Origin of the sequence: Oligella urethralis DSM 7531 (assembly GCF_000372065.1) — a bacterium.
Classification (GTDB): Bacteria; Pseudomonadota; Gammaproteobacteria; order Burkholderiales; family Burkholderiaceae_B; genus Oligella; species Oligella urethralis.
Map to the genome: position 1 here is coordinate 230686 of NZ_AQVB01000001.1, position 57671 is coordinate 288356.

Here is a 57671-nt window from a genome sequence, read left to right on the forward strand (position 1 = left end):
AAAGCTTGTTCGGGTGCGGTTCGGGCTAACCAGTTTCTTAATTGCTGTGCTAAGCTGAGGTTACCCGCAACGGCTCTAAAATCAAAGAAAATCGTGGCATTTAAGAGCGCTTCAGCATCGGGGTTATTAATCCACTGCGCAAAGCGTTGGCGCCATTCCATATCACTTAGACAGCACTCAGGATTCATTGCCATGATATTACCCGTACAGAGTGGGAAACCGATTTTAGCCAGATCGTGATTTACATCCTTGGCAAAGGCAATCAGTGCTGCCCGTGTACTGGCCCGGTCATCACTATCCTTAAAGATAATGCCATTATCCTGATCGGTATAAAAGAGCTGCTCTTCACGCCCCTCGGAACCCATCGCAATCCAAGCAAAGTCAATATTTTGCACCTCCGGATGATGCGGCAACTGTAAGTTGATCACCGCACGTACCAGCTGATCATTTAAGTGTGAAATTAGTTGTGTTAACTGTTCAATTGCGACCCCTTGCGCCATCATATTTTTGGCGAGTTTTTTGATTTGGTTTTGACTTTGAGCTAAGTCCTCAAGCGTTTTAGCTTCCTGAATCCCTTGGGCAATATCCGTGAGGCCGATGCGTTGCAAAGCAAAAAGATCGCGTTCGGAAATAACCCCTAACAGCTGTTGCTGTTGGTTAATCACAAAAATATGCCTAAAACCATGCTTAGCCATAATAATCGCCGCTTCATAGGCTAAATTATCGGCCCTTAAGGCAATCGGATCGGGTGTCATAAAGTCGGCAATGGGTCGATCGAGATCAACCTCGGGAATAGCGACTCGACGCAACACATCATTGAGCGTAAAAATCCCTAAGGGATGCAAATCCTCATTCACAATGGCCATGGAGCCGATATTGGTTGTGGCTAAAATATCTAACACCTCCCTTAAGGGCTTATCCGGTCTGCAGCTAATCACCTCCGCTTTAAGCACCTCACCTAGCTCCATCGCTAAAGGCTGTTCGCCGCTTTGGCTATGACTTTGTTGGTTTTGGATAATACGCTTTGACTCTTCGAGGAGGGAGGCTAGACGCGCTTCACAAAAGTTTCTGAAGGTAGGACACTGCTGATGCAGTTGATAAAAAATAGTGGCAGGTACCTCATACACAAAGCAGTCGGTAATCGCAATAAACTGGCTTCGATTGGGTAAATTTGAGAGTAAGGGGCCATAGGGAAAGGCATCGCCTTCTTCGTATTCAAAGGCATTTTTAAAGTTTTCTACCCCTTTGGCCTCACGTTGACTTTCTACAAAGCCCTGTTTGATAATCACGAAAGTGTCGGGTGGACCCTCTGTGCTGATGTCGAGAATAACTTCACCCGCTTTAAAGTAGTTGCTTTCACAGTGCTTGGCAAGCAACTCCAAAAACGGCATCTCCATTTTTTGAAATGGATAAAATTGCTGCAAATGGGCGATGGTAGCGCGAATGAGTTCATCCATGAGTGACCTCAATTAATGCGGTTAAAAGGACAGGCGTGGCGTGTTAGAGCGCCCTATCAGAAGGGCTATCAAAGGCAAAAAAGCGCAACCAGTTTCATCTCGTACCGATTGCGCTTTTTATCATCGACTGAGCCGCTCGCAGGCTTCAAGCAGAGCCTGTTGAGCCATGCTTAGGAACTAGTCATTATCCGCACCGCGATAGCGTTTGTACGGTAAAACGTTCCAGCAACGCTCATTTAGCGTCTCGGTGTTAAGGGCCGAAGGGGCATCAGTGAGCAACTTCTTAGCTACCTCAAGCTCCTTTTCTACCTCTTTGCGATCCTGATACATAAACTCATCAGATGAGCTATCCGGTGCTGCTGATAACTTCTCCTCTAAGTCGGAGATGGTACGCTCCTGCATACGCGCCATGTCACGACGAGCATCACCGCGCCATGCTGGCTGTAAGGTGCGGTTATGGTCAAGTAGTGCCGTGTACTCAGCGTAAACATCCTTATAGATATCGGTTGCGTGATAACGTGCATCGAAAGTTGCTTGCTCCAAGTCGAGTAGGGTCAAGTCATCAATCTCCAGTGGTACCGGACGCTTCGAGCCACCCAGGCGAGTGTAGTGCGTATAGTACGGGTACATACTCTTAATCACCTTGCCGACAGGTAGTACGCCTTTACCCTCGGCATCGACGCCCTTAGGCTGTACCCCTTGCATCGCCGCAAGTGCGGATTCGGGACGGATAACCTCTTTAGGTGGTACAAAACCGTAGCGCAGCATTTCGCGGATACCAGTACCCGAAATATTTAAGCGGAAGCGCTCATCGTGCGGGCAAGTGTGCGGCGTCGCATGGCTGGCACAACGCGTACAATAGAACACCTCATGGAAGAAGCGTACGTCGATACCCATCTCCTCTGGCGTGTACTCTTCAAAGATGCTGTGTGCAGCGTATTTATCATAGTAACTACCTGTACCTGCATGATCTCGACCGATCAGTGCATGGGTACAACCGTAGTTTTTCATCAATAAGACGTGTAACACCGCTTCGCGAGGACCTGCGAAAATATAGGTAACACGTAGTGGCCCGAGGATTGCGCGATCCTGAGGGTAGTAGGTGTCCAGCACGTTACGGTAAGCGAGCATACGGTACTCGTGACGTACATACTCACGCTTAGCCATTTCAACGAGTGGTTGGAGGAAAATACCATCCACCTCCTCGAGGGCATTACGGTGAATATACTCGTGACCGCGGTGTAGTGGGTTAGCACCGGTAATAAAGCCGGCGACGCTGCGGAAACCACGCTCCTCGTAGAAGAGCTTCCATGTGTCTCTCGGCTCAAGCCGTAGCTTCTCAAACGGACCCCAGTCGGCACGACGTAATAGATGTAAGGTACCACCAAGGGACTTTGTGCCCATACGACGGTTAATCGAGTCTACCCCTGGGTGATTACGATCAGTGGTGCCAAATAGGCTCTGCGCACGGTGCTCTTTATCGTAATCAAAAATATCCTCAATTTCTAAAATCGCTACGGGTTCATTGGAGGAGTCGATTAAAGCGACCTCACCACCTACCTTTAAGCCGGCGATCACCTCGGCGTTACGATCGCCGATGGGAGCAAAGCTAATAGGTACAGGCCAAATGGTGCCGTCTTTGAGGCGACCTTTTTCAAGTACAGAAAGATAATCCTCCTTGTTCATGAAGCCCTTGATCGGTGATAAGACACCGGTACAAATCATCTCAATCGTAATGACGGCTTCTAAGTCTACCCGAATGCTTGGCAAGGAACGAGCACGCTCCATCTCGGCTTCGCGCTTATGCTCAGGGACCATCTGATTAATTAATACGCCACCATGAGGCTTTTGTGGGTACTTGTCAAAGTTTAAGTCTGAATTGGCCATAATGTCTCCATGATTTTAGTTGAATCAATAAAAGGTTGATTTTGCTTTTATTTGTTGTTCTTCATTTAATCCGTTTATTATTCAATGAACTTCAAAATAAAGAACCTAGCGATTACACTGATTTTAAGCATTTAGCAATCAGTCTTATTGGTATCTTATTTATTATTACTCTTACAATATACATCTAAAAAGAGCAAGAAATGATGTGGCGCTACTAAAGTAGGAGGGTGAGGGGAGCAGATGTCACCAACATACGTTATATTGGCCTCATTTATTTATTTGGCCACCTTATTCGGCATTGCCTGGATTGGCGATCGCTATCCATTATATGAAAAGCGTCTTTGGTTAAGACCGGCTGTTTATGGTTTATCCTTAGCGGTTTATTGTTCGTCATGGACCTTCTACGGTGCGGTGGGAAGTGCGGTGCGCTTCGGTTGGGGCTATTTACCGATTTATTTAGGTCCGCTATTGTTATTTGTGTTTTTTGGGCTGTTTTTAGAGCGTATGGCCTTGGTGGCACAAAGTCAACGCATTGTTTCTATCTCCGACTTTATGGCCAGTCGCTATGAACGCTCTCAGCGCCTGGCGGGTTTAGTGACCATTGTTGCGCTGATTGCCGTGGTGCCTTATCTGGCTTTACAGTTTAAGGCGGTGACCATGAGTATTGGGGTGTTTATTGGGCAGGAGATTTCGACGAGCTTTTTTGGGGATCCGGCGCTTTATGTGGCTGCGCTCATGGCGCTTTTCGTGATTGTGTTTGGTACTCGTCAAGCGGATGCAACGGAGCATCGCCCCGGTTTGATGCTAGCGATTGCCTTTGAGTCATTGATCAAGCTCGTGGCCTTAATTGCCGTGGGGATTTTTGCCTTTTTGTGGGTTCATGCGGAGGATCTAAATGCCGTTGGTGCCCTTGAAACCTTGACGCAACATACCAGCTCCATGAGTTTTGTCGGGCAGACCTTATTAGCCTTTGCAGCGGTGGTTTGTTTGCCACGCCAGTTCCATGTGACCATTGTGGAATGCGGCGATGTGCGGGATATTAAGTACGCACGTTGGATGTTTTCACTGTATCTGATATTGATTGCGCTGATGGTGATACCGATTGCCATCGTGTCTCTCAATGTGTTCGAACAAACGGGTGCGGAGGCGGTTGATAGTTATGTGTTGGTGTTGCCACTGCATAAGGAGCAAACCATACTCGCTTTATTAGCCTATATTGGCGGTTTTTCGGCAGCTACCGGCATGATGATTGTGACCAGTGTGGCCTTGGCGACGATGGTCAGTAATGATTTGATCATGCCTTTCTTATTGCGACGTGGTTGGGCTGATGGCGGTCATGGTGATTATTCCAAATCGTTATTATGGATGCGGCGCGGTTCGGTTTTTGTCTTAGTAATGGCAGCCTATGGCTATTATGTCGGCACGGGTTCGGAAATCGCATTATCAGCCTATGGCCTAATGGCTTTTGCAGCGGTGGTGCAATTTGCGCCAGGTCTGATTGGTGGCTTAAGCTGGCTGGGGGCGAGTCGCCGTGGGGTTGAAGCAGGCTTGGTGGCAGGCTCCTTGCTGTGGGCTTATACCCTATTGTTACCGTCGCTAGCCGAGTCTGAGTGGTTCTCCTATGAGTGGGTAGAGCAAGGACCTTTCGGCATTCACTGGTTAAGGCCACATCAGCTTTTCGGTATCAGTGGCATGGATCCCTTAACCCATGGCACCTTTTGGTCATTATTATTTAATATCGCTTTTTTCCTACTCTTTTCTTTAATTAAAGGACCTAGCTTAGGTGAAAGACTACGTGCTCGTCCGTTTCTGGACCCTTTCGCTAAGTATCGTCGGCTAGAGTCGATGAATGTGCCGAGTAACCTTTTGGTGCAGGACTTGTTGGTGATTAGTGGTCGTATTGTGGGTGAGGCTAAGGCCGGTTGGGCTTTTGAAATGCAGGCGCGAGAAAGAGGGTTAGAGCTGAGCAAGGATCTACGGGCCGATGCCGAGTGGATTCAATTTGCTGAGCTGATGTTAGCTGCTGTCGTCGGTGCTGCTTCCGCACGCTTAGTGTTAAATAGTGCCTTACGTGGTTCCGGGGTGGAGGTGGATGCCATTGTTTCCGTGCTGGATGAAGCACGCCAGGAAATGAGCTTTAATCGCGATGTGTTGTTGTCAACTCTGGAGAATTTGGAGCAGGGTATCAGTGTGGTGGATGCGAATATGTGCTTAGTAGCGTGGAATCAGCGCTATGAGGAGTTCTTGGATATTCCACAACATTTGTTGAGAGTTGGGCAGCCGGTATCCGAAATTATGGAGTTTAATGCCAAGCGTGGACGTTTGCGCATGCTTGACGGGGAAAATTTAACCGAATTGATTGAGCGACGGCTGGGCTATATGCTTGAGGGAAGCTCTTATTCGGCGCAGCGCTTGATTGGTGAGGGGCAGGTGATTGAGCTACGCGGTCGACCCTTGCCCGGTGGTGGTTATGTTACCAGTTATACCGATGTGACAGAGTTTAAACGGGTCGAACAGGAATTAACAGAGATGAATGTCACGTTGGAGCAACGGGTTGCTGAGCGGACGGAGGAAGCGGAGCGGGCACAACAATCACGTAGCTATTTCCTAACCGCAGTGAGTCATGATGTGTTACAGCCGATTAATGCGGCTAGGCTTTTTGCATCCGCCTTACATGACGGCACGGATAGTATCGAGCAGATGCGACATTTGGCGGAACGGGTGGATACCTCGCTACGGGCGGCAGAGGAGCTGTTGGAGGGCTTATTAGATCTATCCAAGCTAGACAGCGGCGGTTTGCAGCCTGAGATACAGGTGTTTAATGCTAAGGCTTTACTAGATGATTTATACCAGCAGTATGCTCCCTCAGCTAAGCGTAGAAACCTACGTTTTCAAGTGTTTATGCGACCAGTTTATGTGCGTAGCGATATGCGTTTATTACGGCGTATTTTGCAAAACCTGTTGGCAAATGCCTTTCGTTATACCCGAGAGGGGCGCATTATTTTGGGCGGACGAGTGCGTGGCGATGAAGTCGAGTTTCAGGTGTGGGATAGCGGCCAAGGCATTCCAAGCAATCATTTAGCGCATATATTTGATGAGTTTCAGCGCTATGAGCAGAGTTTTGATTGGGGCGAACGGGGTTTAGGTTTGGGCTTATCGATTTGTCAGCGTATTTCTGTGCTGTTGGGGCATCAGCTGGCGGTACGGTCGGAAGTGAGTAAAGGCAGTATGTTTAGTGTGCGAGTACCCATGGCCACGGCCGCAGAAGCGATTAAGCCAAATAGGATTGAAACGGTGCCAGACGATCTGCCCTTAGCCGGTTTACGTGTACTCTGCTTAGATAATGATGTGGAAATTATCAGTGGCATGACGATATTGCTAGGACAATGGGGGGTTGAGGTGATTGCTGCCACCACCATTGATGAGGCGCTCAACAAAATGGAGCAAAAGCCGCATGTGCTGTTAGCGGATTATCATTTGCATGATCGCTTAGACGGTTTAGATAGTTTGGATGCGTTGCGTGAAAATGCACGCTATTTACATGGCGCCTTATTGACGGCAGATGGCAGTGATGAGCTGCGCCAAAAAGCTCGCCAGCGAGGTTATTTGGTACTGACAAAGCCCTTAAAGCCGGCTCGCCTGAGGGTCTTTTTAACCGCCCAGTATGAGAGCATTAAGCCAAAATTTGACAGTGGGAATCCAAAATCCTCCTAATTCAATCTCAGGGGGCGAGTGCTAGGGTTGCTCGCCCAGAAACTCCCGCAAGTCAGCCTCTGTTTTACTTTGTAAATCGAGTTCATAGGCGAGCAATACCGCTTGGGTGCGATTGCTCACACCAAGTTTGCGTAAAATGGCCGTCATATGGGTTTTGATAGTGGTTTCAGAAACACCTAAATCATAGGCGATTTGCTTGTTGAGGCGACCACGAGTCACCATCTGCAAGACGCGGAATTGCTGCGGTGTCAGCTCACTTACGCGCTGTGCCGCCTCCTTTTCTTTGAGCGTGACGGCGGGTGCTTGTGGTACATTAGAAGGCAGCCAGACCTCACCCGTGAGTATATGATCGATGGCTTGGCAGAGCGTTTCGATATCGGCTGATTTCGGGATATAGCCCATGGCACCGTGATCGATGGCGCGACGCATCAGCATCGGATCTTCGTGAGCGGAGATAATAGCAATAGGTAATTGAGGGTGTTGTGCCCGTAAAAAAACTAATGAGCTATAGCCCTCTGCGCCTGGCATGTTTAAGTCTAATAGCAGTAAGTCCGCATCGGCATGATCATCAACCAAGGCAAATACCGAATCGGCATTTTCCGCTTCGTAAATCTTGGCACCAGGGTAATGCTTGGAAATCAAGCCCCGCAAGGCTTCACGGAATAAAGGATGGTCATCCGCTATCAGTAGTTCATTCATCAACCGCTCCAAAACGCAATAAAGGGAGTCTATTCACAGACTCCCTTTATTATATGCACATTTCTGTAATCAAATGTGCGCTTTGATGCCGTTAAACTTAGTGCACTTCAGCTTTGCTGATACCGAGACCAGTTTGTGAACGTACGTTAAGTGCATCGAAGGCTGCCTTCTCTTTGGCCGCATCTGCGCTCTTATCCGTGATAGAGAAGAACCAGATGGAGATAAAGGCTAATGGGATGGAAAGAATACCGGGGTTAGGGAATGGGGTGATAGGCTCAGCAAAGCCAAACACATCAACCCACACGGTTTTACTTAATACAACCCAAACGGTGGCGGTAATTAAGCCGATGAAACCACCGAGGGTGGCACCACGGGTGGTACAACCACGCCAAGAGATGGACAATACCAACACTGGGAAGTTAGAGCTTGCAGCAATAGCGAAAGCTAAACCTACCATGAAGGCAACGTTTTGGTTCTCAAAAATAATCCCTAACAGAATGGCCAACACACCTAAAGCAACCGTGGAAATACGAGAAATACGCATTTTTTGCTCTTCGGTCACATTGCCTTTGGCGATCACATTATCGTATAAGTCATGTGAAATCGCAGCCGCACCGGCAAGAGATAAACCGGCCACGACTGCAACAATGGTGGCAAAGGTCACCGCTGCTAAGAAGCCCAGTAATAACTCACCACCAACCGCACTGGCTAAGTGAACCGCCACCATATTGGTGCCACCAATAAGGTCACGAATCAAATCGAAGCTGCCATCAGGACCGCGATTAAATAACTCAGGATTTTGGCTGAGTAACCAGATCGCACCGAAGCCGATAATAAAGGTTAGCAAGTAGAAGTAACCGATAAAGCTACTGGCCCAAATCACGGACTTACGAGCTTCTTGAGCGTTAGCCACGGTAAAGAAGCGCATTAAAATGTGCGGTAGACCAGCCGTACCTAGCGCTAAGGCCAAGCCCAGCGATAAAGCGTTAATCGGGTTTGAAATTAAGCTCTCACCCGGTGCTAAAATATGACGTCCATCACGGTGAATTTCTACCGCTTTTTCAAGCATCGTATCAATGTTGAAATTAAAGGCTTTTAAGACTAAGAAAGTCATTAAGCTCGCACCGAAAAGCATGAGGACCGCTTTAATGATTTGTACCCAAGTGGTTGCTGTCATGCCGCCAAAAGCAACATACACCATCATCAAGGCACCTACAATCACGACCGCTAATTTGTAGTTAATGCCGAAAAGTAAAACGATTAGCTTGCCGGCACCTACCATCTGCGCAATCAAGTAAAGGCAGATAATTAACAGTGAAGCACTCGCAGCAAGGGTACGCATCTGGGTTTGCTTTAAGCGGAAAGCAGTCACGTCGGCGAAGTTGTAACGACCTAGGTTACGCAACCGTTCAGCAATTAAGAACATCACGGTAGGCCAACCAAACATAAAGCCAATCGCATAAACCACACCGTCAAAACCACTGACATAGACCATACCGGCAATCCCTAGGAAGGATGCGGCAGATAAGTAGTCACCGGCAATGGCTAGACCATTTTGGAAACCCGAAATGCCACCGCCTGCAGTGTAGAAGTCGGACGTGGACTGTGTTTTGCGGGCTGCCCAATAGGTAATGCCCATGGTACCCGCAATAAACACTAAGAACATAATAATGGCCGGTTTACTCGGACCGGCTGTGGCAGCGCTTGCAATGGAACTTGAACCTGCCAAAAGTAAGAGTGTAGCGAATAATCTAGACATTATTGAACCTCCTTAAGGACTTCGGCAAGTAGCGGGTCAATGGTTTTATTACAAACAATGGTATAAACAATGATCATAATACTGGCACTGATCAGTACTAAAGTACCTAAAGCAACACCGATACTCATGGTCATATTACCGATAGGCTGTTCCATCAAGCCTGGGGCAAAGGCAACCAAAAAGATAAAACCGGCGTATACCAATAGCATGATCAAAAAGAAGGTATTATTAATACGATTCCGTTTTTGGACCAATTCCTGATACTTAGGACTGGCTATTAGCTTGGCGACATGGTCGCTAGAAGTCGTCATAATTGTCTCCCGGGTAATAGTTATTGTTGTGATTTGTGTATTTAATTGATGGTTGAACTACTGCCATAGCAATAGCTGGCGCTTTATGAGCACTCAATTTAATATACGTTTAGTGATAAATTTTATATACAAGACTTTGGTATTAGGGTATTACTATATGGGCTTCAGCGTCTTTATATATCGGGCTGGCAAGCATTAACAGGGTTAATACTATAGGGGTAAAAGATGAGTAATCAGAGGGTGGTTAACAAAGCGAGCTTAGATGAGATTGTGGCTTTTTTAGAAAAAGATTTTCCACAAATGCCGGTCGATGTGTTAGCGGTGGGTGAAGGTACAGCGAGGGTGCGACATATTGTGACCGAGGCCGATCTAAGACCCGGCGGTACGGTCTCCGGCCCTTGTATGATGGGCTTGGCAGATGTCACTTTGTATATTGCTATTTTGGGTGAGATAGGGATTGTGCCCTTAGCCGTAACAACGAATTTAAATGTTTCTTTTTTAAGAAAGCCGAGTGCGGATAAGCATTTAATTGCCGAGTGTAATTTATTAAAAGTCGGTCGCAGCTTGGCCGTGGGTGAAGTTTATATTTACTCTGAGGGTGAGGAGGATAAAGCGGTGTGTCATGTGGTGGGGACCTATGCCATTCCGCTTAGCAATTAGGGCGTGCGCAATCTGTGTGCTAGAGCCAAGTAGATAGCGCATGCAGCAGCAGTCCTACCAAGCCACCAACGATGGTGCCATTAATACGGATCCATTGTAGATCCTTTGCTACCTCAAGTTCGAGGGTACGATTTAGTTTTTCCGCATCCCATTGACCTACGGTCGTACTGATAAAGCGGGCAATAAGATGGCGGTTTTTACGAAAATAGCGGTAGGCTTTTTTTTGCAGCCAAGGATCTAGCCTTTGTTGCCATGCTGAGTTTTGTTGAAGCTCGGCGACGAGCTTCTTGATTTGCCGTCTTAATTGTTGATGCAAGGCACTTGCATCATCCTCTGCCGCCACCATGGCCGAATGTTTGAGGTGGTACCAAAGCTGATAGGCCATGCGTTCTAATTTATCGTCATGCATCCATTCATCTTTAAAAAGCTGCAGTTGTTGCTGCCATTCCTTATTAGTGAGAAGCTCCTGTTTTAACGCTAACAGTTTCTGAGGAATGGTTTTATAAGCAGGATGCTTAGGATCATTTTCTAGTTCTAGTAAGTAGCTGATTAAGGCCAGGGTGATTTCTTTAGCGATTTTGCGGTCAATGGCTTTAGGTACCAGGGTATGGCTTTTATCCTGCACCATTTGGTAGATGCTTTTGTGATTAAACACAATATAGTTTCTAATTTCTCGTGAAATGAGCTGTATCAGCGCATGATGCCAATGCTTATCGATGAGGAAATCAATGCTGCTGGCAAGTAATTGATGCAGTGCTATCCCATCAGTCAAGGCCTTGCTTTGTTGCTTGATAAAAGCGACCACCGCACGCTCGTCCATGGTTTGAATGCTATCTAGGATCAAGCTGGCGCTTTCAGTGAGGAGTGCATCCTGTGAGGACTTTTTGCTTAGCCAGGTGGTGATCAATGTTGAGAATTGTAGCTTTTGAATATAAGGGCGGACATTGTCATCGCTTAAAAACTTATCCACCATAAATTCGCCTAAATTATCGCCGATTTGCTGCTTTTTCCTACGGATAATGTTGGTGTGCGGTATTTTCAGGCCTAAGGGATGGTGAAAAATAGCGGTCACGGCATACCAGTCAGCCAGTGCGCCAACCGTTGCCGCCTCAGCAAAGGCACGTAGGTAGCCCAACCAGCTCGGTGAGTCGGCTGTATGATAGATGGTAGTGATAATAAAGATCCCAGCCATCAACAGCAAGAGTGCGGTGGCGCGGGCTTTATACAGGCGTAATTGACGTTCTTTGGCGGTTTGAGTACTCATAAAGACTGGTGTGGCTAAGTAAGTCGCCCGCCATGCTAAGTTACCAAGTTAATACGCTACTATATACACCACCCTCTTTGATCGTGAATTTTTGTGTTTTGCTTATCTCATTGCTACTGGCTTTTAGCTCATAGCTACCTGGACTGAGTTGTAAATAGAGTAGGGGGCCGACCTGATTATCGGTAAACACCATTTCGTTTTGGGCGTTGAAAAGCTGTACCTGCAGATTGTTTAAATAGGCACGATCAGCCGCATTGGCAAAGCTGAACTGGGCGTTATAATCAGCCGCATTCTGACGCAGCAGATCTAACTCCTCTTGACCAATACCACCCGTTTGATAGCTGATCTGATGTTCATTGTTGGCTTTTCTGATCTCTGCGTGGCTGAGGCTGTAACTACCTAAGGCTAAGCCGAAACTCAGTGCGCTAGTCAATAACATACGTTGAATTTGGGCTTGATTGAGTCCTTTAGCTTGCATCTGTCACTCCTTGAAAAAATACAGATTAAAAGCTATTGTACTGAGTGAACCGTGGTTGGAAGGTGAGTAGCTGATCTTAAACGTTGCTGGATGTAAACAATCGGTGAGTATAGTGCTCACCGATTTGCTTGGTCTTAGCCGAAAAACAGATAGGTCATGGTAATGGCGGCAATGACACCAGCGAGTTCTGCCAAAAGTGCGCAAGGCAGAGCATGGCGAGTGTTTTTAACGGCGACCGAGCCGAAGTATACCGCTAACACATAAAAGGTGGTTTCAGTTGAGCCTTGAATAATGGCAGCCGCTCTGGCAGCAAACTCATCCACACCGCGTGCATTCATCAGCTCAACCATTAGGCCGCGTGCGCCCGAACCGCTCAGTGGCTTCATCAAGGCGACGGGTAAGGCTTCGACAAAGCGACTGTCAAAGCCCATGGCCTCCACAAGATAGCGCACACCATTGACGATATAGTCCATGCTGCCGGAGCTTCTGAACACCGCCACTGCCACTAAAATAGCGACCAGATAAGGGATGATTTTTACCGCTACCTCAAAGCCCTCTTTAGCTCCCTCAATAAAGGCTTCGTAGGCATTAATTTTCTTGATAAACGCCATAAAGATAAAGGAGGTAAAGATACCAAAGAGGACTAAGTTGCCGAAGACTTTAGAAATCACATTAATCTCTTCGGGGCTTAGGGTCGTGAAATAAATCAGGGTGCCAATCACGACTGCTGTGAGACCGCCTAAGTAGAGTAGGACGGTACGATTTAAGAGATTAATTTTCTGATAAAAAGATACCACCAATAAAGCGGTTAAGGTGGAGAAAAAGGTAGCAATTAAAATTGGCAAAAAAACATCGGAGGGGTAGGCTGCACCAGCTTGTTGACGTAAGGCCAAAATAGAAATCGGCAATAGGGTCAAACTGGAGGCGTTAAGCGTGATAAACATAATCTGCGCATTAGTCGCCGTATCGGGTTTGTCATTTAAGCTTTGCAACTCCTTCATCGCTTTCAGGCCGAGTGGGGTGGCCGCATTATCCAAACCTAAGGCATTGGCAGAGAAATTCATCAATATCGAGCCCATGGCTGGGTGGTTTTTTGGAATGCCTGGAAAGAGATGCTGGAAAAAGGGACTGACTAAGCGCGATAGCACATCAATCACCCCAGCGCGTTCACCGATTTTCATGATGCCGAGGGCAAAGGCCATAATCCCGATAAGGCCGAGCGAAATGGAGGCAGCCGTTTGGGAGCTGTCAAACAGTGAATTTACAATGGTTTGGAAAATCTCCGTATCGCCTCCGACTAATTTAATCAAGGCCACACCAAAGGTGATAAAAAAGAAGAACATCCAAATAAGATTTAAGGCCATCATCGTCCCCTAAGTTGTTTTTTATTATTATGCCTGATTTGAAGGGGTTAATAGAGAGCTTAGTCAAACAACTTGAAAGCTTTAAGCCAGTCACAAGGCAACAGGAGGTATTTGATAAACACATAGCCAGACAAGGTGGTAATAACGCATTAGCGCTGTAGAATAAGCGGTCAAAGCGTATGCCACGGCCGAGCCTGGGAATAAATTATTTTGAGTGTTGAACTCAACTAAAGCTCAGCAAAGCTAAACGATAAGCATTTTCACGGAAATGTTTGACTGTTAATACTACTATTTGATTGTTGGCTTCATCATGCCAAAAAAGATAGCTATAACCACTTTTGCCATAAGGAACTATTACCTCCCTAACATGACGCAAAACCTCCCCATCTACCGATAAATCATAAGTTCTACCATTATGCGTATTATCTTGAGTAGCTAAAAAGGAACTTCTGAGTAATTGCATCACCGCATTAGCCTGTTTAGTTGCCCCTAAATCATTTAAAAAACTATAAATCCTTGTCAGGTCAGACTGAGCAAGCCGTGTAATAACTAACTTCACTTGTGGCATTGAGGCATATCCCTTGGCTCGTCCATCTCAAGACTATCCACCCAATCGATAAACTCGTTAAGTGTAATATGTAAGCCTGTTTCTTGATAGTCTTTATAAGCTTGCATAGCTCGTCTATCATAAGCTTGTTTTGCTTTCAATGCTTCAATGTGCTTATCAACAGCATCTAATACGAGGCTATGAACACTACCGCCTAGTTCATCAGCTAATTCTTGTAGAATCGCTTTACGATAACCAAGTTTAACGCTGGTTACTTCTTGATTAGAACGCATAGTAAATCCCTCCTGAAGATATCATTATAGTAATACAAAAGTATTACCAGATCAATCATTATAAATCCCTAGCCCAACTGGTTAAATATTAAAAAATTGTTGTAGTGATAGTTACCCTCCGGCCACTTCTCGGACGAGGTTGTCAATCTTAAAGTGGATAATGGCTGGAGCGGTATACGTGCATGGGGTGAGTACTTAGGTCTTACGCAGGCTGAGGTAGCGCAACGCCTTAATATTGAACGGCCTACCTATTCTCAAATGGAAGCACTTGATGCAAAGCCACGTAAAGCGACTAAAATATAAATAGCACAGGCCTTAGGTATTTCGCTGGAATAACTGTGAAAACTATGGTTTACCTGCTAAAACAACAATTGACGAACATCTAATTTAAAGGCGAAAATATGTGTACTGTTGCGCAAAAAGACGTATTGATTGAATTTTTAGCACAAGTTCAAGCTGGGCTAGCGAGACGCTTGCCCTTATCTTTCAATGAAGATCAGAGAAAACTTGCTTTATTAAGAAGTGATTTATATTCCACTTCTCATGCAGATATAAATTACGAGAAGCTCATTTCGGAAATCAAAGACATTGACGAAAAATATAAGCATTTGCCAATTTTATAGCTTTTATGAATGAGCGATGATTTGTCCGGTATTTGTCGAGATAGTATGTCACATACTCATTAAATTTTAATAATTGGCGTTCTATATGTAGAACCAAACTAGATGGGTTTAATAGCTTATGGTATAATTAAACCTATAATTAAATTGCAGATGCTATGTATGATATCAACTGGTCAAACCGAGCAAAAAAGCAACTGCGTAAAATAGATATAACTGATAGAAAGCGTATATCAGATGCTGTTGATCTACTTGCTGACTTTGAAAATGCTGTAAACGTAAAAAGATTAGTTAACCATCAATATGGATATCGTCTTAGAGTAGGGCGTTATCGTGTTTTATTTGATGTCCAAACGCAAATAAAGATTGTAGATGTACAAGAAGTCACCAAAAGAGATGATCGGACTTATTAGGGAGTAAGGTATGGATGTCACCAACCACACATTAGTTAGTAAAAATGGCAAACCGGAGTATGTTGTTTTGCCATATGCTGATTATTTACAGTTAACCAGAGGTAAAGAACCACGTATACCCATTGATGGTTCGACTCCCCACGAAGTTGTCAAACTTGAAGTGGATAATGGCTGGAGTGGTATACGTGCATGGCGCGAGTACTTAGGTCTTACTCAGACTGAGGTAGCGCAACGTCTTAACATTGCACAGCCTACCTATGCTCAAATGGAAGCTCCTGATGCTAAACCACGTAAAGCGACTAAAATACGAATAGCACAGGCCTTAGGTATTTCAGTGGAACAACTGTAATAATTATAGAAAGGAAAGTTTTTTCTGTTTAATTAAAACTTATAATTTTTTCGCATTAAAAATGTGAAAAAAATTTAAGAAACAATCACAATCGAACTAGAAATAGGTGTGTTCCTACCTTAAAGGATGATTAAAGAGAGGCAATGGCGTAAGCTGTTGCCTCTTCTTTTTGGTAGTTTATGAAGTTATATGCTATAAGCAGCAGCTTATTAATAGTTTAAGTGCTAAGTAGTTTGCATTTAAACTAGATTTAGCCGAATTTAAGGGCTAATGAGTGAAGTTTAAACTAATCGTCGCATTTATAACACAAAAAAGTCTAAAGCTATCAGGGAAACTACTTATAAAAAGAAGCTCTTTCTTAATTAGGGTTTACCTACATATAAAAAACATGTTTAATGAAATTGGCTGCAAATGCGTGGTTTTATATTTGTAGCTGTTGATCTTTTATGTTGTAGGAATTCGGAAGTTTTATTTCCAAAATATATTTCTACATTTTTTAAATATATAAAGGTGATTCATATGCAAAGTATGTCTTTACATACCTCAAAACCGCCAAGCTTAACGCCTCGTGAGCTAAGTGTGTGTGGTCTTGTGGTGCAAGGCTACACGAATAAGGAAATCAGTCAAGCACTGGATATCTCCGAGCGCACGGTCGAAACCCATCGGGCGAATGTATTTAGAAAGCTTAATGTGCGCAATGCAGCAGAATTGCAGCATGATTACAGTTATTTATTTGTATAGGAGGCTTCAGAAAGTAATGATGGACAAAGATCTGATACGTAAAAAGCGCAGCAAAACTAGTTCCTCACAGCGAAATAAGCAGTCGATGCCAGCGCAGGATTACACCCTTGACCGGATGACACCGCGGGAAAAAGAGATTTTCCTCTTGACCAAAAAGGGTCTAACCAGCAAAGAGTGTGCTGCTGCTTTCGGTATTTCAGTACGCACAGTAGAAATACATCGCGCCAATATCATTCAAAAGTACCAAGTCAAAAATATTGTTGAATTGGTCTATCGTAGCAATCAAGCCTTAGACAAGGGGAAAAAGCTACACTAGTGGATTACATGCTAGGCTAGGGAAGTTGTCGTCTGCGCCAACCCGCCTCTTTGGCATAGCGTTGCCAATCAAAACTAGGGCCAGGGTCCTGTTTGCGTCCGGGGGCAATATGTTCATGACCTCTTACCGCAGTCAAGCCATAGCGCCGCTTCAGTGCCTGCGTTAATAACACCAAGTGATGATATTGAATCGCTTCATATGCCGTTGAGCCTGTACCCTCAAGTTCAATACCAATGGAGTAGGGGTTACATGGTCCACGTCCGACAAAATCGGATTGACCGGCATGAAAGGCCATATCATCAGCACTCACAAACTGCACAATTTGGCCATTGCGACGAATTAAAAAGTGCGCCGATACACGCAAGTCTTTAATCTCTTCAAAAAACGGATGTGTCTTAGGATTGAGCTGATTAGTAAACAGCTGCTCAATGTAGGGACCACCAAACTCATTCGGCGGTAGGCTGATATGATGAATCACCAATAAGCTCGCCCGCAGACCATTGGGTCTTTTCGCAAAGTTGGGCGACGCTACATGCTTAACTAGGGCTTCCTTAGGCTTTTTAAGCACTCTGAACTTTGCTTTACGAGGCGTAGCTGATGGTAGTGTCAAATCCGCACAGCTAAGGCCCGTGTACTGTCTTAACCAGCCATGACGATCGATTTTCAAAAGCGGCGTTTTTTTCTTGGTCTCACTCACACTTTTCATAGAAAATCCCTAAATCCATTGCGCTGTAACTAGCTTACACCTTGTCTGCGCTTTTTGCATGCTCTAAACTGCACCAGGTCTTATTTTTATAATGTACCGCTTCATTTTCAGGGATATGGACGCCACAATAGTTGCATTGAGCCATGGGGATACTTTTAGTGGCTTGCGCCCGTTCCTCTGCCTGCTTAGCTTGGATCGTGCGGCGTGCATTACTTAAGGCGCGATTGACCAAGACTAAGGCGATGAGGGCAATGATGATTAATAGTAAAAGTCTCATATAAGCTCCGGCAAGTTCCAGCTAGCGTCCGAGAATCATTTCAAAGACAAAGCGCGAACCGGTATAGGCTAACATCAATAAAAAGAAGCCTAGTAAATTCCAACGTAGGGCGATGCGGCCGCGCCAGCCCCAGATGACTCGGCCACTCAGTAGAAAGGCAAAGACCAGCCAAGCTAATAGCGTAAAAAAGGTCTTATGGTCATGGGGTAAGAGCTGATGATAGTAGTGCCATGAGACCCAGCTACCGGTAGCAATGGAGAGGGTTAATAGGGCAAAGCCGATCCAAACCAGTCTGAACAAAAGACGCTCTTGCAGTAGTAAAGGCGGTTGCGCATCCACTAAGCGATTTAAAAACTTTTGTTTGGAATCAAAATCATGTGGCGTATGTAAGTAGCGGTCAAGCGCCGTGGTGATCAAGGCTTGCACCGTGGCAAGCGCAATCACACTATAGGCTAATAATGAAATAATCAGGTGGAAGCGGAAGATCTCGCTATTAACCTGAATCACCACACCGCTGTCAGAGGTCGGGAAAAAAGCCGGTAATAAGCAGCCTAGCGCACTACTTAGACCCAAAGGCAGTAATAATGCCTTGATGGAAACAAAATTACTTTCAATCCAGAAAATAATCATGCCAAACCAAATCGTAAGTGAAATACTTAGGGCCCAATTGATGCGTATATGATCGCTATAAAGCATCGCATAGTGGACGGCGACACCGTGCAATAGTAAAATCAGTAGCAGTGCCCAATGGCGACCTCCTCTGCTAGCGCTGAGCTCGCGGTTTTGCCAGAGGGGATACCAAATTGAGGCGGCTAGCAGTAGATACGCCAACGCAGATAGATAGTGCAATACAATATCTAGAGACATAAAGCAGAAAGGCTTCTCTTAAAAAATTAATAATACTAAGAATCATTATATACTTTTCTGCCTAACCATAGAGTGATGAATAATGCTTGATAATTTAACCAATCGTTTATCCAGAGTTGTAAAAACTATGCGTGGTCAGGCACGCCTGACTGAAGCTAACACGCAGGAGATGTTGCGAGAGGTCCGCATGGCATTGCTAGAAGCGGACGTTGCCCTACCCGTTGTAAGAGAGTTTATCCAAGAGGTCAAGGAAAAGGCCATGGGTCAGGAGGTGGTAGGTAGTCTGAACCCAGGTCAGGCCTTGGTAGGTGTCGTGAGTGATGAGTTGACGCGCATTATGGGTGGTGATTTGCCGCTCGCTGAGACCGAGTTATCACTTGCGGCGCAGCCACCAGCAGTCATTTTAATGGCCGGTTTACAGGGGGCGGGTAAAACCACGACCACGGCAAAGTTAGCACGCTTATTGCGTGAGGGTGAGCTCACTCAAAACGGCAAAAAAATCGATAAGAAAAAGGTCTTAGTGGTCAGTGCTGACGTTTATCGTCCGGCAGCGATTGAGCAGCTAAAGACGGTGGCGGCGCAGGTTGGCGTTGATTTCTTTCCTTCCGATGGTTCACAAAAGCCCTTAGATATTGCGCACAGTGCCTTAGAACATGCCAAGCGTCATTTCTACGATGTCCTAATCGTGGATACGGCCGGTCGCCTAGGTATCGATCAGGACATGATGGATGAAATCAGTGCATTACATCGCTTTTTAAAACCGGTTGAGACCTTATTTGTGGTTGATGCCATGCAGGGTCAAGATGCGGTTAATGTCGCGAAGGCTTTCTCCGATGTGTTGCCTTTAACCGGCGTGGTGATGACAAAGCTTGACGGTGATTCGCGCGGTGGTGCGGCCCTTTCTGTGCGTCATGTAACGGGTAAGCCGCTGAAGTTTGTCGGTACCTCGGAAAAGCTAGACGGTTTAGAAATTTTCTATCCTGAGCGTATGGCGCAGCGTGTGCTAGGGATGGGCGACATTCTCTCGCTGGTTGAGCAGACGAAGCGCAATATTGATATCGCCGAAGCGGAGAAAATGGCCGCTAAGCTTAAAAAGGGCGATAAATTTGATTTAAATGACTTTTTGGATCAATTGCAGCAAGTCAAAAAAATGGGCGATATGGGCTCCATTATGGAGAAATTACCGGCGCAATTTTCTGCCATGGCGGGTCAATTACAAGGCGGTGAGGCTGAAAAGCAGTTGCGTCGTACCGAAGGCATTATTAATTCCATGACCCTTGAGGAGCGCTCAAAGCCCGAGATCTTAAAGGCTTCACGTAAGCAGCGTATTGCTAAGGGGGCGGGCGTACAGGTGCAAGAGGTAAACCGCTTATTAAAGCAGTTTGAACAGATGCAAACCATGATGAAGCAATTCAAAAAGGGCGGTATGCAAAAAATGATGCGTGCGCTTGGTGGCTTAGGCGGTCTGGGAGGCTTGATGGGTGGTGGTGCAGGAGGTCTACCCGGTATGGGTGGTGGTCTGTCTGGCTTAGCTGGCATGGGACGTAACCGTAGCGGTAGTACTAAGCGTAAGCGTCGCCGCTAGTCGAGAAGTACTCATGGTCTGCACGGTCTGCCGTGTTGACTGTGCAAGACAAAAGCCCTAAGCAATCACTTACTTAGGGCTTTATTTAATTAAACGCTATCCTATTTTGGGATACGTAGAACCTGACCTGGGTAGATTTTATCTGGATGGCTAAGCATGGGCTTATTAGCCTCAAAAATCTTCATGTAGTCGTTGGCATTACCATATTGCTCTTTAGCAATTTTGGATAGGGTATCACCGGATTTTACAGTGTAGAAATTAGACTCGCCCTCATTGCTTGCAGCCTCTAGCTGATTATCAACCTCTGCAACACCGATCGTATTACCTAAGGCAACGGCAATTTTTTCAGCGGTTGCAGCATCGGCAGCCTTACCCTTGACCACTACCTTATCACCATCAACCGCAATATCTAAGCCCTCAGCATTTAAGCCGTGCTTATCTAACTCTTTTTTAAGCTCGTCAGCAGTCGCTGCTTTTGCTTCACTACCACCAAATAGCTTCTCACCAACGTTTTTAACAAAGCTGATTAAACCCATTATTTGCTCCTTTTGTCATTGAATAAATAGTCGCTTCAAAGAAAACGACTAGTTTGATTCTAGCAAATTGTTTTGTAACTAAAGTATTAATTGGTTATTAAATTTCAGCGAGTATCGTTTAGCTAGTGATGCTTTATAGCGTAGCGAATTTATCCGTGGCATCTAATAAAGCAGCTAAAATTCCGGGTTCATTAAAGGCATGACCCGCATCCGGAATTAAGTGAAAGGCGGCATGAGGCATGGCCTTAGACAGCTCCCAAGCAGTTTTAGCAGGGGTGCAGCAATCATAGCGCCCTTGGATAATAATGGTTGGAATATCAGCTAATCGGTGTGCGTCACGCAACAACTGACCCTCCTCCATAAAGCCCGCATGCTTGAAATAGTGATTTTCAATACGAGCAAAACTGAGGACCGCATCCCGATCAGCAAGCGTCAGTGCTTTGGCGGCTGTAGGTAGGAGGGAGATGGTATTACTTTCCCATTGCGCCCAAGCATACGCACAGCGAAGTTGCTCATCTTCATCGTTGCCCGTTAGGCGACGATGATAAGCGCTGACCAGATCACCATGTTCGGCTGCTGGAATGGGGGCGAGGTATTTTTCCCATTCATCAGGGAAAATAAAGCTAGCACCGGATTGATAAAACCATTGAACCTCTTCTTTACGCAGTGTAAAGATGCCACGCAGAATCAATCCCTTGACCCGATTTGGATGCGCTTGGGCATAGGCTAAGGCTAGGGTAGAACCCCAGGAACCACCAAACACAACATATTGATCGACCTGGAGGATCTCTGCGCGCAAGCGTTCCATATCACTTATCAGCTGTGGTGTCGTGTTATTTTCCAGTGAGGCGGTGGGTTTGGAGCGCCCACAACCGCGCTGATCAAATAATAAAATATGGTAGCGCTCAGGATCAAAAAGCTGTCGATGTTGAGGGCTGCAGCCAGCACCCGGGCCGCCATGCAAAAAGATAAGTGGTTGACCCTGGGGGTTGCCGCAGAGCTCCCAATAAACTTGGTGACCCTCACCAGTGTCTAAAAAGCCGTGTCGATAGGGCTTAATGGGTGGATACATGGCTTAAGCCTTTTTCTCAAAAATTAAATCCCACACACCGTAACCTAAATTAAGACCACGATTTTCAAACTTGGTTAAGGGGCGGTAATCTGGTCGTGGCGCAAAGTCGGGATAACGATTTTTTAGTGCCTCTTCATGGCTCAGCACCTCAAGCATTTGCATCGCATAATCTTCCCAATCGGTAGCGCAATGCAAATAGCCACCGGGCTTGATGCGGCTCACCAGTTGCTTAATAAAGGGTGATTGTACGAGGCGACGCTTATGGTGACGCTTCTTAGGCCATGGATCGGGGAAGTAAATATGTACCCCGTCAAGGGAATCGGGCGCTAGCATATGATTAACCACATCCACCGCATCATGCTGAATAATGCGGATGTTAGTTATGCCCTCGTCCTCAATGCGATTGAGTAAGGAACCGACACCGCCCGAAAACACCTCCACCCCGATAAAGTTTTTATCCGCCGCAGCGGTAGCGATTTTGGCGGTGGTTTCGCCCATGCCGAAACCGATTTCTAGTACCGTCGCGGCCTGACGACCAAAGATCTCCTCATACTGAATAAAGCCTGGTTGATAGCGCAGGCACCAACGCTCGTAGAGCTCGCCATTTAGCGCACGGCGTTGACCGGGGGTAATATGGGTGCTCCGATGGACATAGCTTTTAATGTGACCCCAGTCCTTTTTTTCCTCGGTCTCTGCGGGCGTTGTTGGTGTTGTGTCCATGTGATCATGTGTTTGCATATAAAACCTCAAGGACTTAGAGAATGCGCATGCCAGGCTCGGCACCCTCAAAGGGTTCTAATACATAAAAACCGGGGTTTTGCTTGCTATCTGCGTGTGCCGCTGACAGCACCATGCCCTCAGACAGGCCAAATTTCATTTTGCGTGGCGCTAGGTTCGCTACCACGACGGTCAGTTTGCCGATTAATTGCTCGGGCTGATACATGGATTTGATGCCAGAGAATACTTGACGATGGCGACCCTCACCCAGATCCAGGGTTAAGCGTAGCAGCTTATCAGCCCCTTCGACCGCGGCACAATCAATGATTTTCGCAATACGTAAGTCCACCTTTAGAAAATCATCGTAGCTGATGGTGGGTGCAATTGCTTCGCCGCCAGGCTTGACCTCGTCGGTGGGGGCGGTGGCGGTAGGGCTTGCCTCAATCGCTAGTAGCTCGTCTAAATGCTTTTCCTCAACGCGCTTCATCAAGTGCTTAAACGTTGCAATGGCGGTCGGTAGTTCGGCTGCATCAGACCAAATAAAATCGCGTCCTAGGCCAAACAACTCCTTGGCAACATGTGAAGCTAATTCTGGCAGTACTGGCGCTAAGAGTACGGATAGTGCTTTAAAGCCAGCGAGGGCGCGTGAGCAAATATCCTGTAGTTGCGCTTTTTGCTCGGCAGATGCCTCACTAATGCCCTTGGCCATTACCCAAGGTTGTGCCTGGTCAAAAGCCTGATTGATTTTATCCGCTTGCGCCATAATGGTGCGAATCGCACGCGCATATTCACGCGCCTCAAAATCGCTCACAATTTGCTCAGTTAAAGCCTGATATTCGGCCGCTAGCGCCTCTTTATCACCGAGATAATTAAGCTCACCCGCAAAGTGACGGCTGATAAAGTTCGCCGCACGGCTGGCAATATTAATATACTTACCAATTAAGTCGGCATTCACCCGAGCAATAAAATCATCAGGGTTAAAGTCAATATCTTCAACTCGGCTATTGAGCTTCGCCGCTAGATAGTAGCGGAGCCACTCAGGATTCATGCCGATATCCAGATAGCGTAGCGGCGAAATGCCGGTGCCACGGCTCTTGGACATTTTCTCCCCACTGACGGTAATAAAGCCATGTACATTTAGCCCGTCAGGTACCTTGCGCCCTGAAAACTTCAGCATGGCTGGCCAGAACAAGGTGTGGAAGTAGACGATATCCTTACCGATAAAGTGATATTGTTCAGTATCAGAGTCCGGTGCTTGGAGCGCATCAAAATCAAGACCGACCTTATCGCAATAGGCTTTGAAGGCGGCCAGATAACCGACTGGTGCATCCAACCACACATAGAAATACTTGCCCGGCGCATCCGGGATTTCAATCCCGAAATAGGGCGCATCACGTGAAATATCCCAGTCATCTAGCTTACTTTCTTCTAAGCTGGTACCGAGCCATTCGCGGGTTTTAGCTAAGACCTCGGATTGTAAACGTGGCTTACCTTGGGCGTTGTTGCTCTGCGTCCACTGTAAGAGAAACTCCACGCAGCGCGGATCCGATAAATTAAAGAAGAAATGCTCGGAACTTTTTAGTACGGGTGTGGTCCCGGTTAGGGTGGAGTAGGGGTTAATCAGTTCAGTGGGTGAATAGGCGGTACTACAATGCTCACAGGCATCGCCATACTGATCCTTGGCGTGGCAGCTCGGGCATTCACCCTTAATGTAGCGATCCGGTAAAAACATGCCTTTCATAGGATCGTAGAATTGCTCAATGCTTCGCTGACTAATTAGACCCGCTTGCTTGAGCTCCTTATAAATGGTTTGGGAGAGCTCGGTATTTTCTGGGCTGTGGGTATTATGCCAATGGTCAAACTTAATATGAAAACCATCTAAGTACTTTGGCCGTTCGGCAGCGATGCGGGAGATCAGCTCCTCGGGGCTGATGCCTTCACTTTCGGCCTTGAGCATAATGGGTGCGCCATGCGCATCATCCGCACAAACAAAGTGTACTGTGTGACCGGACATTCGTAATGCTCTAACCCAGATATCAGCCTGTATATACTCCATAATATGACCGATGTGAAACGAACCGTTGGCGTAGGGTAGAGCCGTTGTAACGAATAAAGTGCGAGACATAGATTTTAAAAAGCAAAAAAATAAAGGATTAAGGAATTAATCCTTTATTCTAATCTATTGAGCTTGGATAATTTGAGGAAAGGGCTAGATTTGCAGAAGAGAGTCGCTATCTAATCTCACGGAATTCGACATCGGTGATCTCAGACTCTGGCGGTCGTGTAAAATTATCCGATTGACGACCGTATTTATATTGATAACGTGAGGTAAAATTTGCTGTTCTGGTACGAGCACGTTGTCTTTGTTCGTGCCAAAACTGGCGTGCAGAAAATGACTTACCGCGGAGGCGATTGATGATATATAAAGCAGCTACCCCGATAAGCAGTGTAAAAATAAATGTAAAGGCCAATACCAAACCGATAAGGGTGATGGTAATAAAGGCTATATTAGCCAATAAGCTTTGAAAAAAGTTTTTCATGTTACGAAATACTCCGTGTAATGATCTGGTTTTCGTAGTCTAAATAGCTACAATCATGCTATTAATAATTAATTCTACTTTATAAATTTGGAAAATCTTTAGAATGAACGCAGAACTTGCAACCTTATACAGTCGCTTACAAAAAGAGTTAGTGGACCCCGTTTTAGGTATCAATATCGGCCATAAAATTAAAGAGCGCGATCTCAGCTTAAAAAAGGGCATGATGTCTTTAATTAAGGGCTCCACCCTACATTTCAAGTTCGAGCCGGGTTATTTTTTAGGTGAGGATAAGCAAAAGGTCCTGATCCATATTCGTCAAATCGCCCAGGAGTGCGGTTTTCCCGAGATCGAGATTGAGTGGTCAGATACCATTCGTAGCCATGTGGTGCAGGGTGGTCTCAAGCCCCTGAAAGCTGTCAAAAATATTGTGGCTGTTTCCTCCGGTAAAGGGGGGGTGGGTAAAAGCACGACCTCGACGAATATTGCTTTAGCGCTATGCCAAGCCGGTGCCCGGGTGGGGATTTTAGATGCGGATGTGTACGGCCCCAGCCAGCCCTTAATTTTAAATATCGAAGACGCCAAAATTGAAAGCGTGGATGAGAGTCAGGGCGGTGGCATGAAGCCGCAGGAGGCTTATGGCTTAGCAGTGAACTCCATTGGTTTTATGCTCGAGACTGACGCCCCTGCGATTTTACGTGGGCCCATGGTAGCGCAGGCGGTTGAGCAGATGCTTAATCAGACCGCTTGGCCTCAATTGGACTATTTAATTATTGATATGCCGCCGGGCACGGGTGATATTGCCTTGACCCTTTCGCAAAAGGCACCGCTAACCGGTTCGGTGGTGGTGACAACGCCGCAGGACGTGGCCTTATTGGATGCGCGCAAGGGTTTACGCATGTTCCAGCGGGTTAATGTACCTATTCTCGGGGTGGTGGAAAATATGAGCGTACATGTTTGTAGTCATTGCGGTCATGCGGAGCATATCTTTGGTGAAGAGGGTGGTAAAAACATGGCGCAGGAGCTTGAAGTGCCATGGTTAGGTGCATTGCCATTAAGTCGTGCGGTACGTGAACAAACGGATGCTGGTCAGCCAACGGTGGTTTCTGACCCCGAATCGGAAGCTGCTAAGCGTTATCATTTGATTGCGCGTCGCCTTGCCTATAATATTTCCGAATTGCCTATCGACCGAAGCGGTGCTTTCCCCAAAGTAGTTGTGGAAAATCTTTAATCCTAAACCAAGTCACTTAACGTTGATTACGCATGGCATTTAAGAGCAATACGCTGCCCAACTTATCTCGTCTTTTTTTAGTGGGAGCGCTTAGTTTAGGCTTCGCAGAGCGTGCCCTGAGCGAGTCCGACTCGATGAGTGGGCCGATTTATGAGCGCGAACGTCAATTGGTTGCAGCCAAAGAGGCTGAGCGAGAGAGGGCAGCAGAGGTGCACGCCCTGGAGATTGAAAATGCCGAGGCCAAGATCAAGGTGCCTGAAGTGATCATTATGCCTGGTGGGCTTAGTCCCGAAGATCTAGAGGTGGTGGATGCCGCCATTTCTTCGGTGGTGCGTCAGGCCGATGATCAGGATAGTCGTGAGGCCGATAGGATTCGCCGGCGCGGTCGAGATGCGGTGCTATCTTCCTTGGCCACCCGAGGCTATTTTGACCCTAAGGTGACCTTGGAGGTAGGTGAGGACTTTGAGGGTGAAACCTGGGATATTAGTATTGAGCCTGGCGAGCTCACGCATGTCAATCGTGTCTCCAATGAGTTTAGCGGCACCATTGCTAAGTCATCTAGCTATCAGCAACGGATTGAGGAACTACGCCAGGGTTGGGGCTTGCCTAAGGGTAAGGTCTTTATTAATAAGGTCTGGAGTAGTTCTAAGAACTCGCTCTTACAAGCGGTGGCAAGTCAGGACTTTTATCTGGCTCGGATGACTCATTCACAGGCCTTGATTGATCCTGATGAAGCCACAGCGGATTTAAGCACGGTGATTGATAGTGGACCAGCCGTGCGTTTAGGTCACACGGAGGTACAGGGCTTACGGCGGGTGCCGATAAGTTTAATTCGGCGTTATATACGCTATGAGCCGGGTGAGGAGTTTTCTCAGGAAAAGCTAGACGAATGGCAGCAGACCTTACAATCCACCAATTTTTTTCGTGGTGCCTTTGTCACGATTAAAAAGCCCGACGATCCAGCGATTTACGAGCAGGACGAAGCGGTCTTGCCTGTTTTGGTGCGCGTCACTGAGGGGCCAGCCCGCATTATGTCCGCTGCGGTGGGTATTGATGAGGTGAACACCTTCCGGGTTGAGGGCGTATACCGTCAAAATGTGGTGTGGAATCAAGCGGTGACCATGGAGGCTGGTGCTAGTCTGGGACTTAAGGAGCAGCGCGGTTATTTTGATATTTACCGAGCACCGAACTACGATGGGACGGTTGATAGTTTCGGTATTATGGCGCGCCATTCGGATTACTCGGATGAGGAGGTCAGTCGCGCTGCCTTGGGTTGGAAACGTACCCATGAATTTAAATTGGATCCGGCCAGTCGGGTCGAGTTTGAGAGTCGTTATTCGGCAGCGATTGCTTATGATTCGGTCAAGCGTAAAGGGCAGCCTAAATTTGAATTGCCTAATGCGGTGTTGACCTACGATTTATTGCGCCGTGATGTGGATAGTAAATTCGATCCGCGATCTGGTAATTTAATTGTCTTAGGTTTGGGTGTCGGCGCTGATTTGGAGCGTGGCGATCCCTTTGCGCGGACTTCGGTGCGTGCGCAGCAATGGTGGCCGATAGGGCGTCGGGATAATATCACGGTACGAGCCGAGCTTGGCTATGTGCATGCTAAAGATAGCACCCGAATCCCCGATGATTTCGGCTATCGTACTGGGGGCGCAGGCTCAATTCGTGGTTATCGCTACTTTGGTATTGGTGAGCGCTCCTATAAAAGTATCATTGGTACCCGTGCGCTAGCGGTAGCGAGTGTGGAGTACACCCATTATTTTAATAATACTTTCGGCATGGCCTATTTTGTGGATGCTGGTGATGCTGCACGTAAGTTTAAAGATATGAAGTTGCATCTAGGTACCGGAGTGGGCGCAAGGGTTAAAACACCCGCTGGTCCGCTCTTTTTTGATATTGCCTATGGCCATCGTGATCGCAAAATACGTTGGCATTTCTCCTTAGGTATGGCGTTCTAAACAAAAGAAGATGATGAGTTTTTTTAGATTTACTTGGCTCCGCCTTATCGCTGCTATTTTGATCCTGCTGTTCACGGCTTTAGCCTTGTTGGTGGGCACGCAGTCTGGCAGTCGCTGGCTGTTAAATACCGTGATGGCACAGATTAATGGGCGAATGCTACAGATTGAAGGTACCATCTGGAGCGGTATTGAGAGTAAAGAATTGGAGGTGGTTACGCCATCGCTCAAGGTGGTTGCCAAGGACAATGCCTTAGCAGTTAATTGGTTGAGTTTGTTGCGAGCGCGCTTAGAGGTTGAGCATCTAGTTAGTGGTGATTTAAGTCTTGAGCTTTTTCCAACGGGGCCTAAAGCTGAGGAAGAACCGGCTGATGAGTTAAGTCTCCCGATTAGTATCCAAGTTAATCGGGTTTCGGTCGGTAAATTTACCATGACCGATGCGCAGGGCAAGAATTTACCCGTTGGCTTGAGTAATTTTGATCTACAGAATCTAGTCTTAGATGATCGTGGGACCAAGGCTGAGCTAAAGCGCTTGACGGTGACTCATCCCGATGTGGAAAGCGAGTTAAGCGGTACCGTAGCACTAGATAAATTAGCCTATCCTTGGCCGATGCATGTGCGTCTAGATACGGTGAATCAGGGGCTACATACCCAGTCTCCGTTGTGCGTAAACTACCTGCTCGGCAAAACAGGCGATATGCGTATTCAAACCCGTTGTCAGGTAGATGCGATGGTACAGGCCGATGGTGGTTTGGACGATTTGGCGTTGCAAATTAAAGCCAATGGGGTAGAGCAGGGTTTGGATTTAAACCTTGATGCCGGACTAGATATTGAGTCCACCATTCCTTTAACAAAGGCCGTGATTGATTTAACGGTGGCAAAGGATATGCGCTTGGAGGCGGATATTCATTCCGTGCCCTTAGCGTCTAGTGATGTGAGCGTAGAAGCCGATAAAAAAGTCCCACGTCGTTTAGAAGGGACGTTGAAGACGGATAAATTTGTGTTGGATCTAGTGCAGGACGGTTCACGTTTAGATTCAGCCTTTGATTTTGCAGTGGATGTGGATGCGCATGCTAAGCCCCAATCTTTGCTGTTTAAGGGTGGTATTTTCCGCGGCAGTCGTTGGAATTCCGAGGCTTTAAATGGCGGGATTAATATTGATTTGGATTTTAGCGAGGTGTTTCCAGAACCAGAGATAACGGCTTGGGACAAACTAAGTGTTAATCGTGCTGATATTTTATTGCGTTTAGGTACTAATCGTATTGAGTCCAAGGGGCAGTTTGGTCGCTCGGAAACCGCCCATGAGGGTTTACAGTTAGATGTGGATTTGCAGGATTTATCGCAAGTGACACCCACAGCCGCTGGTCGTGCAGCATTTAAACTGAATATGTTGGGTAGTCTTAGTGCGCATGATATGAAAGCGCAATTGCATTATGAACCAGCAGTGGCTGCTGCTAGTTCAGCTGCGGTGCCACAGGAAGGCTTGGGCAAAGCACCACTGGATATGCATTTTGATTTAAAAGGTCAATTAAGTAGTGCAGCGGGTCGCTATCAATGGCAGGCTGATTTGGATCAATTACAAGCCTCCCACGCTGGCTTTAAGCTCGCGCAACAGGATACGCTGGATCTAAGCTTTAAGCAAACGGCAGATGATTTTTTACTGGCGATTGGTACGGTCGATTTGGCCTTAACCATGCCCGGCGAGCATGAGGGCACGGTACATCATCATCGCACCACGCTGAGTGCAAATTCATGGGCCAGCAAGGGGGATTTTAAGAATCTGACGCTGGCTAATCAACTCATGCAATTAGTCGGGCTGGAGCCTAAGTTAGATGCCCGTTTAGCCGCCCTGGAAGCGCAGCCACTGGCCGCCTTAAAGGCGCCTGAACGTAAAGCGCAGCAGCAGACCTTGGCGCAACTGCGTAAAACGATGGCAGCGCAACGCGGGGTTCAGGCCATTAGCTATGATGGGGAGTGGGATTTAAAAGCACAGCCGGAAGTGACGGGGACACTGCATTTACAACGCCAAAGCGGTGCCACCATCCTGCCTTTAGTGCACCCTTTGCCTTTAGATTTTAAGCAAATAAGCATTAATTTAGCACCAGCCTTGAGTGAAGAAGGGGCTAAGCAATTAGTGATTAAGGCCGCAGCTGAGGGTGAGCAGTCGGCGCTAACTGCCGATCTGAGCCTTGAAAGAGGCTTTGCCATGGCCTTGAGTCAAGCGAGCATCCACGTAGACAGTACAGATAAGGCATCGTTAACGGTGGATATTGATACCACCCCCGACCTTAGTCAACATCAAGTAAGGCAATGGCTTGCTCGTATTGAGGCGAGCGAGTTTGACTTAAGTGCCTTTAGCTTGGGGCAGTTACCGCAGCAGTCCACCTTAAATTTAGAGGGGACGGTGGCGACGACTGTGTTGCAAGGAGTGCAAATCTTAAGGCTACAACCTGATCTGAAAATTAAGCCAGGTAGTCGTTGGAATAGGCAGGATTTAAGTGGTCAAATTAAAGCCGAGGTGGATTTGGCAGGGGTCTTTGCCTTGCCGCAGCAAATTGCTTTAGATAAGGCCCTCGCTACACCGAAGTGGTATCAGCTTAAACTCAATCACGTGGATACGGTGATTGATTTAGCGCAGTCGAAAATTGTGTTACATGGGGATGTGGGTCAGCCTGAGAGTGAGCTTAAGTTAACTGCAGAGATACCTGTTTTGGCGCAATGGTGGCCGCAGACGCCGGGTCAGGCACAGTTGGATTTGACGCTTCGAGGTGATGTTGAGCAGCATAGTTTAAGTATAAATGGTCTTTATGATGCCTTTTTAAGCACCGATAAAAAAGCACAGCCCTTGTTACTAGCGCTTGAAGCGGATGGTGGTGTGAGCTTTGATAGCGGGCAAGCGCAGCGCTGGGGCTTATCCTTGGCGCAGTTCAATGCCTCCTATGCCGGTATGGCGCTTAGTAATCAACAGCCGGTGCCGCTACAGTTTATGTTGCCTACCGATAAGCAGCAGTTAAGCTGGCGTGTGGGTGAGACGGAGCTGAGCTTAACTTATCCCGATGCCCGTCAAAGCCATATTTACCATCAACACAGCGAGGGGCAGGCATCCCATTGGCAGACTCAAGGATCGCTCAAGCATCTGATCGCTAGCATGACCCTCTATGAGTACTTACAGGCAGCGGCGGATAGTCTACAGCATAAGAAGGTATTAGCACCACTAGCTGCGGTGAAGCCTGAGGATGAATTGGTTTTTGATGCGGAGTGGCATTTAAAGCAAGAAGATCAACTGAGTGGTAGCTTTCAGCTACAACGTCAAGAGAGCTCCGGTTTATGGCCCTTTCCGACCCCAGTGCCCTTGGATTTTGATCACTTACAGCTAACGATTGAGGATAATCCCAATGAGGCAAGCGCTGATAATCAAGGCTTCAGCGCCGAGGGTATGCATATTGTGGCGCAAGGCGCAGGGCCGAAGTCTGAGTTAGATGCGCAGTTATATTTACACCCAGCCAGTCCCTTTATGTTGGAACGTGCGCAACTTAATTTAACGCTGCCCGACGAGTCCGAGCTGAATGCCCAAGTATTTACGGGTAGTGCCGGCAATTATTTGGAGCAGACCCGTCTATACGGTCTGTTGCAGACCAAAGGCATTCCACTAGAAAAGGTGAGTTATGGTGCGGTGCCGCCCGGCATGATAAACGGGGATATTCACTTTAATCTGTTATTGAAAGAGGATAATACACCGTTACAGGCCTATGTCACGGGTGAGTTTCAGCCCAGCAGTCGTTGGAATCGTCAGCCCTTGCAGGGCAAAATTGATGTCGGCCTTTATGTTCAAAATGAGCGTGATTTCAGTGTGAGCAAGGCCGATATTGATCTGCGTTTAGGTAAAAGTCGGATTGTCTCTGCGGGTGCTTTTGGTCAGACCGATGATCGTCTGCAATTATCGATAAAAGCACCCAGCCTGAGTGAGTTGTGGCCGGATTTACCGGGGGCGATTGATTTGGATTTACGCTTGGATGGCAGCATTAGCGATAATCATCTGAGCGCCAAGGGTCGTTTTAGTCAGGGTAATTTCAAGGAGGTGGGTAAAGCGCCCATCGACTTTGATGTGGCAGCGCATGGTGGTTGGAAAGTTTTAGCGGATGGCTATGAGGGCTGGTCTGGGGTGATCGAACGGCTTGATGTGGCGCATGCTGGCTTTGCTATTAATCAGCCGGAAAGTATTAGCTTAAGCTTTATTCCTCAAGGCGCTAATGCTAAACCCGAGTGGGATGTGGGCGCCTCAACCGTGCAGATTACTTTACCGGGCAACCATCGTATCAGCTTGGAACAAGGCGGTTCCAAAGGTAAAGACGGTAAGTTCGATAGCAAAGGGGCTATCCGTGGGCTCACACTTACCCCACAGTTATTGGAGGATGTGACGGATGCTTTTGGCATTACTTTAGGCACCGATGCGGAGGGTAAATCGCTTAACCATGGCATTATTGTGCGGGGACGCCAAACGCCGGTGACGAATCCACCGGTTTTTGATGTGGAATGGGATGTGGACTTTGATGGCGCGTTAAACGGCACCGCCGCTATTTTACATCGCCGTGGTGATTTTATTTTGCCTAGCGATCCACCAGTGGCCTTAGGCTTGCAGACGATGGATTTACGTATCCGCAGCCGGTCACAAGGCGGCACTCGTAGTTTGTTGACGGCTGATCTGAATCTAGCCACGCACTCCAAGGGGCATCTTAAAGGCAATGCGCAACTGCATTTGGACGGTTTTAGTCCGGTCTTTGATAACAGCACCCAAGCGCAGATCGTCGGTCATATGGATGATATTTCTTGGCTGACAGGCCTTACGGGCGACTTGCTGGAATTAGGTGGCCGTGTGGATGTGGATGTCAAGGCCAATTATCGAGGTGGTCGTTGGCTCACTGCAGGTGGGGTGAAAGCGCAGGATTTGCGTATTGTGGAGGTGGAAAATGGGATTCGTCTCCTCAACGGCACCTTAGATCTAGGGCTTAATGGCAATAATGTGGTAATTAATCGTCTTTACTTCCCTAGTGTGATTCGTATTGTGCCTAAAGAGTGGCGTACGCGTCAGTGGATTGAAGAAAATCCACCGGCGCAAAACGGTAGTCTCAATATCACCGGTCAATGGAATCTACAGACCTCACGTGGTAAGGTGAATGTCGTATTAGATCATTATCCTATTTTGCAACGTACGGATCGTTTTGCCATGATGAGCGGTCAGGTGGCGGTTGATGCGGCCTTACCGCGTATTGTGGTGGACGGCAAGGTGACTGCTGATGCCGGTTGGGTCAGTGTGGATATTAAAGGCACCGCACCCACCTTGGATTCGGATGTGATTGTGGTGCGTAAGGGTGAGGAAGCGCCAGTCGCTAAGCAATCCGACTTGGATTTATTGTTGAACTTTACGGTGGACTTAGGGCCGCGCTTTTATGTGGTGGGTTTTGGCTTAGATGCTGGTTTAGTCGGTGCCATTACGATTAAGCAGGCGCAGCATGAGTTAAGCGCCGAGGGTCAGTTTAATACCCGTGGGGGTGCAATTGAGGCCTATGGTCAGCGTTTGCAGATTCGTCGTGGACGCATTGCTTTCCAAGGGGATATTGCGAATCCGGTATTAGATATTGAGGCCTTGCGTCGTAATTTGGAAGTTGAAGCTGGTTTGCGGGTAGTAGGTAATGCCCGTAACCCTAAAATTACCTTAGTGTCCTATCCTGATGTGAGTGAGGTAGAAAAGCTTTCGTGGTTGATTATGGGGCGCGGACCGGATAGTAGCGGTGGGGATTTAGCGATGCTGCTCAGCGTCGGTACCTCCTTAATCGGCGGTGATCCGGAGAGTGAACCGATATATAAGCAGCTAGGGATTGATGATATTGCCATTCGCAAAGGCGATGTAGGTGAGTCTGGTTCGCTCTTGCCGCGTCGTACGGTAGGCGATAGTACCGCTTATCAGGGGCAGGATGATATTGCCGAGCAGTTTATTAAAATTACGAAGCGTCTAAAGGAAGGCATTGATTTAAGTATTGAGCAGGCCTTATCAGGCTCGGGCACCGTGGCCAGAGTGAGTTATACCCTTATTCGTAACCTCACCGTCGATGCCAAGGTTGGTACCGTAAATGGGCTGGAAATGGTCTATCGTCGTTTCTTTAGAGATTAGATTGGGCGGCATCCTGTCGCTAAGCTTTGTTGAGCGACAGAGCATAGTAAACTAATGAGCTATACATTCTTAAGGTATTAAGTTGAGCAGGGTAGCATGAGTATTAAAAATGATCGTTGGATTCGCGAAGCGGCTGCGCAGGGCATGATTGAGCCTTACGAGCCGGGTCAGGTGCGTCAGATAAATGGCGAGAAAATTGTCAGTTACGGTACCAGTAGTTACGGCTATGATGTGCGCTGTGCGCGTGAATTTAAAATTTTCACCAATATCAATTCCACTATCGTTGATCCTAAGGCCTTTGATGAAAAGTCTTTTGTGGATTTTGAGGGGGATGTGTGCATTATTCCACCCAATTCCTTTGCTTTAGCGCGTACGGTAGAGTATTTTCGTATCCCGCGTAATGTACTTACCGTTTGCTTGGGTAAGAGTACTTATGCTCGCTGTGGGATTATTGTCAATGTCACGCCTTTAGAGCCAGAGTGGGAGGGGCATGTGACCTTGGAATTTTCTAATACCACCCCTTTACCTGCCAAAATTTATGCGGGTGAGGGCTGCGCCCAAATGCTTTTCTTTGAAGGGGATGAGGTGTGCGAGGTCTCGTATCGGGATCGTGCTGGTAAGTATCAGGGTCAGACAGGTGTGACCCTGCCTAAAACCTAAATGCAGGCATGCGAGCCATTGGCTAGGTAGTCGTTAAGCCATAGCACCTAAGCATTTGCTGTGCTATGGTTTCTTTTTTTGGAATTAAGCTTTGACCATAGGGGTTATACATGAAGTTCCGTTTTCCTATTGTAATTATTGACGAGGACTTTCGTTCTGACAGTGCGTCTGGTTTTGGTATCCGTGCTTTGGCGGATGCGATTGAGGAAGCAGGAATGGAGGTGTTACCGGTGACCAGCTACGGTGATTTAACCTCTTTTGTGCAGCAACAAAGTCGCGCCAGTGCCTTTATTTTATCGATTGATGATGAGGAGTTCGATTCGGATTCACCTGAAGAGGTGGCCAGTGCGATTCGTCAGTTGCGCGGATTTATTGCCGAGTTACGCTTCCGCAACGATGAAATTCCGATTTATTTGCATGGGGAAACGCGTACCAGTGAGCATTTGCCAAATGATATTTTGCGTGAGTTGCACGGTTTTATTCATATGTTTGAGGATACACCGGAGTTCGTGGCGCGACATATTATTCATGAGGCTAAAAAGTACTTAGACACCCTAGCGCCGCCATTTTTCCGCGCCCTGGTGAATTATGCGCAGGACGGTTCTTATTCTTGGCATTGCCCAGGACATTCGGGTGGGGTGGCCTTTTTAAAAAGCCCGGTGGGGCAAATGTTTCACCAGTTCTTTGGTGAAAATATGCTGCGCGCCGATGTCTGTAATGCGGTGGAAGAGTTAGGTCAGTTATTAGATCACACTGGTCCTGTCGCCGAGTCAGAGCGTAATGCAGCGCGTATTTTTAAAGCCGATCACTGCTACTTTGTGACCAACGGTACCTCAACCTCCAATAAAATCGTTTGGCACGGTACGGTGGCCGAGGGCGACATTGTGGTGGTGGATCGTAACTGTCATAAATCGATTTTGCATGCCATTACCATGACCGGGGCGATTCCCGTGTTTTTACGTCCAACCCGTAACCATCTGGGCATTATCGGTCCAATTCCATTATCTGAGTTTGAGCCAGCCAGTATTGCAGCCAAGATCGCAGCTAACCCTTTTGCGCGTGAGGCATTAAATAAAAAGCCACGGATTTTGACGCTGACACAGGGGACCTATGACGGTATTTTGTATAACGTCGAAATGATTAAGGAAAAGCTTGGTAGCACCATTGATAATCTGCACTTTGATGAGGCATGGTTGCCGCACGCATCTTTCCACGACTTTTATGAAAATATGCATGCCATCGGTGAGAACCGCCCGCGGCCACAGGAGCCCTTAATTTTTGCAACCCACTCGACGCATAAACTCTTAGCCGGTTTGTCGCAAGCCTCACAGATTGTGGTGCAAGAATCCGAAACGCGTCAATTGGATCGTAATATTTTTAACGAAGCCTTTTTAATGCATACCTCCACCTCACCGCAATACGCCATCATCGCCTCTTGTGATGTGGCGGCGCAAATGATGGAGCCGCCGGGTGGCACGGCCTTGGTCGAGGAAAGTATTCGCGAATCCATGGACTTCCGTCGCGCCATGCGCAAGGTCGCTTCCGATTATGGTAAGGACGAATGGTGGTTTAAGGTGTGGGGGCCGCCACGTTTAGTGCATGATGATATTGGGGAGCAGGAGGATTGGTTGCTGGAGCCGGATGATGAATGGCACGGTTTTGCCAATATCAGTGAGGGCTTTACCATGCTGGATCCGATTAAGGCGACCATAATTACCCCAGGCCTGGAGATTTCCGGTGAGTTCGGTGAACGGGGGATCCCAGCAGGACTGGTCAGTAAGTATTTGGCAGAGCATGGTATTGTGGTAGAGAAAACTGGTTTATATAGTTTCTTTATTATGTTTACCATCGGTATTACCAAGGGTCGTTGGAATACCTTAGTGACTGCCTTGCAGCAGTTTAAGGATGATTATGATCGTAATCAGCCTTTATGGCGTTGTATGCCTGATTTTGTTAAGCAGTATCCACGCTATGAAAAAATGGGTTTGGGTGATTTATGTCAACTAGCGCATGAAGCGTACCGCCGTCATGATCTGGCACGTATTACGACCGAGGTCTACTTAAGTGAGATGGAGGCTGCACTACGTCCAGCCGATGCCTTTAATAAGATGACGCGCCGTGAAATTGAACGGGTAGATATTGATGCGCTTGAGGGACGTATTACGGCGGTATTATTAACACCGTACCCGCCGGGTATTCCCTTGTTGATTCCGGGCGAACGTTTTAATCGCACCATTGTGGAGTACTTGCAGTTTGCCTGCGAGTTTAATGCATCTTTCCCGGGCTTTGAGACCATTGTGCACGGTTTAAGCATGGAGCAACGTGAGGACGGCAGCATTCGTTACTACGTTGATTGCTTAGTGGATAAGTGATTGGCCTAGGTATGAGTAGGTCAAAGGTAGCGTCCAATACGCATAGTGATGTGATTATTATCGGCGCAGGGGCGGCAGGCATGATGTGTGCGGCCCGTGCTGCGGCAGCTGGATTATCGGTGCAGTTACTCGACCATGCACAAAAGTTAGGTGAAAAAATCCGCATTTCTGGGGGTGGTCGTTGTAACTTTACTAATCTCGGCGCCAGCTGGGAAAATTATGTCTCGCAAAACCCGCGCTTTGCACGCTATGCCTTAACTTACTATCGGCCGAGTGATTTTCTGGCCTTGTTGGAACGTTATCAAATCCCTTGGCATGAGAAGCATAAGGGTCAGCTGTTTTGTGATCATTCGGCGCAAGACATTATTGATTTATTGAAAAATGAATGTGATGTGGCCGGTGTCCGTTGGCGTATGCCTTGTGCGGTTGAGGGCGTGGAGCGTATGGCGTCAGCTGGGGCGGCGCCGATGTATAGGCTGCAAACCACGGCGGGCGTGTTAAGCGCAGAAAAATTGGTGGTGGCCACGGGTGGCATGGCGATCCCGCTGCTGGGGGCGACTGACTTTGGCTTAAGCTTGGCACGTCAATTCGGTCTCAAAGTCGTGGAACCACGACCTGCCTTAGTGCCTTTGCTATTTCAGGCAGAGCAATGGCAAAGGTTTTCTGAGCTTTCAGGCATCTCATTGGAGGTGCTGATTGCGAATGGGCAGGGCAAAAAAGCGCAGCGCTTTGTGGAGGACGTGCTCTTTACCCATCGCGGTTTATCAGGTCCGGGGGTCTTGCAAATTTCTTCTTACTGGGATGGGCAGTCACCGATTTATTTAAATTTAAACCATCAAAGTAATAACGAGGATTGGCTATTAGAGGAAAAGCGTCGTAGCAAACAACAGTTATTGACGCTGTTAAGTACGATTTGGCCTAAACGCTTGGCTCAATTATGGCCACAGCAGCTAGGCTTTAAAACGGATATACGGCTGGCGGAAGTGGCTGATAAGCGCCTGCGTGAACTCGCCTATGCGATAGAAAACTGGTCGCTTAAGCCAAGTGCTACGGCAGGCTATAAAAAAGCCGAGGCGATGCGTGGCGGTGTTTCCACCGAGGCCTTAAACCAAAAAACGATGGAGGCCAAGGCGGTAGCGGGGCTCTACTTTATCGGCGAGGTGGTTGATATCACCGGTTGGCTAGGTGGCTATAACTTCCAGTGGGCATGGTCCAGCGCTGTGGTCTGTGCCGATGCCATGGCGGCCACTCTGTCAATGGTAAGTGGCCTTGCCCATGCTTAGCGCGGCGCTAGTGGTGGTCTCGCTGTAGATTAATCGCTAAAGTCAATGGCCGAGAGGCGCTTACCTAAGATCACCATCTCGCGACCACTGGGACTGTAGCCTGTGACTCTAAAGCCCTCTTCCGTTTTTTCACCACTTAGAGAGAGCTCAAAATCCCTTTCGGTAAAGCCGAAAAAATCACTTTCATCGCTGGCGCTATACGAGCGGAAGCGAAGACTGGCAACGACATTGCCACCAGCAGTCTCGGTAGTAATAGTACCTGAGTATAAAAACTCATCATCACCACCACGAATACGATTATCTTCGATGACCGTAATACCTGCCTTTGCGGTTGAGCCCTCAACCAATGTTGCGTAGAAACCGTTATCCATTAAATCACTCCTTGATCCTCAGTGATTAGGGCAGAACCCCAAAATACACGCTAAAAGTGTAAGCGTTGATCGTTACATTTTTATTAAATGTATGAATTGCTTAGTTACGATAACAGAAAATTATGAATTGTCATAATTTAAATGTATTTATTTGTGATCAAAATCTGTCTTTGCTATGGCTTTAGCGCTTATTTTCTGTTAATTATTTTAAATATCAGCAAGGGCGTGGCAGCTAATCAATGGCTGTGTTGATTTGATGTGCAGTCCTTGAAAAGGAATGCCACGAAGCGGCCGAATTGCTTTAAAATCCCTTGTTAGATTGTTTGAATGTTAAGCGTCCATGGACTAAGCCTTGGACGCTACGTTGTTAAGGAGAAATTATGTCTTTACCTAATGATCGTAAATACCTGCCAACGCATGAGTGGATTAAGGCAGAGGGTGATGCTTATATTGTAGGCATCACCGACCATGCACAAGAGCAATTAGGTGATATCGTCTTTGTTGGTGAAGTGGAAGTGGGTAAAAAGCTCGCGGCTAAGGAAGTGGCTGCGGTAGTAGAATCGGTTAAAGCCGCCTCAGATATTTATGCGCCGGTAGCGGGTGAAATTATTGAGTTTAACGAGGCCTTAGATGCTGAGCCAAATTTAATCAATGATGACGCATATGGCCATTGGATTTTCAAAATGAAGGTGGATAATCCTGATGATCTGGATGGCCTTTTAGATGGGGCAGCGTACCTTACTGAGCGTGAATAAAAGCACGTCCACAGGGTTTAATCGCAGCCTGCTGGGTGTGCTGCAACGCCATAGGATACGTGCCTTGCCAAGCATGCGCGCGAGCATTATACTTTGCTAGTTACAGACCGTTACTTGAAACTCGCATCAGCTTTCGCACAACGATTTGTTGATCGTGGGCTTTGGTGTGCGTGTCTTTAGCAAGGTTTTGCGTACTGCAAGTACTTGCTGATGGCTTAGGCACACGGTCAGCGTAACGTCGTTTATACAGCTTTGCCGGTAGCGGCAGAAAAAGACATTAGGAGTCAATCAATGCATGTGATAGTGTTAGGTGCTGGTGTTATTGGTACCACCACCGCGTATTATTTAGCTCGTGAGGGTTTTAAAGTAACCGTTATTGAGCGCTTATCACAGGTGGCTCACGAGGCCAGCTATGCAAATGCGGGACAAATCTCGCCGGGTTACTCAACCCCTTGGGCCGCCCCTGGGGTTCCTTTAAAAGCCCTTAAGTGGCTGATGGAAGAGCATGCGCCCTTAGCCATTAAGCCGACCTTGGATATGAGTCAGTATCGCTTTATGTGGCAAATGCTGATGCATTGTAATGCCAAGGATTATGCGATTAATAAGGAGCGCTTAGTACGGATTTCAGAATATAGTCGTGACGTGATGGATAAGCTACGTCAAGAAATTGATATTCACTTTGATGAGCGCCAACTAGGCACCTTGCAGCTGTTCCGTACGCAAAAGCAGGTCGATGCGGCAGCCAAGGATATTGAAGTGCTACGGGAAATGGGCGTCGCCTATGAGCTCCTGGATACGCAGGGTGTGGCACGGGTGGAGCCTGCCTTGGCCAAGGTATCACACAAGATTGCCGGCGGTTTACGACTGCCCGGTGACCAAACGGGTGATTGCTTGAAATTTACCACGAAATTAGCAGAAAAAGCCAAGGAGCTCGGCGTCGAATTTCGCTTTGAGCAAAAATTAGAGCGTTTTGAATTAGAACGTGGTGCCATCAAGGGCGTGATTATTAATGGCAAAAAGGAAACGGCAGATCACTATGTGGTTTGCTTAGGTTCTTTTACACCACAGTTTATTAAGCCATTAGGTTTAAATGCGCCGATCTACCCGATGAAGGGCTACTCAATCACCGTACCTATCACCAATCCTGAAATGGCGCCGGTATCTACGGTATTGGATGAAACCTATAAAGTTGCGGTCACCCGCTTTGATGATCGCATCCGTATCGGTGGTATGGCTGAATTACGTGGTTTTGATTACAGCCTCAATCCGAAGCGTGAAGCCACCTTAAGAATGATTTGCCAGGATCTCTATCCTGAAGGCGGTGACTTAAGTGGTGACGTCTCGTTCTGGACAGGTTTAAGACCCAAAACCCCTGACTGCACACCGATCATTGGTAAAACGAAGTATCCTAATCTCTTTATTAATGCCGGTCACGGTACCTTAGGTTGGACCATGGCCTGCGGTTCGGCCCAGTTATCAGCGCATTTACTGGCTAATAAAACGCCAGAAATCAGTATTCAGGGCTTAGATATTTCGCGTTATTAAGTTTTTTTATATTGTTTATGAAACCCCTTGTGTGAGCACAAGGGGTTAGCTTAGGTTGCACAAAAAATCCATACGTGGATAGGAGATAGATAGGAGATCCATATGAAACAGAAGTTTTTAATTGCGATGGCGTATATGTCGGTCGTTATTGGTGGTGGTTTTGCCTCGGGTCGTGAGGTGATTGAGTTCTTTACCGGCTATGGGGCTTGGGGTATAGGTGGTTCATTGGTAGCGGCCTTTTTATTTGCCTTTGTCGGTATGCAAATTGCTCAGATCAGTTCCAGAATGCAGGCTAAATCACATCATCAGGTGTTGGCTCGTTTATTCGGTAGTACCGGCGGTGCCTTAGTGGATTATTTATTGATATTTTTCCTCTTTGGCGTTGGCGTGATTATGTTGGCAGGGGCAGGTTCCACCTTTGCGCAGCAGTTCGGTTGGGATAGGTTGACGGGCTCAATTGTGATGGCAGTCGTGGTTGTATTAACGCTATGTCTGAACCTGAAAAGCATCATTTATTTAATCAGTGCAGTGATTCCCTTTTTGTTACTGGTGATTTTATCGGTGATGGCTTATGCTGTTTTTAATGGTACCTTCGATGTAGCAGCGCAAGACCTGCATGCCGAGCAATTTAGTGTGATTAACTTACTCGGTTGGGAGGTGCCTAGTTGGTTTATGAGTGGCGTGCTCTATGCCGCTTTTAACGTGGGCGTGGGTTTCCCTATGTTAGCCGTGATTGGCGGTATGACCAAATCAGAAAGTGCTGCTGGTCAAGGGGGTATTTTAGGTGGTTTAGGCCTAGGTGTTTTAATCGTATTCCTCAATATCGCACTGTATCTTAATATTGATAAATTGCACGCGATTGAAGTGCCGACCCTCTTACTTTCTTCTCAAATGCACCCGCTGTTAGGCTACGTTACCGTGGCTGCGCTGTTTGCGATGATTTACAGTACGGCGGTGGGCATGTTCTTTGCTTTCGCCTCACGCTGGGCTGCTCCTAATAGCAGTAAATTCCGTGTGATCGCAGTGCTAAGTACTGTGGTTGGGGTGGTTTTAAGTCAGTTCGGCTTTGGTAGATTAGTGGGTTCCGTGTATCCGCTGATGGGTGTACTGGGTGTCGTGATTATTATCGCGATTATGTGGTATTGGCTAAAGACCAGAAAAGCGGCTTAAGCTAAGCGTTACAGGGACTGATGTAAAGCGATTGAAGCCATCAGTCCCTTTTCTTTTTTAGGGGTGCTAAAGACGATGCGTTGGCGCTGAACGCATCGAGGCGTAATACGCTTGTCTACGCTGGCTTGATTGGTCGCCCAGGCGGCTTAGCTGGCGAGTAGACCCCTAAGCTCAGCTTTATTACTAATCACATCTGCCAAGGTATATTGATTAAGCACATTTAAAAAGCTTTGCGTAGCCTCAAAAAAGATGCGTTTCAGTTGACAGCGTGGTGAAATCTTGCAGTGGCTCGCCGTTAGCTCAGTTGTTGCTAGCGCTTGCCCCTGGCGCTGTGGCCTAAAGAATAACTCCTTATCCAAGGGGGCAAAGCATTCGACCAGGTTAAAGTCCACCTCGGTCTGCTTAATCACCTCAGCTAAATTAATACTGGCGGGTGATTTAGCTAAGCGAATGCCGCCGTTACGACCACGGACACTTTCAATGTAGCCAATGGTCGCTAATTGGTGGATAATTTTTGTTAAGTGGTTTTGCGAGATCTCAAATTCCTCGGCAATATTTTTAATATTCAGCAATTTCTCTTGATCTTCTTGGATAGCCAAGAAGATCAGACAGCGTAAAGCGTAATCACTATAGGTAGTTAAGCGCATCGTCTCAGCTTTTCTTTATTTAAAATTATGTAGATTACCCAAAAAGACCGTCAACACGATTTTTGCAAAGTATTGGAATATAACTCACACAGAATAAGGCAAAGCTAATAATCCAAGCGGTCTGAGCAATCATAATCCACATTATATAGTGATCCATACTAAAGAGCGGCAAGATAACGCGTGCGAGAAAAGCGATTACCATCAACATGAAAAGCCACGGTACGGTTTTAGGTGGTTGATGAATATTGCGCCCCGTATGCCCTAAAGAAACGCGAGAAATCATGGCGATGGTGATCATGCCGATACCAGAAAGGGCCAGACCATGCACTGCAATACTATGCGTGCCAAGATGAAATAAGTAGTGCAAGGCATAGAGTACTAAGCCAATACACATGCCAATGAAGCCCAGAAAAAGTGACCAGAGCAAGGGTTTGGTCCAAATGGCAGGGTGATACCAACCCCTTAAACGGATAAGATTCACTACCGCTGTAGCGATTGCGCTGACGCTGACCAAGATGGGGTTAGGGAAAAAGATATCAAAGATCATAAAGGCTAGGAAAAACACTAAACTCAAGCTATCTAGCGTTTTGGAATTGCGGATACTCAGTTCAATCGTTGGATTGTCGTAGCTTAAACCCTTCTGAATAAAAAAGGGCGTGACCCGACGACCAACGGTGAGTACGAGGGCAATCAGGAGGTAAAAACCTAAGTAAATACCAATGCGCATTAATTCAATATTGCCATTGAAGATTGCAAGATAACAAAGTGCGTTGCTGAGCGTGAGCAGCAGAATCTTGGCTACAATACCGGCTTGGCGCTTTTGCTTTACTTTAAGTACTGCCCGCACAACGGTATAGCACATTAAAATCATAAAGCTCATATCCGCTATAAAAGCAATCACCATCATGCTATAACTGATGGCTTGGCCGGGATTAAAAGCGACTACTGCCCATAAACAACGTGCCACAGCCCACGGCGCAAAGATGCCGAGTAAGCGATAGCCATAGGGCATGGTGACACCGGTCCATGTTTGTACTGCGGTCAGTAAAAAACCTGCCACAATGGCCATGGTATAACCATAAAACATCTCATGCGCATGCCAATAAAAGGGATGAAATATCTGAGCAGCTAAGCTTAGTTTCCCGGTAAAAACAAATATCCACAGGAACATGGTGATGATCGCAAAGAGGGCACCACTCGCAAAAAAGATCCTGAATCCCATATTCAGGATAGGGTGCGGTGCCGAAGGCTTGGGTCCCGGGGCATGAATTTGCAGCATAGTAGACTCCTAAGACAATTATTATATTATGTATTTTATCTGCATATTATACGCTGAGGACGTTGCTTTGTCTAAGTAAAAGGACAATGATGACTATCGGCGGCTTGATTTTCTCTGCAGCGTCTTCTTTTTAGGGTAAATGGCTAAACTGGCTGTTATTGCGATAGTTTAAAGGCACTAATTGCTGCAATCCCATGGGCATGATGCGCTTGGGCAACTTCCAGATCAGTAGGACGCAATCCCCCAATGGCATAGACGGGACGGGAGGCTTGGGCGGCCAGTTCGGCAAATTTGTGCCACCCCATGGCGGCCTCATTTGGATGACTGCTACTAGCTAGTACATGCCCTAGGAGCATAAAATCCGCCGCCAATCGCCGTGCATTTAGGATATCGCCGAGATGATGGCAGGAGACTCCGAGTAGTTTGCTCTCTGCCAGGGGACGCTCTTCAAGCAGGATGGCATCAGCGGCGCGTAGTTGTACGCCATCTGCCGCTGCCCACCAGGCCTTGGGGTGCACGCTATTAATGAGTAATTTGGCCCCTTGAGCATGACAAAGTGCCAGCATATGCTCAAATAGTCGCTTTAGCTTAGGGCAAGCAGTCCCCGTTGGCCATTGGGGCTGACGGAACTGAAATAAGCGCACGCCTCGTTGAATTGCCTGTGCCACGTATTGGTTTAGCTCCTCGGGATCACTCTCCGGATGCCAAGCGGGGCTAATCGCATATAAGGCAGAAAGCTCACTTAACCAGCGCAAGGGTGCAATTGAGGCGGGGAGTAGCTTATCCAAGGTGGCCGCATCCTCGGCTTTAAACCAGCGTACACCCTGTTGACCCTCAATGCCTTTAGGCTCACCGTCCCAGGCAGTGACAAGGAAAAAGGCTAAGCGGACGCGGGTTTTAGGATATTCATAGTCATAGCATACCCATGGGCTTGCTGTGGTGATTTGAATACCCAGCTCCTCCTTCAGTTCGCGCCCAAGGGCTGCGAGTGCCGTTTCCCCGGTTTCGATTTTGCCGCCTGGAAATTCCCACCAGTCGGGCCAGGACTTATCCCTAGGTCGTTGAGCTAATAACACCTCACCGGCGGCATTAATTAATACACCGACAGCGACATTCAGAAAGGGTTTGGTTGCAGACATAGGCGCTCCCGCAAGAATAAGTGAATATCATCGACTAGTCTTTTAGGTGTCGAGCGGTCCAATCACGGGCAAAATGCCGTGCCACCCGACCGGAACGTGAGCCACGCTCAAGCGTCCATTGTAAGGCCTCGGTGCGGCTTGTTTCGATGTGCTCCTGTGGGCAGCCCATTTGTTGTAGCCAGTATCTAACAATGGCTAAGTATTGGTCTTGGCTAAATGGATAGAATGATAGCCAGATACCAAAGCGCTCGGAGAGTGAGATTTTCTCCTCCACTGCTTCGCCCGGATGAATCTCACCCTGTGGTCCGCTACTGTGCTCTAGATTTTCCGTGTGATATTCAGGCATCAAATGACGTCGATTGGAGGTGGCGTAAATCAGTAAATTGTCGGCACTATCGGCAATGGAGCCGTCTAAAATAGACTTTAAAGCCTTGTAGCCCGATTCACCCTGCTCAAAAGATAAGTCATCGCAGAAAATAACAAAGCGCTCGCTGCGCTCACGTACCAGATCGGCTATTTCACTGAGATCAGCTAAATCATCCTTATCAATTTCGATTAAGCGTAAGCCCGCATCGGCAAATTGGCTCAGCATGGCGCGCACTAAGGAGCTTTTACCCGTGCCGCGAGTGCCAGTCATTAAGACATTATTCGCTGGTTTGCCTTGTACAAACATACGGGTATTGCGTTCTAAAATTTCCTTTTGACGCTCAACATGCAATAAATCGACCGGTTCAATTGTGTCGATCTTATAAATAGGTGCTAACCAGGCCGTATTTCCCTTGCGCCGCCAACGATAAGCAATCGCATTCCAATCGGTCGCTGGTGGGGTGGGCGGCAACCACGCTTGCAATTGTAATAACACCTGATGCGCTGTTCGCATCAATTCTGGCAAACTGGGCGTGGTTTCATCGGTGTGAGCGTGGTGTGGCTCATTGAGTGCTTTCTTAAGTTTTTTGTGCTTCGTCATAAAATATAAAATCTTGGGCTATACAATGATAATCTGAATGGATGGCTACAAGATTAGCACCGCTAATTTTTAAAATGGCAAAATTTCCCCTATAATAGAATGATTTTAATTTCAAAGAGTTTATTGAGGGGTAGGCAGCGTAGCCGAATTGCCATAAAAAGCATAGGGGCGGCCCATACTTGTTTATCATTCAATAAAGTTTTTAATTTAATTTTAAATTATCAGGAAGAGTCTTGAGCGCTACGCAGATTTTAAGTCCTATCTCGCAGGATATGGCAGCAGTTGACTTCGTTATACGTTCCTATTTGAATTCAGAAGTCGTGATGATTCGCACCGTTGGTGAGTATATTATCGGTTCCGGTGGCAAGCGACTGCGCCCGGCCTTGGTGCTGATGATTGCCAATGCACTGGGCTATCAGCCGCGAGAGCAGGAGTTTCAGGATCATCATTTATTGGCAGCAACGGTGGAGTTTATTCATACTTCAACCTTATTACACGATGATGTGGTAGATGAGTCCGATCTACGTCGCGGTCGGGAGACGGCAAATGCCGTCTTTGGTAATGCCGCCAGTGTGCTAGTGGGTGATTATTTATACTCACGCTCTTTTGAGATGATGGTGTCGGTGGACCGCATGGAGATTTTGCGAGTGCTTTCTCAAGCTACCACAGTGATTGCTGAGGGCGAGGTGCTGCAGCTGCTCAATGTTCATGATCCGGATGTGTCAGTTGAGCGTTATATGCAGGTGGTGCGCTACAAAACAGCCAAGCTGTTTGAGGCTTCAGCCGAGATTGGTGCGATTATTTGCGATGTGTCCGATGAGCTAAGAGAGGCGGCTGCTGCGTATGGTCGCCATATGGGTACCGCCTTCCAGTTGATTGATGATGTGCTGGATTATTCTGGTGATGCCGAGGCGCTTGGCAAAAACGTCGGTGATGATTTACGTGAGGGTAAGCCAACCTTGCCCCTAATTCGTGTGATGGAAGTAGGTGATGCGGCGCAAGTTAAACTGATTCGCGATGCCATTGAGACGGGTGATGCGAATTTTGCCGAGGTAGCCGCTGCCATTCAGTCGACGGATGCTTTGCAATACACCCGTGCCTTGGCAGAGCGTGAGGCTAGGTTAGCCGAAGAGGCGATTGCCGATTTCCCCGATTCTATTTTTAAACAGTCACTCCTTCAATTGGCTCGCTTTGCCATTGAGCGAGACAATTAATTTATTACTAAGGAGATAGCCATGCCTGCTTATCGTTCTAAAACCTCCACCCATGGGCGTAATATGGCGGGTGCGCGTGCACTATGGCGCGCCACCGGTATTCAGGACAAGGACTTCGGCAAACCGATTATTGCTGTGGTTAACTCATTTGTTGAGTTTGTGCCGGGTCATGTCCACTTAAAGGATATGGGTCAATTAGTGGCTCGTGAGATTGAGGCGGCCGGTGGTATCGCCAAGGAGTTTAATACCATTGCCGTGGATGACGGGATTGCCATGGGGCATGATGGTATGTTGTACTCATTACCATCGCGCGAACTAATCGCCGATTCCGTCGAGTATATGATTAATGCGCATTGTGTTGATGCCATGGTTTGTATCTCGAATTGCGACAAAATCACCCCCGGGATGTTGATGGCGGCCTTACGCTTAAATATCCCTACCGTCTTTGTTTCTGGCGGTCCGATGGAAGCGGGCGAGATGCCTGCGGCGGCAAGTGGTGAGCAGGTGATTAAGCTTGACTTAGTGGATGCCATGATTAAGGCAGGCGATCCTGAGGTGTCTGATGAAGAAACGGCCTTGGTTGAGCAAAATGCCTGTCCTACCTGTGGTTCGTGCTCCGGTATGTTTACTGCTAACTCCATGAACTGTTTAAACGAGGCCTTGGGCCTAGCCCTACCGGGTAATGGCTCGATCGTAGCGACCCATGCAGCACGTAAGGAGCTGTTCTTAGAGGCTGGTCGTAAAATCATGGAATTGACCAAGCGCTATTATGAAAATGACGATAGCTCAGCCTTGCCGCGTGGTATTGCGACCAAGGCGGCCTTTGAAAATGCCATGACCCTTGATGTGGCCATGGGCGGTTCAACTAATACGGTTTTACATATTTTAGCGGCAGCGCAAGAGGCAGCAGTGGACTTTACCATGAAGGACATTGATCGCATCTCGCGTCATACGCCTTGCCTCTGTAAAGTGGCACCAGCAACCTCGCAATATCATATGCAGGACGTACACCGTGCCGGTGGCGTCATTGGTATTTTGGCGGAATTAAATCGTGCCGGTTTGTTGGATACCACAGCAAAGCACGTGGCAGGCCAGGATCTGGCGGATGTCTTACAGCGCTGGGATGTGATGTCGGAGAGCTGTAGCGAGGAAGCGGCGAAGTTCTACCGTGCTGGTATCGGTGGTGTACGTACGGTCAAGGCCTTTAGTCAAAATAACTACCATGAGCAGCTGGATACCGATCGTGTCGCTGGTTGTATTCGTGACAAGGCGCATGCCTATTCGCAGGATGGTGGCTTAGCCGTCCTCTATGGCAATTTAGCCCCTAACGGTTGTATTGTTAAAACGGCCGGCGTGGATGAAAGTATTTTAACCTTTACCGGTAAAGCGGTAATTTTTGAGAGTCAGGATGCGGCAACTGAGGGCATTTTAGGCGATCAGGTCAAAGCGGGCGATGTGGTGATTATTCGTTATGAGGGTCCTAAAGGCGGGCCCGGCATGCAGGAGATGCTGTATCCCACCTCCTACCTTAAGTCTAAGGGCTTAGGCGCTAAGGCAGCGTTGTTGACGGATGGTCGCTTCTCCGGCGGTTCCTCTGGTTTGGTGATTGGTCATGCTTCACCAGAAGCGGCAGAAGGTGGCAATATCGGCTTAGTAGAAGAAGGCGATCGCATCGAGATCGATATTCCGAATCGCACCATCCGCTTAGCCATCAGTGATGAGGAATTAGCAGCGCGACGCGAGCGTATGGAAGCGCGTGGTGCGGATGCCTGGAAGCCCCTGCAACGTGAGCGCTATGTATCGCAAGCGCTACGTGCCTATGCCGCATTAGCCACCTCGGCTGACCGCGGTGCGGTTAGAGATGTCTCTCAGGTAGAGCGCAGACGTTAGACCTTAATCAAGGCTTTGAGGCTTGATTTTTGAGGATGAGCGTAGGCTAGGGAGCGGTCACCGCATGGGTGTATCGCTCTTTTTTCATTTAGATGAAAAATCAATTAGGAGTAGCGTAGCATGCTTGCACAACAGGAAATTCAGACACAGCATGAGGGCGCCAAGCAGTCAAGCGAGATCTTATATCAGGAGCTGCAAAATGATATTCGTTTCTTGGGACGTTTATTAGGTTTAAGTATCCAGGAATCCGAGGGCCAAGCTTTATTTGAGCAGATTGAGAATCTGCGCCGTCAAGCCGTGAGTGTACGTCGAACGGTGGTTGAGCAAACGGGCGATGAGGAGAAAAAGCAGGAAGTCATGCAGTCCTTGATTGATGAAATCAATCAAAAAAGCGATCAGGAGTTAAAGTCCTTAAGTCGTGCCTTTAGCTATTTTATGCACTTATCCAATATTGCCGAGGATAGATTGCAGCGGCGTTTGGATCATTTGGACCACCAAGTGGATAGACCCAATATGCATGGTTTAAGCGTGACCTTAGCGCGTTTAAATGAGGCCGGCGTATCAAGCCAGACGGTTTATGATTATTTGGATGAGCTAAATATTGTACCGGTACTGACCGCACACCCTACGGAGGTACAGCGTAAGAGTATCTTGGATCGTCATCAAGTCATTTCCGACTCCCTACGTGAGTATCATCTTATTGATGAGCCGCGCCAAAAGGAAGCCATAGCGGAGCGTATTTTGGGGCAGATTCAACTGTTGTGGTATACGCGTATGCTGCGCTTTGATAAGCTGACCGTTGCCGATGAGATTGATAATGCACTGAATTTTTATAACTCCACTTTCCTGCAGGTGATACCACAGCTTTACAGCAAGATGTATAAGTACCTGAGCAAGGATGTTAAGGTTGATAGCACAAAGGTTGCGCGCTTTTTGAGCATGGGCTCTTGGATCGGTGGTGACCGTGACGGTAATCCCTTTGTCAATGCCGATACCTTAAAAATGGCGATTTCCAAGCAGGCGGCGACAATTTTTAATCATTATTTAGCCGAAGTGCATGCCTTGGGTACTGAGTTGTCCTTAAGTGAAGCCTTTGCCCCAGCCTCGGAGGAGTTGCGTGAATTGGCTGAGCGTAGCCATGACCGCTCACCGCATCGTGAGGATGAACCCTATCGTCGAGCCATGATTGGTATGTATGCGCGTTTGGCAGCAACGGCTAAGCGTCTGAGCAATGGGCAAATTAGCCTAGCACAGGCAGAGTTTGGGCGTGTCTATGAAAGTGCCGAGGAGTTTTTGCATGATTTAACTATCGTCGCCAATTCCTTAAATACCTATCATGCGACGCGGGTAACCGATCTGCGTTTAAAAAATTTAATTTATGCGGTCAATGTCTTTGGCTTTCACTTGGCCACCATTGACTTGCGTCAAAGCTCCGATGTGCATGAACGTGTGTTAGAAGAAGTGTTTTTGCGTGCCGGGGTGCAGTTTAACGGTAAAAAGCTCATTTATAGCGAGTTGAGTGAGGAGCAAAAGTGCGAGTTTTTACTTAAGGAATTAGCGGAGATTCGTCCTTTAGTGGCTTCGTGGCAGGAATATAGCGAAAAGACTGAGCGTGAATTAGAGATTTTGCGAAGCGCAGCGGCGATTCGTCAGCAGTACGGCTATCGTGCCATTACCCAAAGCATTGTCTCCCATACCGAGACGCTCAGCGATATGCTTGAGCTCTTGTTATTACAGCAAGAAACCGGTTTATTGCCTGTGGCCATGGATGCTCAGGGCGAGTTGCTCCCTTTTAAGGCCAATGAAGGCTTAATTGTAGTACCGCTTTTTGAAACCATTCCTGATCTACAAGCGGGCGCAAAGATTATGGACCAATGGCTTTCCATTCCATGGGTCAAGCAGCGCATTATGGAGTCGCAGGGCGGCATCCAAGAGGTGATGCTAGGTTATTCCGACAGCAATAAAGACGGTGGTTATTTAACCTCCAACTGGTCGCTCTATGAAACGGAATTAGCCTTGGTAGAGGTCTTTAAAAAGCATGGTGTGGCCATACGCTTGTTCCATGGTCGTGGCGGTTCTGTCGGTCGTGGTGGTGGTCCAACTTATGAAGCGATTTTGGCGCAACCAGCAGGTACTGTGCAAGGTAAGATTCGCCTAACCGAACAGGGTGAGGTGATTCAGTTTAAGTATAAAACACCTCAAACCGGATTGTGGAACTTGGAGCAGATTGTGACTGCCACCTTGCAAGCCAGTTTATTAAGTAAAAACGCGGCGCAAACTGGTGAGGAGGCCTGCGCCTTAGATGCAAAGGCTTGCGCTGAGCGAGGTTATCATGCGGTGGTGCAGTTTATGTCCACGTGCTCGGAAAAAGCCTATCGTGAGCTAGTTTATGGCACCGAGGGCTTTGCAAACTACTTTGTTGAGAGTACCACCGTGCGTCAAATTGCCGAGTTAAATATCGGCTCTCGTCCCGCCTCCCGTAAGGCTGGGCACCGGATTGAGGACTTGCGTGCGATACCATGGACCTTCTCATGGGCACAGTGCCGTTTAATGATTCCAGGTTGGTACGGTATGGGTACGGCACTACAAGCCTTTATTGAAGAGGGGATGGTAGATGCGGAGGGGCATGACTATCAGGCATGGTCGCGCGCGGAACGACTGCAACTATTGCGTAACATGGCGCAGGAATGGCCTTTCTTTAATACCCTCTTATCTAATATGGAAATGGTCTTGGCCAAAACCGATATCGCCATCGGTCGTCAGTACAGCACCTTGGTGCAGGATGAGGCACTACGAGAGGCGGTATTTAGCCAGATAGAAAAAGAGCTCGCTTTAACCTTAAGCTATTTTAAAGAGGTAGTGCAGCACGATTTATTGGCTGATAATACCAATCTTAAAAATGCTTTACAGGAGCGTTTTCTTTACGTCGATCCTTTGAACTATCTGCAAGTGAAGTTACTACATCGTTTGCGTGAAGTGGGCGAGGATACGGCTGAGAGCGCCGCCGAGCGTGGTAGTATTGCCCGTTCGGTGTTGATGACGATTAATGGCATTGCCACTGGTTTACGCAATACGGGTTGATTGAAGCGTGTGCTTTAGAAGGCGCCCGCCGCCTGTGGGCACCTTGATTGAGCTGTAGCTGAGCTGTGAGGCTAGCTAGTGATGAATAATCATATGGTCGCGGTGAATCATATCGGTGGCGGTCACCGCACCCAGAATGCTTTCAATCTGTGAACTCGGCTTACCAATAATCTTCCGCGCATCTTCTGCACTGTAACTAACCAGACCACGGGCGTATTCATTACCCTCCTGATCGATACAGGCCACGAGGTCGCCCCGTCCGAAGTCGCCCCGTACCTCGGTGATACCGATAGGTAGCAGGCTTTTACCCTGGCGGGTCAGGGCTTGAATGGCACCCTCATCTAGCACCAAATAGCCACTCACATGTAAATGCGCTGCCAGCCATTGCTTACGTGCTGAGAGAATGGGGATTTTAGCTAATAGCTCGGTGCCAATGGACTCGCCCTGCATTAAGCGCGGGAGTAGATTGTCCACATGGCCGCTGGCAATAATGGTATGGGCGCCGCTACGAGCCGCGCGCTTGGCTGCCAGTACCTTGGTCAGCATGCCGCCAGTACCCACGTGCGTACCAGCACCACCGGCCATTTTTTCAAGGGCTGGATCACCCGCTTCGGCACGGTGAATAAACTGGGCATTGCTATTTTTACGCGGGTCACTATCATAGAGACCCTCTTGGTCGGTCAAAATCACATAGACCTCAGCTTCAAGTAAATTCGCCACTAAGGCACCCAGCGTATCATTATCACCCAGGCGAATTTCCTTGGTAATCACCGTATCATTTTCATTAATAATAGGGATCACGTTTAATTCTAATAGGGTATTAAGCGCTGAACGAGCGTTTAAATAGCGGTGTCTATCAGCTAAATCCTCATGCGTTAAGAGGACTTGTGCGGTTTGGATGCCGTATTCATTAAAGGCCGTCTCATAGGCTTGGGCTAGGGCGATTTGACCGACTGCGGCGGCTGCCTGCAATTGATTCACTAGCTTAGGTCGCTGAGCCCACCCTAGACGCGCCATCCCTTCGGCAATGGCGCCGCTGGAAACCAGTATCACCTGTTGCCCAGCTTGATGCAGATGCGCAATTTGGGCGGCCCAACGGGCAATTTCTCGGCTATCGATGCCCTTGCCATTATTCGTTAGGAGCGAGGAGCCGATTTTGATGACAACTCGTTTGGCATCTTTAACTAAGGCGGTTTGATGAAGTTCTGACATGAGGAATAAGACGTTCTAAATTAGGGTTGCTTAAGCGACAACAGGCTTAAGAAAAATCTACTTAAGCCTGCTATCTTATCATTTTTCCATGCACCAACGCGCTACTTAGGCATTAGGATCATCGGGATCAATGCGCGGATCATAGAGCGGATGATTAGGGTCTAGGCGTGGATCATAGGCGGGCGAATGCGGATCGTAGCGTGGCTCAAGCTTGCTAGCGTTTTGCTCTGCAACGTTACTAAAACGAGGATCGTCTTCTAAAGCTTCTGCCGCCTGACGGTTTGGATCAAAGCGTGGGTCATCATGCGTCAGCACACCGGCAGCCTTATCGGCAGCGTAGTTTTCAGCGGCCTTGACCTCATCTACAAAATCCTGGAGTGCATAGATTAGCTGCTCTGTACCTTCACCGCTTAAGGCAGAAATGGTAAATACCGGACCTTCCCAGCCGATGTGTTGACACAGTGCTTGTTTGAATTGCTCGGCATCTTCAACCATATCGGCTTTATTTAACACTAACCAGCGTGGTTTGTGATACAGCGCCTCATCATAGAGCTTTAATTCAGCAGCAATCGCCTCAATATCAGCCGCCACTTTGGCCACCGGATCAATATCGGGGTCCATCGTGTAAATATCGACAATATGCAGTAATACTCGTGTTCTGGCTAGATGACGGAGGAATAAATGACCTAAGCCAGCACCCTCAGAAGCGCCCTCAATTAAGCCTGGAATATCGGCAATCACAAAGCTACGAGAGGTTGAGGTACGCACCATACCGAGATTCGGATACAGTGTGGTAAAGGGATAATCAGCGATCTTGGGCTTGGCATTCGAGGCTTTGGCAATAAAAGAGGATTTACCAGCATTAGGTAAACCGAGTAAGCCCACATCCGCTAAGACCTTAAGCTCCATCCGTAAGTGCTTATGCTCGCCCGGCTTACCGTAGGTGAACTGCCGTGGTGCACGGTTAGTGCTGGATTTAAAGTGTAAATTACCTAAACCGCCAGCACCGCCTTGTGCTAGCGTGACTTTCTCGCCATGCCGATCCAAGTCAAATAGCTGCTCACCGGTTTCTGCATCATAAATTACGGTGCCCACGGGTACCTTTAAAATAATATCATCGGCACCGGCCCCGTATTGATCCGAGCCACGACCGTTTTCACCGTTTTTGGCACGGTGCAAACGGGCATAGCGGTAATCGATGAGGGTATTAAGATTGCGATCCGCCAAGGCAAAAATGCTGCCGCCGCGGCCGCCATCGCCCCCATCTGGCCCGCCTTTGGGGATAAACTTTTCGCGTCTAAAACTGGCTGAGCCATTACCACCTTTACCGGCAATGACTTCAATCGTGACTTCATCTACAAATTTCATCGTAATGATTGTGGTGTAATTATAAAAAATAGCTGCTGCTTATAGTGTAGCGTATTGCAGTGCTTGTGTTGATAGGCTGGAGGCGTTATGCACGGTGTGATGTCAATCACAATAAAAAACGCCGCTTACGCTAAAAGTAAACGGCGTTATCACTGTGAAAAGCTGTGAAAAGCTGTGTAAAGCTAATGCTAGTTGAGCTTAAAACTACTCAGCAGCGATTACCTGTACAGTTGGCTTTTTCAAAGCGCCTTTGCTAGTGAACTGAACCTGTCCATCCACTAAGGCATAGAGCGTGTGGTCCTTGCCCATACCTACGCCGTCACCTGCATGAAAGCGAGTACCGCGTTGACGAACAATAATAGAACCAGCCGGAACTGTTTGACCACCGAATACTTTAACACCTAGGCGTTTCGCCTGTGAGTCGCGGCCGTTTCGCGTACTACCGCCACCTTTTTTGGTTGCCATGATTTACTCCTGTAAAAAAAGCGAATAAGCTAATTAAGCATTAACCGCTGAGATTTCGATCTCGGTGAAATTTTGACGATGCCCTTGAGTCTTTCTGTAGTGCTTACGACGACGCATCTTGAAAATTTTAACTTTATCGTGACGACCGTGCGCAAGAACTTTAGCTGTAACAGTAGCACCCTCAACTAAAGGAGAACCCACTTTGAGTGATTCGCCTTCGCCAACGGATAGTACCTGGTCTAAAGAGATTTCTTGCCCGATGTCTGCAGGTATCTGTTCTACCTTAAGTTTTTGGCCGGGGCTCACGCGATACTGCTTGCCGCCGGTTTTTATGACCGCATACATTGTGACTTAACCTCAAAATAAATTGATTAATAAACTGATAGTCTTAGCTCTGTGCCTAATGTCAGTACATCGAGGCTCTGTAGAATCACTGGATCTACCAGAAAAGTTTGAGCTAAGCCGTAAATTTTCCCATAAAATCACTTATCTGTCAATGATTTAGCAGGGTTTTGTGCTTTTTTTGTGGTGTTAGACGTACGCTTTGCCGCTTACTATGTAAAAAACGGCGCTCCCTTAAGCAAGGGGCGCCGCCGTGGATGTTGCGCAAACATATTTGCTTGCTTAGGTGCGGTACTCCGCATTAATTTTTACATAATCATAGGAGAAGTCGCAGGTATAGACCGTTTCGCTGGCTACACCGCGATTTAAGGCTACCCGTACGACGATCTCAGGCTCTCGCATCACACGATCACCATCTGCCTCAACATAGTCCGGATGGCGCCCGCCATTGCTGGCTACCAACACATCGCCCAACCATAAATTGATCGTGGAGGTGTCTAAATCAGCAATATCGGCATAGCCAATGGCCGCCAGGATTCGACCTAAATTCGGGTCACTGGCAAAAAAAGCGGTTTTGACCAAGGGGGATTGTGCGATGGAATAAGCCACTTTTAAGGCTTCCTCCTGGTCTTTGGCGGACTCGACCTGAACCGTAATAAACTTGGTCGCACCCTCGGCATCACGCACAATTTTTTGGGCCAGATCGATGGCAATCTCGGTTAAGGCCTCAACAAAACGTTGATAATGCTCACTTTCTTTGGTGATCTCAATACCACTTTGTCCCGTTGCCGCAATAATAAAGGAATCATTGGTGGAGGTATCACCATCAATGGTGATGCGGTTAAACGACTTATCCGCCACCTCGGTGGTGATTTGCTTTAATAAATGACACTCAACCTCGGCATCCGTGCCAATAAAGGACAGCATGGTTGCCATATTTGGGCGAATCATCCCTGCGCCCTTGGAAATACCAGTAATGGTGACGGTACGACCGTTAATTTCAAGTTGCTTGGAACTGATCTTAGGGACCGTGTCGGTGGTCATAATACTGGAAGCGGCCGGTAGCCAGTTGTGCTTATTCAGATCGGACACGGCGGCTGGGATAGCAGCGATGATCTTGTCCTGAGGTAGTGGCTCTAAAATCACACCGGTTGAGAATGGCAATATCTGGTGCTGATCAAGACCCAGTTCCTTGGCTAAGGCTTGGCATGTTTGCAAGGCACGATCCATACCCTCACTACCGGTGCCGGCATTTGCGTTGCCCGTATTAATCAGTAGAGCACGAATTTCTTTATCGCAGCGTAGACGTGATTCGCAAATCAGTACCGGTGCCGCACGAAAGCGATTGCGCGTAAATACACCAGCAACCGTGGTGCCCGGG

The 57671-nt window shown here is 47.5% G+C and carries 49 protein-coding genes (2 of these 49 only partly in view); 21 read left to right on the plus strand and 28 right to left on the minus strand.

Annotated elements, in window-relative coordinates; genetic code table 11:
- Together A3GA_RS0101045 and A3GA_RS0101050 are read right to left on the minus strand one after the other, a co-directional pair.
- Positions 1-1457, minus strand: partial view of a DUF294 nucleotidyltransferase-like domain-containing protein gene (locus A3GA_RS0101045; RefSeq protein ID WP_018025526.1) — the 5' portion only. It extends 427 nt beyond the left edge of the window; only the first 1457 of its 1884 coding nucleotides appear in the window; its start codon is at positions 1455-1457; its stop codon lies off the left edge, out of view.
- A 177-nt stretch (positions 1458-1634) separates the two neighbouring features.
- Complete coding sequence (locus tag A3GA_RS0101050) at positions 1635-3344, minus strand: sulfate adenylyltransferase (protein ID WP_018025527.1); 1710 nt, start codon at positions 3342-3344, stop codon at positions 1635-1637.
- Positions 3345-3584: 240 nt separating this feature from the next.
- On the opposite strand from A3GA_RS0101050, the gene A3GA_RS0101055 reads away from it, so the two are divergent.
- Positions 3585-7058 carry a hybrid sensor histidine kinase/response regulator gene (locus A3GA_RS0101055; protein ID WP_018025528.1) on the plus strand — a complete coding sequence of 1158 codons (3474 nt, stop codon included), beginning with the start codon at positions 3585-3587 and terminating at the stop codon, positions 7056-7058.
- Between the two features lie 21 nt (positions 7059-7079).
- Here A3GA_RS0101055 and A3GA_RS0101060 read toward each other — a convergent pair whose 3' ends face one another.
- From A3GA_RS0101060 to A3GA_RS0101070, 3 genes are all read right to left on the minus strand, one after another.
- Positions 7080-7757 carry a response regulator transcription factor gene (locus tag A3GA_RS0101060; protein ID WP_018025529.1) on the minus strand — a complete coding sequence of 226 codons (678 nt, stop codon included), beginning with the start codon at positions 7755-7757 and terminating at the stop codon, positions 7080-7082.
- 97 nt (positions 7758-7854) lie between these two features.
- Positions 7855-9516, minus strand: a complete 1662-nt coding sequence (gene actP / locus A3GA_RS0101065) for a cation/acetate symporter ActP (RefSeq protein WP_018025530.1) — start codon at positions 9514-9516, stop codon at positions 7855-7857.
- Positions 9516-9827, minus strand: a complete 312-nt coding sequence (locus tag A3GA_RS0101070; RefSeq protein ID WP_018025531.1) for a DUF485 domain-containing protein — start codon at positions 9825-9827, stop codon at positions 9516-9518. The genes actP and A3GA_RS0101070 overlap by 1 nt, the downstream gene beginning before the upstream one ends.
- A 225-nt stretch (positions 9828-10052) precedes the next feature.
- Here A3GA_RS0101070 and A3GA_RS0101075 point away from each other — a divergent pair, with 225 nt between their 5' ends.
- Positions 10053-10487 (plus strand): PaaI family thioesterase, encoded by a 435-nt coding sequence (locus tag A3GA_RS0101075; RefSeq protein ID WP_018025532.1) that lies wholly within the window; start codon positions 10053-10055, stop codon positions 10485-10487.
- A gap of 19 nt (positions 10488-10506) precedes the next feature.
- Here the strand turns inward: A3GA_RS0101075 and A3GA_RS0101080 are convergent, their stop codons facing one another.
- The 5 genes from A3GA_RS0101080 to A3GA_RS0101105 form a co-directional block, all read right to left on the minus strand.
- Positions 10507-11751 carry a DUF445 domain-containing protein gene (locus tag A3GA_RS0101080; RefSeq protein ID WP_018025533.1) on the minus strand — a complete coding sequence of 415 codons (1245 nt, stop codon included), beginning with the start codon at positions 11749-11751 and terminating at the stop codon, positions 10507-10509.
- A gap of 40 nt (positions 11752-11791) precedes the next feature.
- Positions 11792-12229, minus strand: a complete 438-nt coding sequence (locus A3GA_RS0101085) for a hypothetical protein (protein WP_018025534.1) — start codon at positions 12227-12229, stop codon at positions 11792-11794.
- 134 nt (positions 12230-12363) lie between these two features.
- Positions 12364-13593: a nucleoside recognition domain-containing protein gene (locus A3GA_RS0101090; RefSeq protein ID WP_018025535.1), complete on the minus strand. Its 1230-nt coding sequence runs from the start codon at positions 13591-13593 to the stop codon at positions 12364-12366.
- Positions 13594-13816: 223 nt separating this feature from the next.
- Complete coding sequence (locus A3GA_RS0101100) at positions 13817-14161, minus strand: type II toxin-antitoxin system RelE/ParE family toxin (protein WP_018025537.1); 345 nt, start codon at positions 14159-14161, stop codon at positions 13817-13819.
- Positions 14149-14433, minus strand: a complete 285-nt coding sequence (locus A3GA_RS0101105) for a hypothetical protein (protein WP_018025538.1) — start codon at positions 14431-14433, stop codon at positions 14149-14151. The genes A3GA_RS0101100 and A3GA_RS0101105 overlap by 13 nt, the downstream gene beginning before the upstream one ends.
- A gap of 153 nt (positions 14434-14586) precedes the next feature.
- Here A3GA_RS0101105 and A3GA_RS11915 point away from each other — a divergent pair, with 153 nt between their 5' ends.
- The 6 genes from A3GA_RS11915 (at position 14587) to A3GA_RS0101135 (ending at position 16872) form a co-directional block, all read left to right on the plus strand.
- The gene (locus A3GA_RS11915) at positions 14587-14736 is read left to right on the plus strand and encodes a helix-turn-helix domain-containing protein (RefSeq protein WP_018025539.1); all 150 of its coding nucleotides are present in this window, start codon (positions 14587-14589) and stop codon (positions 14734-14736) included.
- Positions 14737-14834: 98 nt separating this feature from the next.
- Entirely contained in the window at positions 14835-15056 is a 222-nt protein-coding gene (locus A3GA_RS0101115; protein WP_018025540.1) for a hypothetical protein, read from the plus strand.
- A gap of 155 nt (positions 15057-15211) precedes the next feature.
- A complete protein-coding gene (locus A3GA_RS0101120; RefSeq protein WP_018025541.1) occupies positions 15212-15466 on the plus strand; it encodes a type II toxin-antitoxin system RelE family toxin in 255 nt (84 codons plus the stop codon).
- Between the two features lie 10 nt (positions 15467-15476).
- A complete protein-coding gene (locus tag A3GA_RS0101125; RefSeq protein ID WP_018025542.1) occupies positions 15477-15815 on the plus strand; it encodes a helix-turn-helix domain-containing protein in 339 nt (112 codons plus the stop codon).
- A 519-nt stretch (positions 15816-16334) separates the two neighbouring features.
- The gene (locus tag A3GA_RS12285; protein WP_018025543.1) at positions 16335-16556 is read left to right on the plus strand and encodes a response regulator transcription factor; all 222 of its coding nucleotides are present in this window, start codon (positions 16335-16337) and stop codon (positions 16554-16556) included.
- 16 nt (positions 16557-16572) lie between these two features.
- Positions 16573-16872 carry a LuxR C-terminal-related transcriptional regulator gene (locus A3GA_RS0101135; RefSeq protein ID WP_018025544.1) on the plus strand — a complete coding sequence of 100 codons (300 nt, stop codon included), beginning with the start codon at positions 16573-16575 and terminating at the stop codon, positions 16870-16872.
- Between the two features lie 16 nt (positions 16873-16888).
- Here the strand turns inward: A3GA_RS0101135 and ampD are convergent, their stop codons facing one another.
- Genes ampD through A3GA_RS0101150 form a run of 3 tightly spaced genes read right to left on the minus strand, consistent with a single transcriptional unit; the run spans position 16889 to position 18722 of the window.
- Positions 16889-17578 (minus strand): 1,6-anhydro-N-acetylmuramyl-L-alanine amidase AmpD, encoded by a 690-nt coding sequence (ampD, locus tag A3GA_RS0101140; RefSeq protein ID WP_018025545.1) that lies wholly within the window; start codon positions 17576-17578, stop codon positions 16889-16891.
- A 34-nt stretch (positions 17579-17612) separates the two neighbouring features.
- On the minus strand, positions 17613-17855 hold the full coding sequence (locus tag A3GA_RS0101145) for a PP0621 family protein (protein ID WP_018025546.1): 243 nt from the start codon (positions 17853-17855) through the stop codon (positions 17613-17615).
- Positions 17856-17876: 21 nt separating this feature from the next.
- Entirely contained in the window at positions 17877-18722 is an 846-nt protein-coding gene (locus tag A3GA_RS0101150; protein ID WP_018025547.1) for a cytochrome C assembly family protein, read from the minus strand.
- 82 nt (positions 18723-18804) lie between these two features.
- Here A3GA_RS0101150 and ffh point away from each other — a divergent pair, with 82 nt between their 5' ends.
- Positions 18805-20307: a signal recognition particle protein gene (ffh, locus tag A3GA_RS0101155; RefSeq protein WP_018025548.1), complete on the plus strand. Its 1503-nt coding sequence runs from the start codon at positions 18805-18807 to the stop codon at positions 20305-20307.
- A gap of 101 nt (positions 20308-20408) precedes the next feature.
- Here the strand turns inward: ffh and lysM are convergent, their stop codons facing one another.
- The 5 genes from lysM to A3GA_RS0101180 all read right to left on the minus strand — a co-directional run bounded on the left by lysM (position 20409) and on the right by A3GA_RS0101180 (position 25172).
- Positions 20409-20843: a peptidoglycan-binding protein LysM gene (lysM, locus tag A3GA_RS0101160; RefSeq protein ID WP_018025549.1), complete on the minus strand. Its 435-nt coding sequence runs from the start codon at positions 20841-20843 to the stop codon at positions 20409-20411.
- Between the two features lie 133 nt (positions 20844-20976).
- Positions 20977-21915 carry a prolyl aminopeptidase gene (pip, locus tag A3GA_RS0101165; RefSeq protein ID WP_018025550.1) on the minus strand — a complete coding sequence of 313 codons (939 nt, stop codon included), beginning with the start codon at positions 21913-21915 and terminating at the stop codon, positions 20977-20979.
- A gap of 3 nt (positions 21916-21918) precedes the next feature.
- Positions 21919-22653 (minus strand): tRNA (guanosine(46)-N7)-methyltransferase TrmB, encoded by a 735-nt coding sequence (gene trmB / locus A3GA_RS0101170; RefSeq protein WP_018025551.1) that lies wholly within the window; start codon positions 22651-22653, stop codon positions 21919-21921.
- Positions 22654-22669: 16 nt separating this feature from the next.
- The gene (metG, locus tag A3GA_RS0101175) at positions 22670-24757 is read right to left on the minus strand and encodes a methionine--tRNA ligase (protein ID WP_026156728.1); all 2088 of its coding nucleotides are present in this window, start codon (positions 24755-24757) and stop codon (positions 22670-22672) included.
- Between the two features lie 106 nt (positions 24758-24863).
- The gene (locus tag A3GA_RS0101180; RefSeq protein WP_018025553.1) at positions 24864-25172 is read right to left on the minus strand and encodes a hypothetical protein; all 309 of its coding nucleotides are present in this window, start codon (positions 25170-25172) and stop codon (positions 24864-24866) included.
- A gap of 103 nt (positions 25173-25275) precedes the next feature.
- Here A3GA_RS0101180 and apbC point away from each other — a divergent pair, with 103 nt between their 5' ends.
- The 6 genes from apbC (at position 25276) to A3GA_RS0101210 (ending at position 38845) form a co-directional block, all read left to right on the plus strand.
- The gene (apbC, locus tag A3GA_RS0101185; protein WP_018025554.1) at positions 25276-26400 is read left to right on the plus strand and encodes an iron-sulfur cluster carrier protein ApbC; all 1125 of its coding nucleotides are present in this window, start codon (positions 25276-25278) and stop codon (positions 26398-26400) included.
- A 32-nt stretch (positions 26401-26432) separates the two neighbouring features.
- Positions 26433-28364, plus strand: coding sequence for an autotransporter assembly complex protein TamA (locus tag A3GA_RS0101190; RefSeq protein ID WP_018025555.1), 1932 nt, complete (start codon positions 26433-26435; stop codon positions 28362-28364).
- A gap of 10 nt (positions 28365-28374) precedes the next feature.
- Positions 28375-34530 (plus strand): translocation/assembly module TamB domain-containing protein, encoded by a 6156-nt coding sequence (locus A3GA_RS0101195; protein ID WP_244264031.1) that lies wholly within the window; start codon positions 28375-28377, stop codon positions 34528-34530.
- Between the two features lie 96 nt (positions 34531-34626).
- A complete protein-coding gene (gene dcd, locus A3GA_RS0101200; RefSeq protein ID WP_018025557.1) occupies positions 34627-35190 on the plus strand; it encodes a dCTP deaminase in 564 nt (187 codons plus the stop codon).
- 110 nt (positions 35191-35300) lie between these two features.
- Complete coding sequence (locus A3GA_RS0101205; protein WP_018025559.1) at positions 35301-37562, plus strand: arginine/lysine/ornithine decarboxylase; 2262 nt, start codon at positions 35301-35303, stop codon at positions 37560-37562.
- An 11-nt stretch (positions 37563-37573) separates the two neighbouring features.
- On the plus strand, positions 37574-38845 hold the full coding sequence (locus A3GA_RS0101210) for a BaiN/RdsA family NAD(P)/FAD-dependent oxidoreductase (protein ID WP_051052485.1): 1272 nt from the start codon (positions 37574-37576) through the stop codon (positions 38843-38845).
- Positions 38846-38874: 29 nt separating this feature from the next.
- On the opposite strand, the gene A3GA_RS0101215 is transcribed toward A3GA_RS0101210, so the two are convergent.
- Complete coding sequence (locus A3GA_RS0101215; RefSeq protein WP_018025561.1) at positions 38875-39216, minus strand: GrlR family regulatory protein; 342 nt, start codon at positions 39214-39216, stop codon at positions 38875-38877.
- A gap of 380 nt (positions 39217-39596) precedes the next feature.
- Here A3GA_RS0101215 and gcvH point away from each other — a divergent pair, with 380 nt between their 5' ends.
- The 3 genes from gcvH to A3GA_RS0101235 all read left to right on the plus strand — a co-directional run bounded on the left by gcvH (position 39597) and on the right by A3GA_RS0101235 (position 42686).
- A complete protein-coding gene (gene gcvH / locus A3GA_RS0101225; protein WP_018025563.1) occupies positions 39597-39971 on the plus strand; it encodes a glycine cleavage system protein GcvH in 375 nt (124 codons plus the stop codon).
- A gap of 291 nt (positions 39972-40262) precedes the next feature.
- Entirely contained in the window at positions 40263-41516 is a 1254-nt protein-coding gene (locus tag A3GA_RS0101230; protein ID WP_018025564.1) for a D-amino acid dehydrogenase, read from the plus strand.
- A gap of 102 nt (positions 41517-41618) precedes the next feature.
- Entirely contained in the window at positions 41619-42686 is a 1068-nt protein-coding gene (locus A3GA_RS0101235) for a YkvI family membrane protein (protein ID WP_018025565.1), read from the plus strand.
- Positions 42687-42832: 146 nt separating this feature from the next.
- Here the strand turns inward: A3GA_RS0101235 and A3GA_RS0101240 are convergent, their stop codons facing one another.
- The 4 genes from A3GA_RS0101240 to A3GA_RS0101255 form a co-directional block, all read right to left on the minus strand.
- The gene (locus A3GA_RS0101240; protein ID WP_018025566.1) at positions 42833-43333 is read right to left on the minus strand and encodes an RrF2 family transcriptional regulator; all 501 of its coding nucleotides are present in this window, start codon (positions 43331-43333) and stop codon (positions 42833-42835) included.
- Positions 43334-43367: 34 nt separating this feature from the next.
- The gene (locus A3GA_RS0101245; protein WP_018025567.1) at positions 43368-44612 is read right to left on the minus strand and encodes an NnrS family protein; all 1245 of its coding nucleotides are present in this window, start codon (positions 44610-44612) and stop codon (positions 43368-43370) included.
- 155 nt (positions 44613-44767) lie between these two features.
- The gene (locus A3GA_RS0101250; RefSeq protein ID WP_018025568.1) at positions 44768-45751 is read right to left on the minus strand and encodes a Nudix family hydrolase; all 984 of its coding nucleotides are present in this window, start codon (positions 45749-45751) and stop codon (positions 44768-44770) included.
- Positions 45752-45785: 34 nt separating this feature from the next.
- Positions 45786-46718 (minus strand): ATP-binding protein, encoded by a 933-nt coding sequence (locus A3GA_RS0101255; RefSeq protein ID WP_018025569.1) that lies wholly within the window; start codon positions 46716-46718, stop codon positions 45786-45788.
- A gap of 233 nt (positions 46719-46951) precedes the next feature.
- On the opposite strand from A3GA_RS0101255, the gene A3GA_RS0101260 reads away from it, so the two are divergent.
- From A3GA_RS0101260 to ppc, 3 genes are all read left to right on the plus strand, one after another.
- Positions 46952-47932 carry a polyprenyl synthetase family protein gene (locus A3GA_RS0101260; protein WP_018025570.1) on the plus strand — a complete coding sequence of 327 codons (981 nt, stop codon included), beginning with the start codon at positions 46952-46954 and terminating at the stop codon, positions 47930-47932.
- A 21-nt stretch (positions 47933-47953) separates the two neighbouring features.
- Entirely contained in the window at positions 47954-49822 is a 1869-nt protein-coding gene (ilvD, locus tag A3GA_RS0101265; RefSeq protein ID WP_018025571.1) for a dihydroxy-acid dehydratase, read from the plus strand.
- A 120-nt stretch (positions 49823-49942) separates the two neighbouring features.
- Positions 49943-52903 (plus strand): phosphoenolpyruvate carboxylase, encoded by a 2961-nt coding sequence (gene ppc, locus A3GA_RS0101270; RefSeq protein WP_018025572.1) that lies wholly within the window; start codon positions 49943-49945, stop codon positions 52901-52903.
- A gap of 75 nt (positions 52904-52978) precedes the next feature.
- Here ppc and proB read toward each other — a convergent pair whose 3' ends face one another.
- From proB to argJ, 5 genes are all read right to left on the minus strand, one after another.
- Entirely contained in the window at positions 52979-54115 is a 1137-nt protein-coding gene (gene proB, locus A3GA_RS0101275; protein WP_018025573.1) for a glutamate 5-kinase, read from the minus strand.
- Between the two features lie 105 nt (positions 54116-54220).
- Positions 54221-55483, minus strand: a complete 1263-nt coding sequence (gene obgE / locus A3GA_RS0101280) for a GTPase ObgE (RefSeq protein ID WP_018025574.1) — start codon at positions 55481-55483, stop codon at positions 54221-54223.
- A gap of 204 nt (positions 55484-55687) precedes the next feature.
- A complete protein-coding gene (rpmA, locus tag A3GA_RS0101285; RefSeq protein WP_018025575.1) occupies positions 55688-55948 on the minus strand; it encodes a 50S ribosomal protein L27 in 261 nt (86 codons plus the stop codon).
- A 33-nt stretch (positions 55949-55981) separates the two neighbouring features.
- Complete coding sequence (gene rplU / locus A3GA_RS0101290; RefSeq protein ID WP_018025576.1) at positions 55982-56293, minus strand: 50S ribosomal protein L21; 312 nt, start codon at positions 56291-56293, stop codon at positions 55982-55984.
- A gap of 279 nt (positions 56294-56572) precedes the next feature.
- Positions 56573-57671, minus strand: the 3' portion of a protein-coding gene (argJ, locus tag A3GA_RS0101295; protein ID WP_018025577.1) for a bifunctional glutamate N-acetyltransferase/amino-acid acetyltransferase ArgJ. The gene runs 125 nt beyond the window's last position; the window shows 1099 of its 1224 coding nt (coding positions 126-1224); the start codon falls outside the window, past its right edge; it ends in the stop codon at positions 56573-56575.

Excerpts from the sequence above, each read along its gene's own strand:
- gcvH (WP_018025563.1), top strand. The coding sequence starts at position 39,597 with ATGTCTTTACCTAATGATCGTAAATACCTGCCAACGCATGAGTGGATT.
- rplU (WP_018025576.1), bottom strand. The coding sequence starts at position 56,293 with ATGTATGCGGTCATAAAAACCGGCGGCAAGCAGTATCGCGTGAGCCCC.
- A3GA_RS0101215 (WP_018025561.1), bottom strand. The coding sequence starts at position 39,216 with ATGGATAACGGTTTCTACGCAACATTGGTTGAGGGCTCAACCGCAAAG.
- ffh (WP_018025548.1), top strand. The coding sequence starts at position 18,805 with ATGCTTGATAATTTAACCAATCGTTTATCCAGAGTTGTAAAAACTATG.
- A3GA_RS0101150 (WP_018025547.1), bottom strand. The coding sequence starts at position 18,722 with ATGTCTCTAGATATTGTATTGCACTATCTATCTGCGTTGGCGTATCTA.
- A3GA_RS0101135 (WP_018025544.1), top strand. The coding sequence starts at position 16,573 with ATGATGGACAAAGATCTGATACGTAAAAAGCGCAGCAAAACTAGTTCC.
- A3GA_RS12285 (WP_018025543.1), top strand. The coding sequence starts at position 16,335 with ATGCAAAGTATGTCTTTACATACCTCAAAACCGCCAAGCTTAACGCCT.
- A3GA_RS0101085 (WP_018025534.1), bottom strand. The coding sequence starts at position 12,229 with ATGCAAGCTAAAGGACTCAATCAAGCCCAAATTCAACGTATGTTATTG.
- pip (WP_018025550.1), bottom strand. The coding sequence starts at position 21,915 with ATGTATCCACCCATTAAGCCCTATCGACACGGCTTTTTAGACACTGGT.
- A3GA_RS0101050 (WP_018025527.1), bottom strand. The coding sequence starts at position 3,344 with ATGGCCAATTCAGACTTAAACTTTGACAAGTACCCACAAAAGCCTCAT.
- A3GA_RS0101205 (WP_018025559.1), top strand. The coding sequence starts at position 35,301 with ATGAAGTTCCGTTTTCCTATTGTAATTATTGACGAGGACTTTCGTTCT.
- A3GA_RS0101055 (WP_018025528.1), top strand. The coding sequence starts at position 3,585 with ATGTCACCAACATACGTTATATTGGCCTCATTTATTTATTTGGCCACC.
- lysM (WP_018025549.1), bottom strand. The coding sequence starts at position 20,843 with ATGGGTTTAATCAGCTTTGTTAAAAACGTTGGTGAGAAGCTATTTGGT.
- A3GA_RS0101070 (WP_018025531.1), bottom strand. The coding sequence starts at position 9,827 with ATGACGACTTCTAGCGACCATGTCGCCAAGCTAATAGCCAGTCCTAAG.
- rpmA (WP_018025575.1), bottom strand. The coding sequence starts at position 55,948 with ATGGCAACCAAAAAAGGTGGCGGTAGTACGCGAAACGGCCGCGACTCA.
- A3GA_RS0101100 (WP_018025537.1), bottom strand. The coding sequence starts at position 14,161 with ATGCCACAAGTGAAGTTAGTTATTACACGGCTTGCTCAGTCTGACCTG.
- proB (WP_018025573.1), bottom strand. The coding sequence starts at position 54,115 with ATGTCAGAACTTCATCAAACCGCCTTAGTTAAAGATGCCAAACGAGTT.
- A3GA_RS0101245 (WP_018025567.1), bottom strand. The coding sequence starts at position 44,612 with ATGCTGCAAATTCATGCCCCGGGACCCAAGCCTTCGGCACCGCACCCT.
- A3GA_RS0101180 (WP_018025553.1), bottom strand. The coding sequence starts at position 25,172 with ATGAAAAACTTTTTTCAAAGCTTATTGGCTAATATAGCCTTTATTACC.
- A3GA_RS0101075 (WP_018025532.1), top strand. The coding sequence starts at position 10,053 with ATGAGTAATCAGAGGGTGGTTAACAAAGCGAGCTTAGATGAGATTGTG.
- A3GA_RS0101115 (WP_018025540.1), top strand. The coding sequence starts at position 14,835 with ATGTGTACTGTTGCGCAAAAAGACGTATTGATTGAATTTTTAGCACAA.
- A3GA_RS0101145 (WP_018025546.1), bottom strand. The coding sequence starts at position 17,855 with ATGAGACTTTTACTATTAATCATCATTGCCCTCATCGCCTTAGTCTTG.
- ppc (WP_018025572.1), top strand. The coding sequence starts at position 49,943 with ATGCTTGCACAACAGGAAATTCAGACACAGCATGAGGGCGCCAAGCAG.
- trmB (WP_018025551.1), bottom strand. The coding sequence starts at position 22,653 with ATGCAAACACATGATCACATGGACACAACACCAACAACGCCCGCAGAG.
- dcd (WP_018025557.1), top strand. The coding sequence starts at position 34,627 with ATGAGTATTAAAAATGATCGTTGGATTCGCGAAGCGGCTGCGCAGGGC.
- A3GA_RS0101190 (WP_018025555.1), top strand. The coding sequence starts at position 26,433 with ATGGCATTTAAGAGCAATACGCTGCCCAACTTATCTCGTCTTTTTTTA.
- A3GA_RS0101235 (WP_018025565.1), top strand. The coding sequence starts at position 41,619 with ATGAAACAGAAGTTTTTAATTGCGATGGCGTATATGTCGGTCGTTATT.
- A3GA_RS0101230 (WP_018025564.1), top strand. The coding sequence starts at position 40,263 with ATGCATGTGATAGTGTTAGGTGCTGGTGTTATTGGTACCACCACCGCG.
- A3GA_RS0101120 (WP_018025541.1), top strand. The coding sequence starts at position 15,212 with ATGTATGATATCAACTGGTCAAACCGAGCAAAAAAGCAACTGCGTAAA.
- A3GA_RS0101090 (WP_018025535.1), bottom strand. The coding sequence starts at position 13,593 with ATGGCCTTAAATCTTATTTGGATGTTCTTCTTTTTTATCACCTTTGGT.
- A3GA_RS0101080 (WP_018025533.1), bottom strand. The coding sequence starts at position 11,751 with ATGAGTACTCAAACCGCCAAAGAACGTCAATTACGCCTGTATAAAGCC.
- actP (WP_018025530.1), bottom strand. The coding sequence starts at position 9,516 with ATGTCTAGATTATTCGCTACACTCTTACTTTTGGCAGGTTCAAGTTCC.
- A3GA_RS0101210 (WP_051052485.1), top strand. The coding sequence starts at position 37,574 with ATGAGTAGGTCAAAGGTAGCGTCCAATACGCATAGTGATGTGATTATT.
- obgE (WP_018025574.1), bottom strand. The coding sequence starts at position 55,483 with ATGAAATTTGTAGATGAAGTCACGATTGAAGTCATTGCCGGTAAAGGT.
- ampD (WP_018025545.1), bottom strand. The coding sequence starts at position 17,578 with ATGAAAAGTGTGAGTGAGACCAAGAAAAAAACGCCGCTTTTGAAAATC.
- ilvD (WP_018025571.1), top strand. The coding sequence starts at position 47,954 with ATGCCTGCTTATCGTTCTAAAACCTCCACCCATGGGCGTAATATGGCG.
- A3GA_RS0101105 (WP_018025538.1), bottom strand. The coding sequence starts at position 14,433 with ATGCGTTCTAATCAAGAAGTAACCAGCGTTAAACTTGGTTATCGTAAA.
- A3GA_RS0101255 (WP_018025569.1), bottom strand. The coding sequence starts at position 46,718 with ATGACGAAGCACAAAAAACTTAAGAAAGCACTCAATGAGCCACACCAC.
- A3GA_RS0101250 (WP_018025568.1), bottom strand. The coding sequence starts at position 45,751 with ATGTCTGCAACCAAACCCTTTCTGAATGTCGCTGTCGGTGTATTAATT.
- metG (WP_026156728.1), bottom strand. The coding sequence starts at position 24,757 with ATGTCTCGCACTTTATTCGTTACAACGGCTCTACCCTACGCCAACGGT.
- A3GA_RS0101240 (WP_018025566.1), bottom strand. The coding sequence starts at position 43,333 with ATGCGCTTAACTACCTATAGTGATTACGCTTTACGCTGTCTGATCTTC.
- A3GA_RS0101125 (WP_018025542.1), top strand. The coding sequence starts at position 15,477 with ATGGATGTCACCAACCACACATTAGTTAGTAAAAATGGCAAACCGGAG.
- apbC (WP_018025554.1), top strand. The coding sequence starts at position 25,276 with ATGAACGCAGAACTTGCAACCTTATACAGTCGCTTACAAAAAGAGTTA.
- A3GA_RS0101060 (WP_018025529.1), bottom strand. The coding sequence starts at position 7,757 with ATGAATGAACTACTGATAGCGGATGACCATCCTTTATTCCGTGAAGCC.
- A3GA_RS0101195 (WP_244264031.1), top strand. The coding sequence starts at position 28,375 with ATGATGAGTTTTTTTAGATTTACTTGGCTCCGCCTTATCGCTGCTATT.